Here is a 57671-nt window from a genome sequence, read left to right on the forward strand (position 1 = left end):
CAGCGACATTTGGGACAACAGACCGGACGACAAGATCCGGGGCGACCGTTTTTGGATGCCGTTAGGGATGAGGCAAACACGATGCGCGGCGGTCCGAGTTCCACACAATCGCGTCCACCGCGGCACGCCGAACGCAAAGAGGTATTCCAGGTCTATGAATGTCACTATCAAGATGACGCTTTAGTGAAATCGACAGGTGTCGATGAGACGCAACCGGCGATGTTGCGGTATCCGTCCGGACGCATCTTGATTGAGTGTAACGGACACCTCCTACACGACGGACCGAACCCGGCAGGCTTCTGCATGTTCGTGCCGTTTACCGTCGATCCGTCCGTTGATTCTGTCTACGGTCCCTCGATTATTAACCAACTCGCGGGTATGCAGATGGCACTGAATAAATGTATCTCGCAGGCGATAGAACACACGGAACGTTGCTCGAACCCAGTCTTAAAAATCTCGTCGCTCTCAAAGAGTCTTAATCAGGATTCCGATATAGGCGCGCCTGGAAGCCGTATCGTGACGATGGAGAACGAAGGTGGTGCGGGCTGGATGGAACCCCCGGCGTTAGGCATAGAAGTCAAAGAGATTATGATGCTGATGATCGAGTTAATGGAAAATGTTTCGGGTGTGCATGAAGTCTCGCAGGGTGAAACGACACCGGCGCGCTCCGGGATCGCGATTGAAAGACTACAGGCAGCGGCGGCGACGCGTTCCAATCTGCGGTCAATCAACTTCGATCAGGGGCTGAAAACCTATGCGCGGAATGTCTGTTCGTTGTTCTTGGATTTCGTCAACGAGGATCGGCAGTACCGCTTCCTCGATGAAGATTCGATGATGGAACAGCACGGCACTTTCAATGCCAAAGCGTTAGTCAACCCGACGCGCCGCGGTAAGATCGAAATGCTCCAGCAGGAGATGATGCAGGTCAGAGAAGATTATAGGAACATCGCCTTGTATCGGTCGCCAGAAGAAGCCGAGATGCTACAGGAACACTATATCTATCAGCTCGAAGAACTTCAACGTGAGATCCATATCACACGGGCGTTACCTGCCCATGACTTAGTGAGCTTCGATGTACGTATCCAGACTGGGACGCGATCTATGACGCAAGCGGCGCGTGAGTCGCGTGCATTCATGTTATTTGAACTCGATATTATCACCGAAGCCTCGTTATTGAAGATGTTGCGCGTGCCGAATGCACATAAGATGCTACAGCTGAAGGCAGAAGAACGGAAAGCGATGGCACAGGCACAGCAGCAAGGGGCGCAACAACAACTCGCACTTGAAATCCAAAAGGATGAATCCGAACACGATAACGACCTTGAGCTCCAGGAGCTGAAGGGTCAATTCGAGATAATTGTCGCAAAAATCCAAGCAAAAGCTGCGGAAGTGCGTGCAAGCAAAAGTGATGCTAAGCGCAAGAAGGCGGCTTAACTTAAAGGAGATACTCTCATGGCAGGACCCAATGGCGGTGTTTGGGGCAATGAAGTGACGGTCCCAGAAGGCCAAAAACTGACAGAAAATACAGCGTCTTACGTGAAACCGGCTGGCGAAGCTGAGAACGCTAAAGGTGCTGAGAACACCGGTGGCGATGACACGAAAGAAACACCGTCAACCGAACCGGTTGTCAAAATGCCCGACGGCACAGAAGTCCCTATTGCCGATTACGATCCGTACGTCCAGCAGCGTCAGGAACTTCAGCAGCGCGAATCGCGCGTCGATGGGATGATGTCGGTTATGAATGGTAACAACGGTGAAGGAACAGGTGAATCCACGAATACTGAACAACAGTCGGAGGACGTACACCCGCTCCTTGCGGATAACCCGTTGCTTGAGAAGATTGAGATCAATGACGAATTCATGAGCGACGAAGATAAAGCGAACATTGAACGGCATAACAAGCTCGTCGATTACGCGAAAAGTCAGAACCAAACCATCGTCGATATGGAGAGCAACTTCAATAAACAGCTCGGGGTCTTACGCGACGAAGTGGGCGGTCGCTTTGTGCGTGAAGATATCGCGCAAGCGACGGCGTTGACAGGCGTAACAGAGCAAGAACTCGTCGCGGCGGGTCGCGCAACAGGTGTCACCGATATTAAAACACTCGCGACAATCGTTGTTGGTGAAAAAGCGATACAGGCACAAAGCGAAGAAGCTGCCGCTGCTGCGGAAGCACAGCGTGAACAAGAGGCAGCGAATATCACTTCCACCTCTCAAGGAAACGGTAGCGGGAATAATGGCACCCAACAAAAAGAAGGGCGCGGTGTAGAGAACTGGCGCGACAAGGAATCTGTAGGGGCTGCCTATAAATTTGGAGCTGTTTAAACAAAATAGAAAACAGGCGGAAAACAGGCGGAAAAGGTATGATAAAGAATGTCTTTGAATCTTGGAGAACTGCGTGGGTTCACAAAGGACTGGGGCCCGAAAATGGTCTCGGATACCTTTTTCAACCAGCACGTTCTACTAAAATCGATGGAATCTGTCCGTCAGACGTATCCTGGCGGTGATTTTATACGCCTCCCCTTAAACGTCAGAGGCGATAGAAACGATCAGACCGGGCGCGCACTCGGCTATACAGAATCTTTTGACTTCCCGAAGCTCGAAGTCGGTGATGTTGCGAGATTTGAGCCGAAGATGGAGGTCCAAGTCGTCGTCATTTGGGACTACGAGGTTGCGAAGAACGGTGCCTCGGATGTCCAGTATGCAGATCTCGTGCAAAACCGTATCTCCTGGTACATGAAACTCATGGCGGATCGGAAAAGCCGGTATCTCTACGGTCGCGGTGGCAACACCACACGTCCTAACGGTTTGATTGATGTGTTCGATAACACAGCGAAATTCGGTCAGATTGACCGCACCAAAGCACCGACCTACCGTTCGTTCCATAAGACCGCATCTTCTCCGCGTGGCATAAGCCGTGCGTTGCTTACTGAGTCGCTGATCGATGTCTGGGATGGCGCGAAGAAACCGGACATCGGGATCACGACACCAGGCATCTGGGCGAAGATTCATTCGATCCTGATGCGCGATGAGCGGTATCCGAACACCGCGCTGGCGGCTGCCGGGTTCACGAACATCACATTCATGGGCGTACCCATTGTCTTTGATAAAGAGCGTCCTGTGAAATCCGCCACTCAGCATTCGTTGGATTGGTTGAACTTCGACCATCTCAGGGATTATGCGTGTGAAGGCTTCAATATGCGTAGACACCCCTGGGCGCGGATGCCTCAAAACACTGGACAATATGAAGTGATTGTCAACTTCGGCAACTTCTGCAGCGATAACTTGCGCTACGAGTGCCGACTCGACGATCTCGATCCAAGTGTACTCACTGCGGCTGCGTAATAGTTTTCGGTTGTCAGTACGCTACGCTTTCGGTTGTCAGTTAAAGAGGTTCCTCTTTTAACTGACAACTGATAACTGATAACTGACAACTACTAAAAAAGGAGAAAGAAATGCCAGTTTTTGGTGTACCAACGATATTTGAGGGTCCCTATAAGGACGTACACGATGATCCGATCGTCGCACTCGGCGGCTGTTTTATGAGCAACGTTGATGATGTTTTGATGACCTTCGTCCGGTTTTCAGAAGATGTTGAAGAAGGTGATGCGATTCGCACGAAATATGACCACCTTGCACCAGCGGATAATGCTGCCAATTCCTTTCGCGATGCCAACGACGAAATTGTGCCTGCGGGTTCAACGTACGTCGATGTAATGGACGCGAATTTTCTTACAGCACTTGCGGGTATCCCGGACGAACCGACGCTACGGGATTACGCAAAGATCGCTATCAGAAGTGGTGATGGTGCGGGTCAACGCGGTTATATTACACACTATACCAATACGCGTCTGAATGTTCGGTGGTATGATACCGATGATGGGACATTAAAAACGGCTATTGGTAATGATGGCAACAGTGGTATCACTTCAACCAGTCTATTTTCGATCTATGCGCCCTGGTACGTTGAGCGCGCGTTCTCGGATGCTGCGAATGCTACTGAAGGGACGGTCAACGGGATTGTGCTGGCACGCTCAGCGAAGGCAAATCAGTACGGTTTCGTGGGTGTTGAAGGCGATTTTCCTGTAAAGGTAAACGTTGCAGTAGATGCAGGTGACATCTTGATCCCTGCGTTGACAGCGAGCCAGGGCGAAGGTGAAACGCCAGCTGCTGCGGATGTGATAGACGCATATGCCACCGTGCAGCATGCAGGTGTCGCAAATACGCTTGTTGAGGCGACGGTTTACTGTCGGAAAATCTCGATTGTTCGGGAAATTGCGGAGAGTTTGGTCCGCGGCTTCGATCGGCCTGAGGCTGTCTAATGGCGACACGTGGTGAAATTCGGCAGGGTGTGCGTTATCACTTGGGCGAACGTACACCGGGCACTTGGCAAGATGATGAGATCAACTACTTCATCCAAGAGTCCGGCAACGAACACGCCAAACGCGCGTATTCTGTGAAAACGATTATCTATACATCGACTTTACAGAACGTGCGGGATTACGCCTTCCCACCGAATTTCGGCGACCTGTTGTCTGTTCGGTATCGCGATGAGACTATCTCCGATGAATGGGGTCTCATCTATGTGGATAAAGATGTGCTTCGGGACTGGTCGTATACTGGCACCGAGAACGGTGATCCGTACTACTACTATCGCGAACAAGATTCTTTTGGGTTGTTCCCCGTCCCAAATAAGCTCTTGGTGGTTGAATATAAGTTTGAAAACGATTGCCCAGGGTTTACAGAGATTTTCGATCGTGAATCTATGACAGGTTTTTCTCAGGATTTAACGCTTGAAGTTGTCGCGGATACGACAGAACCGACAGAAATGGAAGTCCGGGACACAGACTTAGACCCACGCTGTGTCTGGGGTGGGGTCGTCTCTTTATACCTTCGGCGGAGCGGTACGTATTTTCCCGGTAAGCTGTGGCTCTCGTTTACGAATTTGACGGGTGAACATCAGTTTGTGCATACAAGTGGCGAGTTATCTGCAGATTCAATCAACTCTCGACCGGAATGGGTGCATTTTGACTTCACACAGAACCCGATCGAAATCAACTCCACAGAGCAGACCTATCGGATGCGACTGCATGTCGATAACGATTACCAAGCCGCCGAGCCGCGCAGTTATGGTGGGAGCGGTATCTTGGTCGGGACACAAGTCGTTGAAGGGACACCGCAAGCCTTTTTTCAGATCCACCGACTCCGTCACGATCTCGAAGTCGAGTATTATCGCAACACCTGTGATGTTATGACGGATGATGAAGATGTCATAAACATCCCGGATCGCTACACAGAAACGATTGTGCACATGACGCTCGAAAAGTGTTACCTCAAAGACGGCTATGACCCACGGCTTGCGGCGTATTGGCAAGCGAAAGCGGAGATGGAGATCAAAGAGGCGAAAGCACAAGCAGTGATTCCGACACTTGGCAAACGACGTGAGCTCCGACGGTCTGCACCGCGACTCACGAACCTGACATACAATAACAGAACGGGCTTGTTCAGACTCAGACTTGGAAGACCGTAAGATGAATATCAATTTTGCCGGTGGCTTAGTTACAAACGAAGTCTATAATCCTCGGAGCCGTGGCGTATCAGGTCAGTATGTCCGCAACTGTCGCGTCAACGGCAACGGCTGGCTCATCCCGCGTAAGGGACGCGTCCGCGCCGAGGCACCGGATGTTTTCTCTTATGAAAACGAATACGGTGGCAGCCCACTCGCGAAGATAGCACCTGGGAGTGTTCGATATTCTGAATCGGGTGCTGCGGACGTGCCTGCTTTTTCGCCGGTCAATATGGTCTTCCAGGCAGTGAAAGTAGACACCTCGCAAATAGAACAGGCGTTCCCGACACAACAGGGTGATACCGGTGAACCGCCACCGCAGTTATCGCCGAAAACAGTCATTGGTGAGAAAAGCGATCCTATTACAGTTGAACCGATACGCGTCGTGCGTGCCGAAGACCAGTTTGGTGAGTATGAAGTCGATCCAGCGAATCGTGAAAACACCTATCGTGCGCGTGTTCATGACCTGAAAATTATCCATATCAATGACGAGCAGATAGCGATCCGATTTCGGATTATCGGTGATATTAACCTGAAGGTTGGGATCGTCGATTACGGTTCTAAACAGGTTGTCCGGCATGTCCGGGACACGACTTACCTCGACGGCGGTTCACAAGACGAGGAACCCGACCAGACAGGGGATAATACGGGACCGCGGCGGAAACAGGTGATTTGGGACGGCAAAAACGATTTTGGTGAATTCGTCGCACCGGGTGCCTATTCTGTTGCGTTTGAGGAAGCCGTGCCGCAGAGACGACTTGATGCCGATGGCGACTATTTACCTGTAGAATCCTACGAGTATCGACGGAGTTTTCTGCCCTTCGATATTACGTGGGAAGTGCTTGAAATCGCAGTCGGGAATGTGCCGGACGCAACACATGTCGATATTTTTCTCACCGAGGATACGGTGTCGGAACGGTATTTCTGGGTTGCGCGGTTGCCTGTAGACAGCACGGTTCATTATCATTTCCCTGTCTTGGACGTGAACACGGAGGGACCGCTGACCTTTGAGACACCTGATTGGGAATATATCGCTGCGAACGAGTACCGGGCATACGTCGCTGAACTTGAATCGAATCGGGTCTATCTATCACATTTCAATCCTGGTACAGGGGAACGGCTCTATCAGAATTTCACAAATTTTATTGATCTTGATCTTCAGGACGGACACATCACGGGGCTTCATTTTCTCAGAGATACGCATCTGATTGTCTATGCGTCGAACCAGATACAGATTTTGGCGACCGATCCGATCGCGGAACTGCATTCTGTCATTGATTTCATTACACCGCGGGACGATAAAGGACAGTATATCGGCTGTATTTCGCCTGAATCTATTGTCGATATGGGCGGCGTGCATTACTTTCTGGCAACCGATAAGCGGATCTATCGCTATGATGGCTCGAATCTGCGGGAGATGTCGGATAAGGTTCACGGGGTGCTCAGTAGACTTCTCCACCTCGAAAACGCTGTTGGGTTCTCACACGACCAACACTATTTGCTTTCGGTCCAATTGGATTCTGACAACGACCCGGACACGACGCTCGTCTATGATCTGATTCACGGTGTCTGGTGGCAAGACGATTTTGGGGTCTCTGACGCAATGAAAGACCGTCAGGGTAACGCCTATGGTGTTATCGACGGGCAGACGTTTCAACTGTATACCGGCGACACCGATGACGGTGAACCGATCCGTCGGGTGTGGCGCAGTCATCCGTATTATGGGCGCATCCAACAGAAGTGGGAATCTGTACATGTTTCTCCGCAAGCACCGGCTGTAATTGACGTGGAAGTGTTTACAGAGTTCAATCGTGCCGAAGGGAGTCTTGATATTGAGAGTCTTGCGAACCCTTGGACGCATCGCATGGGCTGCAACCTTCGCGGACGGACCCTCACGATCGAAATTCAAACCGAATCGACCGCGGCGATTGATCGAATTGCCGTCAATGAACGGGTGAGGAACGCAAGATGAAACAGAGACGTGTTCAAGAGTTTGTTGTGCCGCGGGAACGCGTTACACCTGAAGTTGCCCGTGCTTTTCAGTCTATTTTGCTTTCGCTGCGGGGCTTGGATGCTGCTATTGATGATGCCAAGGATACTGACGAGGTGAGCGCAATTCAAAGGGATGTTCGGAATTTAGAGCAAAAAATTCGACGTGTAGAATCGACTCCCGGTAGGCAGGAAGTGGTTGTGCGTAGATCGACGGAGATTACGTATTCCACGACGTATTGAGAGAGAAGGAGTAGACGATGACATTGGCAATTGATCAGAATTTCAATCAACTCATGACACGCGAGGGGTTGCCTGTTGGTGAGTTTCGGACATTGGCAAATGGTGCGACAGAAAAACCTGTCAGCGCGTGGCGACGGTTGATGCCGCATGGCAACGCGGGTGAAACGTACACGGATAGCAAATACCGTTTCAAGACGGGTGCCTTACGGAATACCATTATAGATGCAACAGGTTGGATACTGGAGATACTCAACCCTGGCTATCATCAGAAAGGTCGGATCGCAGAAGTCGGTACCGATAATGTGACGTTAGAGGAAAAACTGCAATTTTATGAAGGGTTGAAGGGGGTGACGACCTCTCTGGAATGGGTAATTTATCCGGTATTGGATTTCCCGATCTCTATTCATTACCAACGTGGTACCGGTGCTATCAACGTGGATATTGGTGTCGCTACTGAACGTCTATACACACCTTCGGACACTGTGAAAATCGCGTCAATTGAGGATGAAACATCTGTCATTATCCCGACGCAACAGGTGGGTCAGATTTTCTATAGAATCGGGGATGGTTCAACATCACGAACCAATGCGGATAACGCCGATATAGATCTAACGTGGGGTGAGCATTACGTCAGAAGGTCATAGCATGCACAAACGGCTTATATCCCAACTTAAGGATACCCCAAACCGGCTGAAGATTACGCCGCCGAGCAAGCTTGCAATCATTTATCTCGATGCTGCGTTTGTTGAACAGGGTGCTTATTTTCAGTTGATCCCTATCGGTGAGTGGAACCAATGGCAACATTTTTGGGATATATGGGATCTACACAAGACAGATCTGACGGTTGAAGGCTTATATGTCAGGAAAAAGCAAGGGGTCTGGACGATCCGCTATAAACCGCTGAGAGGCATTGAGCTCGATGAATCGATTACACGTTTCCAAGGGATATAAATGGCGACTTTTCGGTTGGTTGCTATAGGTGATTTGGACACCACACAGGCACAATTCGCTTTTCAGGTCTCTGGTGAGAACACGTATCTCCAGTTCGGTCTGTTAGACGTGGATAACAGACGGCATTTTGAATCGGTTATTTCTGGGGGTCGTGTTGGATTCTTCGAGGCTGGTAGTGATCTGTCTGATAGCGAGGCTCCGAATGCTCGGATTGTTGCGGATTATGACGTCACCAATGGCGTGGAAATTGACGAGATACCGCCTACGTTGTCAGTGGGTTCAGATTATCAGATTAAATGGTCACAGGCGCGACCGGGGGCACCGGCTGATGGTGACGGTGAAACGCTATTAGACGTGACACTGATCCGCAAGGTCGAGATACAAGGACTTGAGGAGCATACGCTCAGTTTTGAGTATAACATCGGACCCAACGGACGACCAGGTAGGTATTGGGGTGCGAAGTGGTTCGGTTCTATCGCCGACCTCGAATCCGGGACACCGGAGTTAGAAGAAGCACAGACCCCAGAGAACGTCTCTATCACGCCACCGGAGTTAGCGGAAACTGAAGGCTTACATTTTTTTCATTTGGCGTTTACACCGCAGTTTGAAGGCGATCATTATGTCGCATTTGTGTTAGACCCGCAGGACGAAACGGAACCCGAGGCACCTGTTCGCCCGACGGACGGCTTAATTATTGAAGATGTTGATGGCTATGCGGTGAGAGACGTGGACGGATTTTATCTTGTCCAGGTGATAGAGGAATCGTGGGCATTTCTTCAAGACGTAGATGGTTACGAGTTGGTAGATGTAGATGGTAATAGACTTGTGGAAGTTACGGAATTGACATAAATGGCAGAACGTCAGTTGTCGAATGTTCCAGATATAACCGAAGATACGATCTTTGATGAAGACATTGCTGCGCTATTGAATGCCAATGGTCGTTTCCGTGATATTGCGACGATATTGCTCCGCAATGCGCTCTCGAAAGCGATGCTGCACGCCCAAGCGCGGGATCCGGCAGACAGTGAACTGGTTACGGGGCTGACGCAATATTGGGTCAATACCGAAAGCAAAGCCCGTTTTATCTCTGTAGCAGGTGCGGACTGGGTAGATGTCACACCGACAGCTACGAACACGCGACTCACAGACGAAGAGCTTCAAGACAAAATAGCAGCGTTTCTCGCCGAAGGTAGTAATGTCACGTTGACCTATGATGATGAAGCTGGCACATTGACGATCTCCGCGACAGGAACAGACAGTGGCAGTGGCTTAACAGCAGAACAAGTGCGAGATATAGTTGCGGCATTTATCCAGGGTGGAACAAATGTAACAGTTAACCATGATGATGACAACGATACCTTTACGATCGAGGCAACGGATACGAACACGCAACTCACGGACGAAGAATTTCAGGACAAGCTCAATTCGCTGATCACGGCTGGCAGCAATATCACTATTGATTATGATGACGACGCGAATACCTTTACGATCTCTGCAACAGATGGTGGCTTAGCAGCGGTTGCGACCGATGAGACACTTCAAGGCGACGGGACTGCGGAAAGTCCGCTCGGTGTTGTCTCAAGTTCAAGTGAAGCATCAGGCGAAGTGGGTCGAATCCTGTCAATCGGCAGCTACACACTCGGCATAAGCACAACGCCTGCTGCAGAGCATGCGGGTTACACCGGTGGGAATCTCTATATCCATACGACGGCTTCTGACGGTGATAAGTCAACGATTCTTGCGAGTCTATCACAAGGCGATTACATCCATATCGGCACGGAAGCGATAGTGGAGATTGTATCAGCACCGTCATCCGCATCGAGTATCTATACGCTCACTGTGGCGGTCTTAGACGGCGAAGTGCCAACGTCTGAGAGTCATACACTCTACTATATCAAAGAGAACCGGGCCTTAATCGCGGGTGCGGTACACGGCTTCAATATCGCCAATGGTGCGGTGTTGCTTGCGCACTTGGCATCAGAAGTGCTAACGAACTGGCTCTCGGCAGTCGCGACGGATAGCAGTCTTGACGGTGATGGCACATCCGGGAGTGCGTTAGGGATTGCCGATGGGGGTGTTCTTGCCGCACACCTCGATGCCCAAGCGATTAAAGCAAATGGTCCAACAGTGCTTGGCAGTTGGAGGCGTGATGGATCAAACGGTGGCAATTCAGGCAGTTTTCAAGTGTTTAGGTCGTTGGGTGCAGCTCAGTTATACATCAACGCAACCGATGCTGACGGCACAAACAGACAAACAGAATTACTGGCACTGCGAAGCGGTGATAAACTTTCAGTTGCCGGAACGCTTTTGACGCTCACAGCCACACCTACAGGCAGCAACGCAATAGCGATTTTGGGTACATGGCCCGGTGATACGATTCCGCCTACGACGACGGGTGAAACCTACACGATCATCAACATCAGCCGTGACATCCTCGCAATAAACGAAAGAAGAACTGGGACATTCCTTGGGGTCGATGAAAACTTAAATCTGATATGGGGGACACCTCAGGCGGGGCAACAAGACGACTCGGGTGACGCAGCAGCAGACATCAACAGTGGCACTTACACGGTTTTAGGGGATTGGGAACGCGGTTCTGCGAGCCTCCCCGATACGGGGAAGTATTACACGGAAGCATCGAGCGTGGTGTTGAATCCGACCGATGCCAATGGTATGGCGCGCGGAGATGTGATTCAGACCCTCGGCGTTGGCGATCGTATCCAGTTCGACAGAATAAACGCCTTTGTACTGAGTGCGGTGCCGACGAATGTCAATGGCTGGTCGATGTCGGGGTCATGGGTAAAGACGTGGAGTGCCGGAGACTTTGATGGCGAACATCCGCTGTATCTGATCAAGAAGAACAACGTCGTGGTTCGCAATAATGTTGTGCCGGGTCGTTTTTTGAAGTTGAATGATGATTTGGAGATAGAGGCAAACGATCCTGCAGACAGTCTCGAAACGATTTGGGAAGGTGAGTTCACATCTGCCACAACTGGCAGGCAATCCTTGAACGCAGGCAAAAAGTTTTCCGGTTATACGCACGTTATCTTTAATTATTCGGGTATCAATCGCCGTAATCTCTGGACGGTTCCTGTTGCGTTATGGGATGCGCTCAACGCGACAGAGTTCGGTAATCGCGATGCGCGTCTCGCACTTACGCATCGAAGTGACACAGAATTTGAGTTGGCTGCAGGCGATAGTGGTATCACACTCTATAAAATTTACGGCTATAAAGGTGTATAGATGGCAGCGAAAATCCATCTCAATTTTGTCAGGAAAGCGGATATTTCAGGTGAAATTGATGAAATCAGACGTATCCATTTAGATACAAACTGTAAGCGCGTACATATCCGCGAAGACGACTCATTTCACGATGAGGTCATCACGCGGCAGTATGATTTTCAGAATGCAGCACAGACAGAGGGCAGTGTTCAAGTGCCGCGTCCTGGTTATTCTGACAATATCTATCGGTATATGATAGACGCGGATGACGTACTACATCTGTGGATATGTTGTGCGGTTCCGTTAAACACACCTTTGCCTGTTCCTGACTATCAGATAAAAGAGTTTTCAGGCTCTGGAACAAAGACAGTCTGGCTTGCCAATGGTGAGCAAGATAGCATAGTTTTGGGTGGCTCTGCGCCCGGATGGGTACCCGGAGCATTGACAGAACAGGAAAAAAAGGATCGTACTATCACGGCGGTCAAGGCATGGCGTGCGAGAAAAAAAGCGTGGCTCTTAGAGTCGCCAGAATATGCGGATCTCATACCCGAAATTACGAAACACTTAGGCTACTGGTTGAGAGCGGCGGACTATGCAATCAAAGTAGAATTCACAAAAAAGGTCGATGGCGATAATGACGCTTATGATTGGCCAATCATTGAAGCGATAGCGAAAGAGATGACGAAAGGCCCGTTATCGTTAGATCCTGATGGTGATGGTGCTTACAATGTGGAATTCTTCCAAGCGTTTCGCGGATTGATTTATGGGTCAACAGTAGTACCAATCGTACCCGCACACCCGAACGGTCCCTCACAAGGCGTTTTATGGCTCAACACAGGAACAACATGGGCATCAGCGGCTGATGTTGAACGTCAAACATTCACTTATAGTCTCATGGAAACGCAAAGCACTCGCTACGCGGGATTAAGTGCAACTTATATTTCGACACACGAATATTGGAGTTCATAATGGTAGAAATAGCAGGGTATCAAGTTATTAAAAAACCTGAATTTACAGGCAAGATATTGAAGGCGGTATTTGTTTCAGTCTCTGAGCTAAGAGTTAAGGCAGATTTCGGTGGAAACGTAGAAGTCTATGGATTTGACTTTTCCAAATATATAAAGCCTATTGACTACAGAACAGATGCCGTCGATGCATTAATCAGTGCAATTCGTCCAGAAGGCACACATACGGTTTGCGAATTCGAGTGGGATGCGTGTGTTATAAGATTAAAGGCACTCCCCGATATTCCAAACTACTTCTGTCTTGCTGATGGTGAAACCGAAACCTTGGATGACATGGGTGTAGATGTAGAATACTTCGCGCCCGGCGCGGAAACCGGTGTTCAGTTCTATGATCGACTGATGCCATCTCTGCATGAAGCCGCGAAGTCATATCTCGATCAGCATATTCCGACCGCGGAGATTGCTGGCAATTCGCGAGGTGTTCACGCAACGACTCGCAGCTCTGCAAGCAAGATCCATGCGGACACGACTGCCAACGCATTCCGTTTGCCGATCGGTTTCGCTGCGAGGCAACTCGACTGCCACCGTCAAGGTAAAGGGCACATCTTATCGCGAACAGACACAGAGAAACTTGTCAAGGACATCCACGAGGTCTTCACAAAAGACGACGCATGGTGGGAGCATCACTACGGGCACGATGTTCGGTATTGGAACAAGTACCATAATGCCCGGCAGGTGCTTTTGACAACGCCTGATGGCACGGTAGAGTCGATCTATGACATCGATGCGAATATCCGTAAGAACCTACCGAAGACGGACCGCGACAATACCGAACTCATTACGCAGCAGGGTGAAGCCGAATTCCATAGTCTCGCAACCGACTATTTCACGAAAGCACTCTATGGACCGCGCGACCCTGTAACAAAACGCACACTGACCTTTAAGGAGAAGACGTAATGCCAGAACAACACACTATTGCTGTCCAATTCGATGTCGTGCAACCCGCTGCGCCAACGATAACGATAGATGGCGATAACATCATCGAAGCGGTGATCGGTCGGAGTCAAGAGTACGATATGACGTTTACACGGGGGCAACCGCCGATTACTGAGGCACAGTTACGGAACATAGAGCTACAGCTCTTTACGGATGCGGAACGTGCAGATCGTCTCGGTGCGGAAGATGAGGATGCCTACACGTATGAGGTTCGCGACATAGATATGGATGCGGGGACGGCGAAACTCAATCTCACAGTCAATACGGGTGTAGCCGCGCGGACGTTATACGCCTCGATCCTCATTGAGCAGGGAACGTAATGTCAAATGTCTATATTCCGCTTCTGCTTCATCTTCTATACCCCGTGCCGTCAGTGGTACTACGTCAAGCACAGAATCATGTCGTTATCGTAACGTTTTCCGAACGTGTGGTGAACTTCACGGAAGTCGGCATCACGACAGACGGAACGATCGCAGACTTCACAGGTAACGGATTTGAGTTTTGCGTGATTTTTGAGAACGCCACTTACGCGCACGTGCGATCGGGCGTAGCTGTGAGCGAAAATAACCAACCGAACACCGAAAGCAATAGGTTGACTTTAAATGCCTGATTATGTAGATGTTGTCCGCTTGGATGTCAGAGCCAATAGAGTGCCGACAGTCAGTGTGCCGTCTCTGGTAACACTTCACGAAGGACAGAACACACTCTTTGATGTTTCTATAAACACAGGGTATCCACGAGCGACCTCGTTGACCTTCTCTCTGAGAAATGCTAACAACAATCCTGTATCGCAGGGCGGAAGTAACCCGACGATTACGGCGATTGACACACTCAGCGAGGTTGATGGAGACAACGTTCAGGCGGGTCTGACGCATCGGGTCAATGCGCCGACACTGCCGGGTGATTCACCTGTCTATGTGGACTGGTTGGTAACTTTCACGATCACATCCTCGGAAGGTTCAGATACAGCGACGACCCGGATTCGGGTGTATCAGTCTGTGGCAGCGACGCTGAGTTTCCCGGAGAATGTCTCAGCGTATGAGCAGACAGATTTTTCGTCATCTGATCTGATGTATAACGCGGGTTCACCGGTCGCGACCGAGATTCGGCATTCGTTTCACAACTCATTGGCAGATGCGCGTTCAGGTGCCAACCCTCGGACAAGCGGCAGACCCTCGGTGAGTATTTCTCCGACCTCGCAAGCGTTAGCGAATTTGGCGGGTCAGAGTATCCGTGTCCGCAATGGGACCCTGAATTACGGGTCAGCGTTGCCTGCGGTTTCAGGAGATACACGGTGGTATGGAAGGCTGGAAATCGTTCAGAACGGTTCGGTTGTTGATTCTACAGCATATACACTCACAATCCTGAATGCCGTTACGCCGTCTCTTGTGATTACCAGCGGTTTTGCTATCGAAGGCACACGTGCGATTACACCGATAACTTATACGGCAGGTGCGCCGTATGCGGATCGGTTCAGTATTGTCGGTTTTTACAACTCTCAGTCTGACGCACAGAACAATCGTAACCGTTTGACGAGTGCGGATGGTATCCCTTCAGCGATCCAGTGGGCTCCGGCGACACCTTCAGAAGCGACAGGCACGCAGCACGGGTTTTTGTATTATACCTTACCGTATGTAAGTGCGGATAAACGTTTATGGGGCTTAGCACGCATTGAGCGTGACAGGGAGGACGGTCAACAAGGCGTAGATTATTGGCAAACGACTTTTTATGTCGATGTCCTCAACCGCGTGCCTGCAGAAATCGACGTTCAGGAAATCATCACAATGGACGAAGAATCGACAATGATGGTGATGTTCACGTACACACGAGGTGTGCCAGCCGCAAGAGGTTTTGGTGTCAGTATCCATGAAAGTCAGTCAGATGCCGATAACAACCGCAATGCTGTCATGGACACCGATGATCCGCGTATAACGCTTTCTGACTACGATAACACAGGTAGCCAAACAGCACAAAAAACAGGAACCGCAACGATTGTAACCCCGGATATAGGTAACAGGGATAGGAGCTGGTATCCTCGATTCTATATGGATGCGGATGTGATACCACCAGATCCAAGCTGATGCCAGATTATTATGATATTTGTGAGCTTCGCGTCCGAGCAACGGATCCCGCAGTGCCGATCGTCTGGTCTGAGCTGCCGGACATCGTTCGTGAGGACGGAAATGAGCGTCAGGTTCGGTCGCGGCAATATGTCAACGAGCCGCGATCGGAGACGCGGTTTCGACTCGCATCAGGGTACACACTGCCAGATGGCTGGTCTTATCGTGGCGGTGGCGTGTTACGCTACCGAGCGATCTTAGGGCAAACTGTCAGTTTACGGTTTACAGCAACACGCGATGACGTGCCGGATGTCGATTCTAACGAGTTCACGATCTCAAGAGAAGTCGCATTTGTGTCTCGGCTGGTGCCGAATCGAGTCAACTTCGCCCTCGCTTTCAACAATGCGACGCAACGCGTGTATGTGTTCAATGCGACAGAACCCGCGATCAACCCTGTCAGGCACTTCATCGCAGTGTTCGACATCAACGGCACTGAACAGTTATCAGAGAGCCTTGAAATCTCGGACATCAATCCGGCTGCAATGAACGGTGGTGCCTGGGACGGCTCGTATTTCTGGGCAGTAGGGCATTTTACCTCTGACGGTGGCGAACTTCGCAAGATAACGACTGCGGGTGTCTTGGAGGCGACGTACACCTACTCAGGTGGGTTCATTGAGTCGATCGCTTATGACGGCTCGCATATCTGGGGACTCGATATTAGAACGCGCAAGTTGCGGAAATTCACAACTGCTGGTGTTGAGCAAACAGCCTCAGCGATCACGTTGCCAGCCGCAGCAACGACAAACGATATGTCGGGCTATTACTTCGGTATAGGACAGTATGGACTGACGTATGCGGATGGACACTGGTGGATACCGCAGAACCATTTCACCGGTGGCAATGAACGGATATTTTGTTGCACGCCTGCGGGTGTGCGAGTTCAGAGCCGGGATGTTGAAGTCGTCAATGGCGTTGCGGGTGTGACTTACAATCCGACGACAGACAATCTCTGGTGGATTTATGACAGAACGGATACAGACGGCAGCCGGTATGGGGTTCTCGAAGCACAGCAGATATAGGAGGAGAGATGTTACATTCTGCGACAGGTAAGTTTTTCGGATGTCTATTTTGGATATTAGTGGTTGGTTGTGTGGTAGTTGGTATCCTCATTGGGTATCTCGTTTTCTAAAAGGAGGTGAAGGGTAGGTCGCCACCTACCCAACGATGAATAAAATGCTTCAATACATAAAACGAATGTTCCGCAAGGAAAGTAACGAAAAACGCTTGAAAAAAGCGATTCTCAATGACAGAAAGGAGGTAAAACGCAAATGAAGTTCAGAACCCTACTGCACGCGCTCTTATTCGGTGTACTTACTGCGATCGTAGGTATTGCGATTATCTATGGTGTTCAGTGTCTTTATGGAGACCCTGAACCGCTATTCATTGATACTTACACCTGCACACTCACCGATGCGAGCGAACAGGTCTACGATGGCGACACGATCAAGGACGTGCGGGTGCTGCTCTTGAAACACCCGTTTGGCAAATGGGAATATGGCGAATACTGGCCGGGTGTGCATATCACCGAGCGCGGTGTCGAGATACAAACAGACATCCGCATCGCCGGGATCGACACGCCAGAGAAACGCGTTTCGACAAAGAATGCTGATGGAAGTAAGCGATCGGAAGCAAGTCGTGCGCGAGAGAAAGCCGCCGCCCTTGCGAGCCGTCAGGCATTGATAGATTTACTGAAAGCCAACGACAACAAGTTCTCTATCTCCGATCCGATGGACGGTAAGTATGCCGGTCGGACGGTGGTAGATGTCGCTGTCAATGAGATGGATGTTGCAACGCTTTTGATTCAGAAAGGGCATGCCAAACCTTATGACGGCGGGACGAAACCCGATTGGGGGTGGGGACAATGAGTGAAGTGATGTGGTTTGTCTTGGTACTCGAAATTTTAGTCGGTGGTGTGCTGATCCCGATCGGCTGGAAAATATCTTCTTCGCTGACAAAGATATTTTCAAATCTGAAAACGTTCACAGGCTCGCTTCAAGAACTCTGTGGGACCATGAAAGAAGTAACCAATGAGCTGACAGATGCTCGGATGCGAGACAAAGATGTAGAAAATAGGCTTAAGAACATCGAGAAGGAACTCGGTAAACACGTAGATAAGGTGGACAAATGAAAAATGTACCCTCACCCCCAACACAATTGTCCTTATACGTCTATGATGCCAAAGTGCATCCGATCGACAAAGAACAGTGGCCCGTCTTGGTTCTTGCGCGTAGTAATGCCTTAGACGATCTTCCGCGTGATGCTAAGCATTGGCCGGCACAATTTGAGTTTAAGTATGAGACCGAGGACGAGATTTATTTCCTCTTGCCGACACGATGGGGATCAGGCACTTGGCAAGGTGCAGACCACAACTTATACAACATTCCGCCGAAAAAAGGCACGTTGTATTGGCGTTACTACGAATTCTGTGTGAATCACGAGACCGATGAGAAACAAGACGGTGAGTGGGTTGGCGGTGTCTATTTCGACAAGGTTTATTCCGCATCTGATGGGCATATACCGAGATTAGTACTTCGGGGCAATGATGCGCCAACACCGTATATCCCTATAGAACAGGCAGGCAACCCTGACTGGCGACCGGCTACGATGTCTGAACGCGCTGCGGCATGGAAAAAAGAGAAAGCGCGCTTTGATAGACTCGGTTCGGAGATTCACCCGCTCCAAGATCGTATCGCGCGCGAAGGCTATGTTGAGGACTTCGGCGACGACTTGTGGGTCGGAGGTGGAGAACCTCACGCGTCCGCACCGCAATGGTTGCATGATGCTTGGAAGACGATCAAGGAATTTCATACCGAACAGGATTTTCTCGTCATCGCCCAGAACATCAGAGACCGATTGGATGGTGTCGCGAATAAGATGGTTGCTTTCAAAGATGTTCCCTACGGCACACAACGTCGTATCTCGCGTGCGCAGGGCGGATATACGCCTATAGGTTCATCGGAAACAATCTACTCTGGAGAGGTGATTGCTGATGAAGATGAAGCGCGGTGGGTAATCGCGTGGCGACGCGCTCAGATACGGGCATTTCGTGCTGGCGAGATTACCGAGATCAACTGGCGTGCGCCGGATCGCAACTCGGTAGAAACACCTGTCGCTGAATCTGATCCTGTTATAGAAGCCGTCAAGCAGATTCAGTCTCAGAACAACCCTGCCGATTTCACAAAGTCCGGGAAACCGAAAGTCCGACCGACGAGTCAAATCGCTGGGCAAAAAGTCTCTGCTAAACAGAGAGACGCAGCATGGAAGCAAGTCAAATGAAGAAAGAAACTTGGGACGAACTCCAGCAGACAATTTTGATGGGGGGGACATTACTCCTCGCGCTCATCTATGTTTTTGCTGTCATCTATATCAAACCTTTTGCAGATTCACAGGTGTCGGGTCAAATTTGGGAGTTTCTCAAATATATTCTGTTGATGGTGTTCACGCACTGCTTCACGAAAAGTGGAATCGGAGGTGGAAAGTCTAATGGACAATAGGAAGGAAGTCCTCTCACTTATCCTCAAATCTGAGGGTGGATTGAACGAAGATGAACCGGCACATGTGGGTGGCATATCCTACGCGGGTATCACACAGACGACATGGGATGCGTATCGTGTTCGGAATTCAGGTTTACCGAAGTCTGTTCGTGATCTCGCAGGTCAACACGATTTGGTAGAAGCGTTTTACGTGGACTATTTTGGGAAATATCACGTATGGGAATTGCCTGAATTCCTACAATACATTTTTGCGGACTTCGTGGTGAACGCCGGTAGTGCAGCCGTGAAAATTATCCAAAACATGGCGGGTGCAGATGTAGACGGTCTCTGGGGTTCTGGCACTTCACGGGCAGTTAAGGCATGGAAGCTGCATGTTGAAACTTCGTTAGCATCTGACCCAAATATCGACAACGAATTAATCACTGAGTTTCACAACTATAAGATCGCACATTATGAGCGATTGGCGCAATTGAACCCTGAGAAATATGCAAGATACCTGCCGGGTTGGAAACGGCGCGCGAACAAAGTGCTTGCGGACTTAGGGAAATACTTTGAAACTGAAGAACCCACGACAAAAGCGATTGATGAGGATGATGTCGTCCTGACAGACACAGGGAATGAACTCGACCTCTCAGCCGCGGCGACAGAGGAACTGTTGGCGGAGTTGCTGCGTCGTGAAGATACTAAAAAAAGTTGAATTATCACCCTACACCTGACAAGGGGTAGGATTACATGGAGGCATTAACAAATGCTTTTTGAAATGTTTAGAGAAGGCGCGTTTAGGAAACACGCATGGTTATGGATGATTGTTTTTGTCGTGATTGCACTGCTTTTCGCGCATAACACCTTCGCACAGTGGGAGGAACTCCCCTCACGAGGAACGACTGTCGATTTCGCGCTCACGGCAAATGAAAAGGCACAGTCGATCTACGGCACAGCCATCCACGCTGGCATAAACTACTGGTTCGGGCTAAACGGCACACAAATCTCGCACGACGGCGAAGTGCTATCACAAGACCTTAACGCACGTCTACAAGGCGGATTTGGTTTCGCTGGTGCCTCGTTACAGGGCTTTGTAGAAGCCAACCGAGATATGGACTCCAAAATCGCCACATCGACGGGTGCCTATCTGCGGAGAGTCATTGAGATGAAGAAACTCGCGATCGTCTTCGGTGGCGGAAGTTTCATTGAACGTGACCAGTTCGCTGAGTTGGATACCTTCGACAAAGAAGGCACAGAAACAGACGCAGGCGGTTCTGAAATACTTCCCTACTATCTGCTCATTCTTGGTGGTGAATACGATTACTCTGAAACGATCGGACTTCACGGTAAAGTGATCGGTAAACCGCAGGCAAATTTTGCGTCCTTCGGGGGTGTCTTTGACATCGGCACGGATATTGTCCTCAATGACCAATGGACTTTGAAGATTCAATCGACAACCGAGTTTGAGGTAACCGACGGTGAAACCGAAACTTCGACTGAGAATTCTGTGATCCTGAGCCTGAACTTCTAACATTGACAAAATCCGTCGATTGTGTTAGTATATTTTCAATCAGATATATATCTAATTGGATATAAATTTAGATTAAGCCCCAACATGTGCAGGTGGGTAGGATGAGGAATTCCGTCGCTACGGAAGTTGCCCGACTAATGGAGTAGGGCTGCCGGGGACGAAAACAGCACTGACTAATTTTGGATATATGATTAATTTTCTTTGTGAGTGCGACCTTTACAATGAATGGTTTGGGGTCGCACTCCCTCCTAACGCAGCAGGGTGCAGTAGTAGTTGCTGGCATGACTCATGATCATGTATACGTGGGTGCAAATCCTACCCCTGCTATCGAGGCTCATTGACTGCTCATTTTCAAAGGCGCAAGGAGTCTCGGCTTGATTTTCAGCAGGTTTATACCAAGTCGTGAGGTATAGTAAATCGCACGTACGAATTCCTGCACCGTTTGCGAGTGTACCGGAAGGCACTCATAAAGTTTCAATAGAGTCAAAGCGCACCTTGAAAACTCGCAACTACCCTTCGCCATTTGGCGAAGCCTATTTGACATCTGATGATCGCTATAGCTCAATGGTAGAGCACGCGGCAGTTATCAGCCGCGGGGTATAGGTTCGATTCCTGTTAGCGATTTCGGTCAAGACAAGAACAATTTCTGAAACACCTGGCTGCTCTATCTTGACCGACCACAGAGATGCGACAAAGTCGCATGGCCGCTTGCGACTATGAGTAAAACCTAAAAGGCGGTTAGAGGTTGGCGGCTCCTCGAACATAAAAAGTCGCACTTACAAAACTATCATTATGGAAACCAAGCGTAGGAAACCCTTCATATTGCTCGATGAAACAGGCAAGCAGATCGGACGCGGTGTCTGTTATGATGAGGGCAATGTCCAGGTCTATATGGAAGTCGCGAAAGGTGCTGCGTGGCAGATGCAACTCGCGGACGTTCTTCAACTGAAAGCGGTTGCGACTTTTAGATGGGCACACTAAAACCAAAGGAGAAAATATGTCAGAAATTATCTATGAAGACGATTATATTCAAGTGATTGTGCTTGACGATAAAGGTGCCGGGGGTGCGCATCACAAATACTCTATTACTTGCAAAGATGTGGACCCTGAAAAAGGCGGATACCTGGAGTTGGGGCATGTCCAATTTCAGAACGGTGCCATCCTTGAGAACGGTGTCAACGGACTCACCAACGAAGTACTGCTTGCCATTGTCGGGCATCGGCTGGAATGTTTCCAAGACGGTCCCTTCCCTTCTGATTTTAACGCAGCAGCCCTACATGGTGTTGACCTTGCGAAGCTTGTCTTGGAGATGCGGACGCAAGACCGGAAAGACCGAGGCGTAGAGGGACAAACGAAAGCATAAAGGTTCTGTGTGCCTTTAAACACAGTGGTTGCAGGGAAAAATATGCGCGTATTGCTGACAGGAAACAAAGGCTTTATCGGTCGGGAGATTAAGGAAGTCCTTACCAAAGAGAACGCACTTGCGGTGCATGGCGAAGATTCTGATAACTATAGAGCGTTTCTGCATTGGTTTGAAGATACAGATTTCAGTTATTATGATCTTGTCATCCATTGTGGTGCGATTTCTGATAGCCGTCAATGCGATAACGAACTCTGGCAGATGAACTACCAAGCGAGTTGCCAAATAGCAAGAGCTTGCGAACAGAGCAACACCAAACTTTTGTTCATCTCCTCTGCGGCTGCGATTGAACCCGATACACCTTACGGCTGGAGTAAGCACTGTGCTGAGTTTTACATGCAGCAGAAAGTTGCTGGTATGAATCTGTGTATCCTTCGACCGTTCAATGTCTGGTCGTTTGACGAGTCAGAGAAAGCGAATCCGTCGATTGTCTATAAGATTATCACTGGGCGATTGCAACAGGTCTACTGGCGATGTCAGCGTGACTTCATTCATATTACAGATGTTGTCTCTGCTGTCCAACAGGTGATTCATAACTGGACACCCGGCACTTTTGAACTCGGCACGGCTCAGCCTACGGATATAGTGACACTTGTAAATCACCTCTATGACGGTGTTGACTGTCTAAAGGCAGGCGTTGGTCCAAAGCCACCCGTTGTTTCTGAATGTCCGATTTCCGAACACCTTGTCGCCAGACATGAACATCTGCTTCCGAATTGGCAAGCAACTCCGATCTCTGAACATCTTGAATACCTCAAAGAACAGATGCGAAAGGAATAATATGAGACGTTTTTTTCTAATTTTGACTTTACAGTTTATTTTACTCGCCGCTGTCGATGCAAATACGTTGCTGGTGAACGAACAAGGTGATGTTTTCGCTGAGAGCGATCGCTACCGGGTTCAATTTGAAAACGGTGTGTTGACGTACTTCCACAACAAACTGACGCAGGAAACTTATACGCAAGGTGAGTTTATTGCGCATACGGGGATAAAAGTCCGAGATGGTGGCTTAGGAACGCACGTACGTCAGAGGGATATAAAAATCCTTTCACCACTATCATGCGAGCTGATCTATCTCGAAAACGATATGGGACTCCACCTGTTTATCAGTATAGATGCAGAAACTGGCGATTTGCTTATACAACAGAAAGCACTCTCGCAAACAGGGGGCATTGAACGTATCGCATGGGGAATTTCACACCTCTCACACACATCCGTAGAATTAATCGCTCCTGTTTGGGGTGGACAAGTTATTACCCAATCTGATAGGTATAACTATCCGGGCAGATGGGAAGCACAACTCGCTATCCTTCAAAGTCAAGACGGTGGTTTTTTCGTCCGCAGCGACGATGCAACATACCGGTTCAAAGTCATGGAATATCGCCCAAAAGGGGATAGTTTTAAGCTTACTTTTTGGGAAACACCACACGCCCCTTTTCAAGAGAAAGAAATCACGACCGCCATTTGGCGATTGAACGCCTATCGAGGCGACTGGCAAGTGCCAGCTCTTGCATATAGACAGTGGATGCATGAGGCACTTGAGCCTGCCGATCGCACCGAGATGCCTGCGTGGGTCAACGATATTCAACTCGTGGTTATCCATGCCGACCCTCTCGAAAAAGTAGGAAACAGCGTTATTGATATTCTCGCTAAACACACAGACCCGAAAAAAACACTCTTATACGTGACGGGCTGGCGAAAAGCAGGATGGCGTTGGAATTATCCTGATTATACACCGACAGATAATTTTGGCGAATTCATGACAGTTGCACACGGCTACGGCTTCAAGGTGATGCCACATGTGAATATGGTAGCAGTCTCACCAGCGCATCCACTTTACACTGAATTTGCGCAATACCAAATGACGGATCCATACAATGGTGAAAAGTTTATAGCACCAGCTAATTCTACAGAACCCCTGTTGCGCCAATATGCTTTGATAAACCCGGCTTCGAGTGCTTTTAGAAAAATGTTGGTTGATCGATTAAAAAATGTATGGGAAACTTACCGTGTTGATGCTTTTCATATTGACGTTAACATGACTGCCGTCAACGATGGCAATGGACTTATAGAAGGTTTGACGGTGGCAGAAGGCAATATTTTGCTACATCAAGAATTCAGAGACGCTATGCCGGGCATTGTTCTTAGTGGGGAAGGTCTTAATGAGGTTAATTTTCTACACACAAGTTTTACACAATACCATTTGATACGTCCAACAGAGCAGCCACATCTTATCAATGCTTTTTTATTTTCGCCGTATGTACGGTTCTACGGACATCTTGGATTCCCGAACCCAGATAGGTATCCAGACCAATACCAAAACTTTTATCCCGCTTATGCGTTTTGGGGCGTACTCCCCACAGTTCGCCTTGATGGTGTCGCGGATTTAGATCCCAACTTCACCGAGACATATAACATATTATCACGCTCAGGAAGAAAACCCGCAGACGTTAACAGCGATGGTATTGTCAACATCCTTGACCTTACACTCGTCGCACAACATCTTGGGACACGCAACCCGGAAGCAGACGTTAACAGCGATGGTATTGTCAACATCCTTGACCTTACACTCGTCGCAGCAGAAATAGGTTAATTGAATGGATCATAGATACAAAATTCAGATACCGAAACTATTGATACTCGCACAGAAGCGATCGGGTTCACACTTTCTCCAGGACAGCATCAAATGTGCGGCACTGACAGGCACGACGTTTCTACATCATCTTCGGGATGGCGGTAAACTCAGGGACGTTTCAAGTCTCTACAGACTGAAAAATACGAAGCGTATGTCTGTTCAAGTCTTACGCTATCATAATTTCAGCACAAGAGAATCAGACCTTATTCAATGGCTAACTTTTTCAGATTATCTTATCTCTCAAACACCAAAGATTGTCATCCTCGGGCGCAAAGACCTTTTCATGCAAGCACTCACAGACTGGTTCAACGACACTGTTTTTGATCGGGAAGTCAAACGGAAAAATCCGCATGAGGAATGGACGGACTACAGAGAAAATCTGATCCGTTTGAACTCGGTAGATGCAAAGACGTATGCTTACTACTACATGAAAATGAGTGTGTTCCGCAGATTGTTCAGATCGCTTTACGTTGGCTATGAAGAAAAGTGTCATCATATTGACTTTGAAGATTTCTCGGATGTTGTATCTGTTGTTAGGGGCATCTCTGATTTTGCGGGGTTCGACGTTGGTATTAACAGCGACTGTCCGGTATGGCAGCCTGCCGACTATAGCCAGATGCCCGGATTCAAAGAACTAAAGGATCAATATGCGAATAGATAAATTCATATCGCTCAACGGCTCAAAAGCCGTTGGTAAATCGACGCTGGCTGCTTCACTATCAGAAGCAGGCTACGGCACTGTAGTGGAATTCTATCGCGAACGCTACAATTTTCAAAAACGCTTTCTCAATGTGTTTGATCCTGATATTGATGTCCAGGCATGGAAACGGCATACGGCATTGTTGTTTTTCGGACTCGCTTGGCATGGGCATGAGAAACATACACACGGCGGTGTGATTTTTGATCACTATTACCCCGACTACCTTGTGCAGCAGTTAGGTTCTGTGAAAGAAATAGGCGCGCTTAACGAATTGATTGCGTGTTATGAACTCCCGCCGCTTAAAGAGGGTTTTCATTTCTTTATAGATGCGGATTACGAAACCTATCTCGCTCGCAGGGAGCAACGGATTGAATCCAACCCACACTACCGACGAGACAAAAGTCGGGTCAAAAAGGAGAGTTTTCAGAAGCGTCAGAGACGCTACATGGAACTCGTTGATATGGGGTATCTCATCCGTATTGATGCTAACGCCGATAAACAAACAGTGTTCAACGCAGTGAGGAAACATATAGATGGATAAAGCGCAGATGATAAAAAAATACAGCAGGCGGATCAAACGACCGTTGCCCGAATACGATCTACCGAAACCGCCGGGACCTTTCAAGCAAAACGGAGCTTGCGTTATTTTCGCATTGTTTGAGGCTTATGAAGGTGTGATCCCGCACTATGTCATAAACTCAGCTTTCTGGGCGGCACATTCATGGCGCGTCAATACCGATCTGATCGCAAAAGAATGGGACATCTATTTTCTTGTTGATAGCAAGTTATGGGCAAAAAAAATCGTCAGAGATCAGTTTGAAAAAGCGAATCTCAGAAATTCCGTGTTGCTGTTCGAGGTGCCAAGGGGATGCGCAATTCGGCATAAGTTAGGTGCGAAACTTTACGCTGCGACAGTGCCCTATTTTCAGGATTATCACCGCTGTTATTTGGTAGACACGGATATGTTTGTCTCTATCCGCGATCAGAACAATATTTTGCCGACGGATCGACTCTTAGACATTGGCAAAGATGAAAGCCTGTTCATGACCTACAGTTATGGCAATCGGCTGACGCGTCGCCGCATCGCACCGCAAAAGTACGAGTTTGAGACAGAGGCAGAAGCACGTCCGATCTATGACAGTTATGTTGAAAAATACTTAGGGCATCCACAAACTGTCTATTGGCAGGTTTCGGGTCAACTCTTTGCTTGGAATCCGCAACAGCTTCGCGAAGACTTTAAAGCGATGATTATGGAACTCACGCCTAACATTTCCGATGACGAAGAACAGTACGGGCTTTATCTTGAAAAAACAGGGGAGCGTCCCGAACAACTCCGAAAGATTTGGCGTATTCCGATCCACTTTGCACGCGAAGACTATTTTTCAGATGAACCTTACTACTTCGATCATATCTGGCTTGACAGTAATGCTGAAGACAGCAAAAACTGGGCGGCCCTAAAAAAAGAGGGTGTACAGACACGCGAAAAAGACCCACTCTTGAGCTACAATGAAACTGACATCAAAGACATTTGGCGAGAAAACATCGGCATCCATAGACGCATCAATGGACAATCAACCTAAAGCAGCACTACAGATTGGACTATATAGGTCTTGCGAGTATATCTATCTGTTGGGCGAAAAATACTGGCACAATTGGCGTATTCCAGTCCGACTTGATGAGTTTGAATCCGAAACAGGTTGGCATTATTATGGGGTGGATATGAATAAGGAGAGCATAGCGCATTGCCAGAAGATGTTTCCTGAATCCGAAGATGATCGCATCCATTTCATTGAGGCATTGATATATAAAACTAAAAACGAGCAACTTCGTCATGACGGTTTTGTTGTACGACCGAGTGGCGAAATAATACAAACGGCTATCACGCTGGATAATTTGTTCGCTAAAATACCAATACCGGTTCGGTTGCTCTGCCTTGATGTTGAGCGTAATGAACTGCCTATCCTTCAAGGATTTCAGTGGACACAACATCCCGCTTACATTATTATCGAAGTCCATCTGATAAACGATCTGTATCCGATTGCGAAGTTATTAAAAGCAGAAAACTATCGGTTTGCGGTTATCAACCAACATCATTTGCACGGTCAAATTCAGTGTGCGTTTATCCATAAAACTGTCCGTACACATCGAAACTACTTAAAAGTAAAATGATTTTCAACGTAGCGATTCTTTCAATAGATAAACACATGCCGAGAGCACATTCAACAGTTGGGCATCTTGAAAGTGTTGGGTTCAAAGTCTGTCGTCTCATCAGAGAAGACAGAATACGCATTTATAAAGGGGCAGATTATCGCGACGACCTACACGCCTATTTCAAAGAAATGAGAAATGAGGGTTTCGGTGATCACTATGAAAACTTTTTGCGTAATGAAAACTTGCTGATAAAGCATATAGCAGCCTTTAATTTCGGGTATGCGAAAATACTCAAGCATGTCTCGGAATCCGAGCATCCAACATTAGTCATCTCCAGTGATGTCTATATCGGTAGAAGTTATCGAACTTTAGCAAAAAGATGGAATATGCTCGTGGATGCTGTGGGGTTGGAAAATATAAATGTAGCCATGCTTTATCATAAAAACAATGGCAATCAGCCCACAGAAGATATAAATGATATATGGGTGCGTGGTTCGTTAGGCAACGGAGATACCGCTAATATATGGACACCGCATGGCGCGAAACATTATCTGAATCTAAAATCCGATAGGCATATAGAAACCTTTTTAGGTAATAACCAGATGGCGGGTATCTACACGCACCGTAAACAGTGTATCTGGTTTTCGTGGGCACGTTGGATAGATAACGGCGATATAAATCATCAAAAAGTAGAATATCAACAAGCAAAAGACTTTGCAGACGGATATAAACTTTAAGGGGGCTTGCATGAAAGTTTGGTATATCAATCTTGATAGACGACCTGATCGAAACGAAGCGATGCTGAAAAACCTTGAGGCATCTGAAGTGCCAGAGGAAAAAGTCAGACGGCTTGAAGCGAAAGACCGAGAGGCGTACAGTTCTTATCGCGCGCTTGCAGATGACGCTGTTCGAGATGGGTTTGAATGTTTTAATTCCGAGAAAGAAAGACATGTTCAAGTGCAAGCACACACATGGTCTTATCTGCGTGCCCTCAAAAAAGTCGCGGCTCAGCAGGAGACAGTCCTTTTGATGGAAGATGACTATTTCCTAAAAATCACGTATTCGCGTCTTGAAGAATTGTTAGCCGAGATTCCTGATTTCAATATAGCGATGCTGTTCAACACGCGCATCAGAAGGGAATGCTCTGATTATTCGCCGAATTGGGTCACAGGGATTCCTGGTAGTGGATCGGGCTGTAATATATTACGCCCTGATGGGGCGAGATGGTATCTTAGTCAGTGTATGCAAGCTTTCCCGAAAACACCAGAAACCGTCCTCCGTGATTTTTACCCGGACTGTCCCGGTGGCGTATATGCACTCAACGAAGTATCGAGAAAAGCATTTATCAAAGATGGGGGTTGGGATTCGGATTTAGACACGCCGACAATGTTCAACGGACTCCCTAATCCGATGCATAATCAGGGTGGATCCGGTTCAAATGAGATGCTTACGGATTTCGGGCGACAAGATAAAGTATAAGGAGTTTTATGAATTATCACAAAGACCGTGATCACTGGAAACGCAACTACTCGCATGGTAACCAGATATTTTCGCTCAACGGCACGGGACGTTCTGGGAAAACAACAATCGCTGAAAAGCTTGAAGCCGACGGTAAAGGTATTCGGGTGCTGCCGTATCTGCTCCGGGATCGGTTTGAGAAAATCGTTTACAGGACATTGGATCGGAAGGATGAAGAACGCAACATAGATGTCTTTGGGGTCGGCGGTCTCGGCTGGATGGTTGCAGAATACCATTGGCGCATCAAACCCTTTTTGAACAAGGGTGAAATCATTATTTTTGATCACTATCTGTTTGACTATCTTGTTGACAATCTGCCCGATTTTGAGGATATGGACATCTTTGCGGAGTTTGTTCAAGAATCTGCGTTGCCGCAGATCAATCGTGGGAATCACTTCTTTCTTGATATAGTGGATTATGCGGTTTATGAGGAACGCGCGAACCGGTTTGAAGATCCAAGTAAAGAGTTGAATGTCACACCGGAGTCAATTTTCTATGAACGCCGAGAACGCTATTTGAAACTTTGTGAACAAAAGTGGCTGATCCGTGTCGATGCGACAACTTCGATTGAAGAAACCTATCAGGAAATTCTTGGCTATTTTCCAAGAGCGAAAAAGGATATAGATTGATGTTAGTGAGTTGTATTACCCGCAAAGCATGGTCAGATTTAAAAACTTTGGAGATCAAGCCAACTGTTAAGCAAGGCGGTGGCGGGGTTGTTACGAAATACTTGAACCTCCGTAAATGCTGTCCGGACATGCATTTTACAAACGACTTCGCGGACCCGGATATGCGGCATGTAATTATCGTTGAGCCGCTCTGTTTTTTCAAAAACGATTTGGAAGTCAAAGAAGATGTGCATTCCAAGATTCAGAAACTCCGTCGTCACGATAAATCTGTAAAACTGCTTTGGTGTGAGGAGCAGGCTGTTTTTCGCTGGAAAGAGAAATATCGTAAAGAAATCTTTTCAGTCTTCGATGGACTCCTTGCTTGCAACGCGTATCAGCATCGACTCCTAAAGGTTATCGCGCCGACGCAGCCGATCTACACACTTTATACACCGATCGACAACGTGCTGTATCAACCCGGAGAGAAGCGGAAGCAGGTTCTCGTCGCTGGCAAGGTCGGACTTCAGAAGAACATTGATGCGATTCTACAACTGTTTACGCAACTTCCCGCAGACGTGCACAAACTTTACATGGGCAACGCTGGCATGTGGGGTCAGTATACTTATGACTATGACAAAACACTCGAAACCGAACTTGAACAGGTCGCTGATGAATACGTACATTCAGCGTCGCCAATAGAGACGGCACGGCGGATCAGGGAATCGCTTGTCGGGATCAATATGTCGATTTATGATGTCGGCTGTCTGTTTTTTTTGGAATGTGGTATGTCTGGGGTTAATTTCTTTGCGTGGCGATACCACCCGCAATTCGATGAGTATCAAAATTTGACAAGATTTGACACAGTAGAGGACGGCGCACTTGAAATCATGGAATGCCTTGAAAATGGTTTGCAACCGAATACCGCGCTCATCAAAGAAATCAATGAAAAGCACTGTTTTGAAGCATTTAGGGAACAACTCGGTCACGTTTTAAAGGAAGTATTGATGAATGACAGAAAATAAAGCATTTTATACGACTGATAGCACACTCATGGTGCTTACGCGCTTCATTGTTGACGACCGCAGAAACACAGATATTTGTGTCATCTCAGAGGGTGAAATGCCTATAGAGCAAGCCAATCCCCTCATAGGCGCGTATATCAATGCTTACGATTATTACGGCAAACGTCCGTTTGTGGTCTTTAGTATCAATAAACCAATGAAAATCGGTAAGGTTTTTCAGGATGTATATCTTTTGAATACCAACCAGATACCCGAACACAATACCTGTTTTCTGGCAAACGGTGAGTTTCTACGAAACTGTTTACCCAAAGAGATCAAAAATCCCGAAACTGGAGAGGCATACCCTATCCATTTACTCGATGGCATCAAGTTGATTTTTGACAGTCCGGACGGACGCGAACGATTGGCGGACATCCAGAAGGATCAGAACTGTTTTTTTATCGGTGTTTATGGGAAAGATCCTATTCACCTGTCACGAGGCATCTAAAATGGTTTTCGGAGACCACCACAGTAGTAAAAAACAACAAATCTCGAAAAAAATCGCACTACTTTATGCTTTGGTGGGCATACAGTTGCAAGATTCTGCGGTTGAGTGGAAGTTCGTTAATCCTTCATCGGATGAGGATGAAGACGATTATATCTATTCTGACCCTAAACAGCAATCTGTTGAACCAACAGAGGTACCGCGCCGTCGGCATAACCCCACATGGGAGACACGATAATCATGGCAGATATAGCAACAATCGCACAGGCAGCCCCCGCAATTTGGGAAATCGGTCAGAACATGGCTGGCAACATAGGAATGAGTGCCTATAATGCGCTCCCCGAGTCGTGGGGAAGATGGCGAGAGTTACCTGGTAGAGCCTTGCAAGGTATTGCCGGTAGCGGTTTTTCAGACGCGCTCAAGACGCAACAGCAGCAGCAAGCCGCCGATCAACTCATCGACAACTTCATGAAGAACCCGGGCGCACAGTTTGTCAACCCCCAACTGCTGGCGCGTGCACAACAGGCAGCGGGTGGCGGACTCGGTCGCGATCAAGTCATAACGCGTGTCGCACGGGATTGGGTCGCCGGTGAAGGCGGACTCCCGTATGACACGAACCTTGCGAACCAACTCTTAAGAGGAGATATTCCGCCGTCGGTTGCTGCGACGATGGATCGGCAGCTCGGGACGCGTTTTGATCGCCTGCGCCGGAATCAGGGCGGTCAACTGGCGCGTTCAGGGGTGCTGAATTCGTCGATCGGCGGACGGCTGATGGCGGATACCTATGACTCCCAACGCAATGCCCTATCGGATGCCTATATGAACACCTTACTTCAGCGTCAGCATCTCGGACTGGGGCTACTGAATTCTGCCGATGCCAGCAGAAGGGCGTATCAGGGAATGGGTGCGAATCAGTTGAACCGGCAAGCAGATAGAGACCTCGCGTACCAACAGATGGGCTTCAATGTGCTATCAGATGCCGATCGTAGAAAGTATGCCAGAGAGACCTTTGGGTTGAACGCACGGCTCGGTCAGCTCGGTCAGCAACAGGCGCGTCGCGACGCAACATTGGAATCTTCCGGGAATATCCTCTCGAACCTTTATACCAACTACAGAGATGAGCAAAGATTTGACAAAAGCCTCGCACAACAGCAGACCCAGTTTGATACATTGATGCAGCTTGCAAACCCGAACTACGGCGGTGGTGGCGGTGGCGGAAACAAAATCTCACCGATCCAAGCGAAAGCAGACTTATCCGCGGTACAACTTGGCGGTGGCAACATCCTGGGGAGTCGTGATCCTTTCAAACTGTTAAGTCAGCAACGCACAGGGGCGGGTGGCTATGGCAGCAGGAACACGCCCTTGACCAGTAGGTATTAGTATGCTGCAAGTAGACAGCAAACCCTTAACGTTATCACGTGTACTGATAGAACTGCCTACATTTCTGTGGCGGTGGCATTCTCTGACGAACTATGATAGACGCAATGACGAAATCCAAACGATGCGTGGCGATAAAAACTTCCGGTATCTCGATGATAATCTACAGGACTGGCGTTTTCGTGTGAAGCCTGTAATGCTGAAAGACCTCAAAATCCTTGAAGCCGTCTTCTATAACCGTGCGGTTGAATATAGCGGGTGGTATTGGATGCCATCATCGAAGATAGGGCTTCCGTTTACAGGGTTTGATGACGAGGATAAGACGATTTTCAATCTGAAAAAAAAATGAAACAAAAAGTGTTTGAGGCTAAAGTCAAGGTCATCTTTCTCTGTATCCGAAATTCCAGATCTCGGACACCGCTCGCTGTCGTACAAGATTATCTCGGCAGCGCAAAAAGGTCCTTGAAACTCGCGAAACGGCTGAAAACCAATAAACGTGCTGTCAAAGATGTCAAAAGGGACATCCAAGTCGCAAAGTTGATTATATCGGAATTAAAGAAATCGGATGATCTTCAGGAGATCGAAAAACGGTTGATACAGCAGAGATTCGAGTGCCATGTCTGCGAAAAGACCTTTACAGAGACAGGCATGAAAGTCAACATTATGCATGTAGGCAAAGCCGATACGGAAAGCCGGTACAATCTCTGTAACGCATGCTATGAGAAGCGTCATGATATAAGTGAGTTAGATACCGTCTATTTTTCGTGTGTGAATTGCGGGAATATACTCCCTCACAATGTTTTGGAAAAAACAGATAACGGATGGCAGTGTCAGGAACCTTATGGCCCCTGCTGGGAAGACTTAAGGAGGTGAACGATGTTAGGATTTCTACGTGGTATCGAACAAGGCGTTGCCCGTGAAGGTGCAGCCCAACGCGACTTTTATGGACAGACACTCCAGAGCAAAGAAAATCATCTCGACCGGCTCTTGCAGCAGATCAAGTATAACCAACAGATGAAATATCGTCAGGACCGTGATGCGCGCCAAGACTTTGTGACCGATCGGGCGTATGACAGAGGCGTGCTGGAATCTGATAGAAGCCATCAGCTCCGCGAACGTGCTGATACGCGTGCCGGTGAGGCACATGAGTTTCTGTATGATCCGAAAACCGGGTTGATGCCGATGCGTCGTCAGGCGTTTCAGAACGAGTTAGACGAGTATGCAGCCAACGAAGATGTGCGAGATTTGGAGCGTCGCTTAAGGGTAAAGCAGGGCGAATACAATCTCGGTCAGGGCTGGCAAGAGTATCTCGAAGATAAAAGTCTATCGCAAGACCTCATCCGCGCACAGATCGGTGCCTATAACCGTCCGCGGTCAACAAGTCGCAGTGGCGGACCGACATGGACACAGACACGCGATATTACCGTTGAAGGACTCGCACCGATGGTCCTAAAACACTTACGCAGTGAGGGTGAATCGGCAGTATGGCCCTGGGATAAACGGGCGCAATTCTGGCCCTTCGGTTTCCAATCAGATCACCCGTTTGTCTCTGAAGACCCGAACGCGGTGAGCCAAACCCAACTACTCCGACAAGCCGGTGGGCATCTCGTTGAGGAGCTCATCAATCGTGGCGTGGATCCGCAAATGGCGTTAACAATGATCCCGGATTACTGGGATCAGATTCTTGATGGCAAAGGCTCGGATGTGCTGAAACGGCTAAAGCGCACATCCAAAGCTGCAGGCTATGACGATCTCGAATTACGAAAAATCCTAAGAGACGAGGTTTATAGCGGCGCGACGAACTTCTTGAGATTTGGGCACTACAATCGCCCTCAAAACGCTGACACATCCGCGGGCGCGGATAAGCTCCTCGATACGCCGATAAGGTAGCCATCATGTCTTGGATCTATTGGCAATGCTTTAAATGTAAACGTGATTATGAAGTTTCAGAGGCACTCGATGCCAAACTTATTCGCAACTACATCCTATACCCGGTGTGCAGGCGATGTCAGGGGAAAAAATACCCGAAACTCACTGAAAACCTGCGGACAGTACTCACCCGAAACCTACGGAGACTCAAGTCATGACTCAGCCACAAATGGGAAAAAACATGAAAAAACTCACGGATATTTACTTTGGTTTTGAAGATATGCTGATAGGATTAGGGTATAGCGGTTCCGAAATCGGATACCTGTGGGCAGAATATGCAGAGAAGTATTTACCAAAATTACTCCAAAAGGCGGGCAATGAATAATGGCAACCCTACGCGAATATCTCACCCCAGCAGAACAGGAACGGTTTAAGAAGCTCTACAACCAGGGCTACTTTAACCAGATCACGTTCAACCAGTTCACACAACGGTTGGGTCAAGAGTTTCAGTATATCGACATGCTCCAAAAGCAGTTAGACCGCACTGTTGGCGAGGTGAAACGGTTTAGCCCGGAGGATGTCAAGCGATGGAACTACGATCAGGTGATTGCGCAGAACAGAGACAGGATCGCCAAGTTACGGGCGGGTGCGTTTGATTCGGCACTCTCTGGCAACCTCGGCGGTCGCACGCGCCGCGCACTGCAAGACCTCGATCGCGCCATGCAGGTCGATGCGGATGGCAACCTCACCGTGCCGAGCATTCCCGGTATCCCGCCGATCTTTAAGCCGGAATCCGAGAAGACGGTCATGGATGTTGCGTGGGACAAGTACTGGGAAGATCAAGGGGTTGTCAGAGGCGCGTTGAATGTCGGTGCAAGCAGTCTAACAGGCCCGATTCGTGGCGGACAACAGCTACTCTCCGGTGAAGGACTCGGCGAGAACCCGCTCGAAGCTGTGGCAGAGATCGGTTCGATTCTCCCGGTCGCACGCGCATTCGGACGCTGGGCACCGCCGGGCAGTCTTGTCTCAAAAGCCGTACGGAGTCCGTTATGGAAAGCACCCTCCTACACGACACAGGCTGCTGATATTCTTGGTGCCGGTGAAGAAGCACACCTTGAAGTCTTGGCGGAGGGCGGCCTGGAAGCGATCGGTGCTGGCGGCGATTTGGTGAGACATTTAAGAAGCCGTAAACTCTTCCAAGGGTTAGATCCGCAAGCTGCTGAAGACGCACAGACGACTGAATCCACCACTGAACACGACGATCTTACCGGCTCACGCACTGCGCCGGGAACACCGGGGCTTTCGCCAGAAGCGGCGCGTGCTGCAGATCGTGCCGCGGCAGACTCCGCGGTGGAATCTGCAGACGCACAGGTGGCGTTAGATACCGCCACACAACAGCGACAGGAATCGTTAGATCAGCAATTACGGCGTGAGGCCTGGGAACGGATGCTCATCGAGGCAGAGGCACGCGAAGCCGCGGAAGCAGAACAGGCTGCGATTGAACAATCCTTTATCGACCAAGACGACGCATACACACAGCAACAAGCCGACGCGGAACAGGCTGCCGCAGAACAACAGGTATCTGAAGCCGAGAAAATCGAATTCACCAAGGCATGGCTCCCGTTCTATGCGGATCTCGCAGGCGGTTCGCAATCTGAAGGGATCCGGTTGCTGAATGCGGAATACGATGCCGGGGTCCGAAACCCTATATCTCACCGCTATGACCAGATCGCCGCCGGGCTACAGGAACAGATGGGGGTTGTGCCGTCCCAACTGCATCAGGAGGCAGATAGACGCTTACGGCAACAGATCGGCGAGAAATGGTATAATATCTATCGTGGGATAGACCAGCGACCGACACCCCAACAACGCGCCCAACGCGCAAATGAAGCTGCAGATAAAATTGTGGAGGGAACAGATGGACAACCGACAGTGGACGGACAAGGAGATACAGACGTTTCTAAAGGAACGGACACAGCAGTTGATGGAGATGTCAATGGAACGGCAGCTACAGCACCTGACACACCAGGAACTACAGAAACGATCCCAGAAGCCCGCATCGGAACAGAGAACACAGGCTACGAATCCGACGGCGTAACCGCACATAATGTGCGTCCTGTGCTGCGTGAGTTAGATGATCTTGTGCCGTCCCACCAGTTGGATGGCGAGAAACGCGAGGATTACCCCGAAGACCTTCAGCCCCGTGAAGGGCGTGGCGGCGCGATCTCGATGTCGCAGGTCCGCAAAACCGCACAGCAGCCGAACTTCGCATTCTTACTGGAGTTTTTCAAACAGTTTCGTGATGGCGCGCCCGTCACCAGTAAGAAACACCCGCGGCGGATACTTTCTGGGAACGGTCGCACCCTCGCTTTACAGCTGATGCGCAATGAATACCCGGAAAACTGGCAAGGTTACCAGGACGCGCTTCGGGCGGAACTCGAAAAGGTCGGGATCGACCCTGCTGAGGCAGACGCGATGGAAGCCCCTGTGTTGACCTATGAAATCCTGGACGACATCGATGAAGTGGCACTCGCCAAAGATGCGAATGTGCAAGCCACGCTGGATCACACCGCTGCGGAGCAAGCCTCGCAAGACACGGAATACTTTGATGACGACTTGATGGCACTCTGGCAACCCGGTGAAGGCAGTTTTGAAGAGGTGTTGACGAGCGAGGAAAACCAGCAGTTTCGGTCTACACTTTTTAGCCGTATCCCAACACACCTCGTTTCAGCGTTTATGACCGCGGATAACAAAAGTTTCTCGAATGACGGGATTCAACGTATCCAGAACGCCATGATCCGGTATGTGTTCGGTGAAAGCATTGGTGACCAGCTCGCAAAGGTTTTGATTGAACAGGGGCTTGAGGATGTCAAAAACATTGAAGCGATGCTCCGCAATGCCATCGCCTCGCTCGCCTATGCGAAAGCAAACGGGCAGGATATTTCCACCCAACTCGCGTCTGCGATCTTTCGGTTCATTGAAATCAATAAAAACGCTGAACGCGACGCACAGCAACGCAAACAGCCCAAAGATGTGATGCTCTATGCCGGTATCGAGGCAGTCTATCAGTCTGGCGCGCTCATCGAGGCACCCACACTCCTTGAAAAACAGCTGCTCTATCTGATATACGCCAAACGCAACGCACCCCGCCAACTCGCAGATGATTTCCAAGCGTGGGCACAAACAGCCGTATCGAGAGGACGGGAAACCGATCAAGGCGGACTGTTCAACGATGCAGCGATTTCAGAAGCCATTTTCGCAGGGATCATACGCGAATACATCCGCGAGACGATCTTTGCGACCCGCACCACACAAGACGGGCAGACGGTGTTAGTGCCACCCGATAGCCTGCCACCGGAGTTAGTGCGTTTGCGCGAAAATATGGACGCAATGTCGGATGCCGCAGATAAAGAACGTCTCGCAAACGACTGGATAGACGCTTTCCTACGCGCCATGAACGAAGGGGAAACACAAAATGAAACAGCCACAGAAGACGCAACAACCGACACAGCAGTGGCACGATCAGGTTCGGGAACACCAGGAAGCACAGAGCCAGATCCATCTCAAGGAACAGCTGATCGAGACGCTACCGGCACTCCAGCAACACCCGAAAGTGGTGGCGGCGGAGTGGCCCCAACACAGCCACAAGGAACTGATAGCGATGAGTCTGGAAGAGCTGATGGAGCTGCGGATGATATACAACCAGACGATCGAGGCTCAGATTTAGGTGTTGAAAACGCACTCGGCATCGTTTTCCCCGGTGAAAACATCACGGCTTCGAGTTGGAACAAAGCCTCAAGAACATCGAAGCGACGGTCGTTGGCGCGCGCGGAACGGGCAGGCAACGACGCTGTCACCGAGGCGATATTCAATGCCGCGGTCCGATACCTGGAGCGAAATATCGACGGAATCACACAGGAGACACCCGATGGATCTACAGAAACGGACACAGCAGATGCTACAGCGTCACGTGATGCACTGGATAGAAACGATGAACCAGAAACGCCGATCGACACCAACCAAGTCGTCGGTGTCAGCCGTCGCACCGAAACCCCCACAGAATCCAGCGTCTCGCCCATCGTGCAGCGCGACTTGGACGCGCTCGGCATCAGCGTCGCGGAATGGGAACGGATGAAAGCCGACGGTGAAGCGATAGACTTCATCAACAATCTCACCCCGGAACAACAGGAACAGGTCGAGTGGGCTGTGAATTTGACAGCAGATGTTGCTGGCGAGATGCCGGACGCTGAGATGGTCGATGAAGACCTCGATATTGACGAAGACGAAGACTTCTTCAACGATGCCGGTATTCTGCGCGATATTACCGATCAGCAACGTTCCGATTTCGATACCGTCCGTCGGAAGCTCTTTTTGGCGAGAACCATCGAACGCCTCGAAGCGAAACAGGATCGGACCCCGATCGAAACGGCACAGTTACGGGCACTCCAGGCACCGCAACGCACCGACGCGCAGCAAGAGATTTATGAACGGCTGCTCAATGCCTTCGTGGATCAGCAGGTAGCACGGCTTCAAGCGAAACAGCAACGCTCGGTAACCGAAAACCGTATCCTCGACGCGTTGACCGCGGTACAGGCGGAAGGACTCCCCGAAGAAGCCTCAGAGTTATCGCTCTACGCTGATCTGGAGACACCCGACCAGGAACACAGCCGTCCGCTCGCCGAGACGCGTACGCTCGCAGGCGTGCAAGCACCTGCGACTGCCGACACAGACCTCGACCTCCCGGAGACTGTCAAGACAGACACAACAAAACTCTCACCGGCACAGCAGTCGAGTGTCAAAGCGATTATCGCAGCGTTTTTGCGTAAAATCCATACGGGCACCGATACGACCGTGCAAGGCGGTTTCCTGCTTGGGGATAAACCCGGTGTCGGTAAAACGCGCCAAGCGTTGGCAACGCTCTGGCACTATATGCGTCAAGGCATCAACAGACACTTTGTCCTCGCCCCGAATGAACAGCTACTCAACAACTACAGCACCGACATGCAGGCAATGGGCGGTCGGGTTGACGACATCTCACGCTACTCTTCCAGCAACCAGCAGTTCGACACACCCATCGGCACGGCGACCTATTCGATGCTTACCCGGAAACCGGACTTGAAAAACTTCACAACGACAGCGGGCAACCAGAACGCCATCGCCGACATCGTTGCGCATCTCACCGGTGCGCGTCCGACACTCCAACAGACGCATCCAGAGACGTATCAGGCATCGCTTGAAGCGTTCTCGCGGCTTGGTATCTCTGACGTGGCAGGCGCAAACGCTGTTGAGGTGTTCAATAACATCGTAGCAGAACTCCGCAGGCAAGCCGGACGTGTTGTTCTCGATAACCCCGCGAACGTCGAACAGTTCCGCCAACGCGTGACACCGCGCCTCGCCGATCTCTTGCTTGCGGAACGCACACAACAGGAAGGGCAACAGGAACTCCTGCCGGGCACAGAACTCCAGGAACGCGTAAAACAGTTGCTAAGGTTTGCACAGACACACATCAACGCAGACCCCGACCCCGACTTCGATGCGAAAGCGGCAGCGTTTCAAGGCGTGATTGTCCTCGATGAGATGCATAAAACGGCAGGCACGAGCTCACAGATCGGGCAGATGATCGCCACACTCCACCAGTTGCTCCCGAACGCGAAATTCTTGTATATGTCCGCAACACCGTTTAAAGAGATCGACAATTTCTGGGTCGCGGAACGGTTGGGCTTGTGGGGTGCGAACCAGCCGTTCTCAAATTTCCGGCAGTTTCGATCCGCTTTCAGACGCGCCGCACGTGCCGTAAAAGAGGTGATCCCGCTCCACCTGAAACAGATCGGACGGTATGTCTCGCGGGCGTTATCGTCGAAAGAGACACGGTATACGCCGGTCGAAATCCCGCTCACCGACACCGAGAAAGCGCAATACGATGCCGCCGTGGCGTTTGTGCAGGGCATCCGTCAGGAGTTTGAAAGCGCGCTCGACGCAGGGCTGCGCACGACGTGGGGCAGCCTATTGGAAGCGGACGGTGAACACGGGAAGTACCGCGGCAAGTATATGCGGATGTTCTACGGCGAGATCCAGAAAGTGTTTCTCGCGGTCCTCGATGCGATGAAAGCACAGGGGCTGGAGACGGATCTCCGGGAAAAACTCCAAAACGGCGATAAGGTGATCGTGCAACTCGAAAACACCTGGGAAGCGACCACCGAACGCGCAGAAGCCCGCGGACAAGACACTGCCGGCCCCTTCGATCTGCTCATCGATTTCGTTGCCAACGAGAACACGTTCCCCGTACATGAACACATCACAGAAGTGCGCACGCGTCGCGACGGCTCCGAATATACGGTTGTTGTGCCACGGATGGAATACGACGCAGACGGGAACACCGTTCGCGTTATCGACCCGACCCTGAAACGTCTCCAGACAGAACTCTTGAGTTTGATTCAAGGTCAGATACAGCAGATAGAGAGCCTCCCTTTCGCCGCAGACATTATCCACCAGATCGCCGCCGATGCCGGTATGGCTTCCGGCGAGATTTCGGGACGCGCCAACACTGACCGCGAGGCACTCGCAACGGCGTTCTCGGAAACCACGGATTTGAACCTCATCGTGCTGGGACCCGCAGGACTCACCGGTATTAATCTCCCCGTGAAGGATGTCATCAAAGATAAAGTCAATAACCTTTTTCATTACCTGGTGCAGTCGTCATGGAATGTGAACACCTTTGAACAGGGTTTGGGCAGAGGCAAACGGTCGAACTCAGCGATCGATCCGCAATACCAGGTCGTCTATCAGGATCTACCCGGTGGGGATCGTGTGTTAGGCGCGACACTCGCGAAATTCGCAGAGATGGGCGCGCTCGCAGGACAGGCAGATAACGCCTTGATGCAGAACATCGACAAAGTGGAGGGACAAACAAGCCTCGACGATGACCCGGAAGCCGATGTGTTTGAGGAGACGCAGGCAGGTGAACGCGGGCATGTCTTCGGCGTACACGGACAAGAGGCACTCGCGCAGCTCTGGAAGGATATGTATGATACGGGTGAATTTGAAATCGCCGATACGCTTGGACTCGACCGCCCCGAAATCGCAGGAGATACAGGGTTTATTGACACGGACACAATTCCGACGGTGCAACAGTTTTTCCAGCGGTTATTGCATCAATCGACGACAGAGCAGCCCCGTCTCTATGAACAGTTTGAATCGCGCCTGAAACGGATTGTCGCCTACAGGCGCGAGTTGGGTGAGTTAGATGTCGGCGCGAATGATCTGAATTCTAAAGATGGGCAGGTAACCGATAGGCTCACGATCTACACCGATCCCGATACCGGTCAAACCGCAGAAGTCGTGCGGTTGGCGGTGAAACGGAAACTCCCGCGCCGGAGTTGGGACTTCGTACAGAAAGTCATCAACGGCGAACAGGGCTACGAACACTACGGTCGCACCTTCGCAGGGATTTATACCGATGCCGATGGTCACGTCTGGGCGGTCTTTGAAGCACCGCTCCGCAAAGGCGCATCGGAAACGGAATATGTCCGTTGGGGCCCCCGCGGTACACCCGTTCAGGGGATCCATACAGGTGAACACCGGTTGACCGAGGGAGAACTTGCATACGACTTTAAGCATATCGCTGATATGCGAGAAGGGCAACAACTCTGGGAAGCAGAAGACACAACGGCGGATGCGTATGTCGATTCTGAGATGTTCATGGCAACCGGGTTGATCCTCCCGAAATGGCAAGACCTTTCGACACAGAACACACGACACGCCGTGATGGGTGTGATCCCGATGCTCGATGGCAGTCAGTTGCACGGTCGGGTGATCCCGTCTGGCGTGTTGCCTGAAGTGCTTGAACAGATCGGCGGTGTCGATCCGAATCATTTTGACGCGACACAAACACCTGATGCAGAGGCTCCGCCAAATGGCGAAGGGTCAGATATAGATATTCCGGCAATCGTTCGCGATATTATCGGACAGCAGACGGACACCAAAATCGCGGCACGGCTGGAACGAATCGCCGAGCACATCCACAAGAAACTACCGCTCCGGTTGCGTGGGCATCTCGTGAAAAGTGCTGCCGAAGCTGCATTGCTTGGGCAACTCATTCGGGATCCACAGGTCGAACATACCTGGATTGTTTACAGGAAAAACGACAGGATTGTGAAGATCGAGCCGATGAGCCTCAACCGCAAAGGTGAGACGAAAGCCGGTGACTTTGCGCATATCAAAAGAATGGCTGCCAAGGAAAAAGCCGATAGCATTCTGCGTATCCATAACCATCCGTCGGGCGTTGCGAAGTGGTCCGACCCAGATAAACGCGCCGCTATGCAATGGCATAAAGAACTCGGCACGCTCATGGCAGAAGATATTATCGTCGATTCCGGCACTTACGCCTACAGAACCTTTGAAAACGGTGAGTATACGTGGCATGAAGATACCGTGTTAGATCCGGGTGCTGTAGAATTTGATACCAGCGCAGCGGCGGTCTCGGACCCTTCGGGTGAAGTCAAGCCGACCGATCCGCTTTACCAGAACCCGCTCATCCGCGGGGCGCGCGAAGCAGCGACCTATATGATGGGCATCAAACGGCGCACATCGGATGTGGCGGAACTGATTTTTGTGGATAAAAAGACCGGGAAAATCGTGGATGCGTGGACAGATACCACACTGCGCGGTGGCGGGACAGACCCCGTACAGTATATCAAAGATGCTTTCGCGGTGCGTCAAGGACAGCAGGTGCATATCGCGATGTGGGGCGATGACGCAGCAGTTTCCCTTGCACGCTCACTACAAGCGATTGATGGCGTGGATTCGGTGTGGGTAAATTCACAGCGTGTGACAGGGATTGACCATATCGGTCAGCAAGGAGACCCAGATACCCGCACACAAGAACAAAAAGAAACGGATGCAATCCTCAACCGCACGCTTGAAAGGCTTTCCGGTAAAGAGCAGCCCGGCACAAAACGCAAAGGTCAAGACACACTCGAATCACCGAGACCCTATAAGACGATCCCGAAAAAAACAGTTGTTGAAGCAAATAAACTCAGTGCTTCACAAGAGAAACAACTACAAGGTGAATTGAAGACTTTTGTAAAACACAGGGTTGCCGAAGTATCAGAGGGATGGGACAACAAACGACTCAGACAGAAAATTCAGAAAATCATAGACAAAATCCATCCATATCGCCTCTACCAAGCGTACACCATATATAGTAACATAAAAGCAATAGAAGAGGTTTATTACGCAGACAGATCCCGCGAGTGGAGAGAAATTCTCCAAAACGCAGTCGAACGCACGAAAATCAAAGACAGGTTCTTTGAGGTAGAAGATATTGCAGTTCGGGAAATAGCAAGTGCGTTTGTTCACGCATCTAATCCGCTTTCAGGTTTCCAAGAAGAAGCTCGGGCAATGAATCGAAATGTTGCAGAAATGTTTGGAGATTTGGAACTGCTCCGAACACCTGAAGGACTACTTGTGACGCGCGTGATTGACGGTCAAAAGTTTTATCTCACGCCCTTAAGCGAAAATGAACTCACAGGGGTCGTCGAGTTTGATGAGATGACACCCGACGAACAAACGGCTGTCAAAGCATGGCTGGATAAGATTAAAAGCGATCCGCGCTCCACCAACGATCAAATGGGGGGCGCAGGCACGCTCAACCCGATTACAGACACGATCTCCGCACGACTGATGCATGTCCCTGGCACCATGAAGATAGAGTATGTCCAATCACCGACATATCCTGCCGAACACAACATAAGACACCGTCGTTCTATGGCAGGGGATGTGAGTGCTGCGATTTACAATTCCAATAAGTTGCTTGCTTCTCGACATGTCGCGACAACCACAAAATCAAACTGGGATGCAGTCACAGACAACGCCGACTTTGTGTTCCTCGCACCTGTAGATCGCCGGTATAGCGGTGATGAAGGGTATGCGTTTGATGCAGAGCACCTTATCCGAAAGAAAGGCGCAGTTGTCGGGACAACAGATTCGATTATGTTCTACGATGCACTCGTTGAAAGGATTGTCTATGAAGAACTCGGACGCAGTAAAACATCTGGCGACATTGACAAACTTGCGGAAGCCGCGAATACCGGTGCAGAGACCTTTGAAGGCGCACAACGCATCCTGCAGCGCATCAAAAACGAAATCGGTGATGTCGCGGAAGGCTACCGTGTCGCTGGTGAAGACGCTATTAAACTGCTCCATGAAGGCAAAGCTGCTGAAATCCTTGTGCCGGGCGAAGTGTCGCTCGACGATCTGCTGTATATCAGAATTAATAACAAACCTTACGGACTCGTCCAAGCGACAGATGCGGAATCGACTGTCGATGAAAGCAATGAACAGCAGCTGCTCTCTGACTACACCGCAGAAGTCCAACGCACCAACCCCGACTCGGTGGTATATCGTGTGCATGCACCCGAAGACCTCGCCATGGAAGGTCGCGGTCGCGCCAAGACCGCAGAGATCGGTGAAAAAGCACTCAACACGTTTGTCGATTCTAACGCCGGTATCATGAAAATCTTGAGAGCCTGGTCCCCAACGGCGCGTCGCTGGGCACGGATGACGAAAAACGAATTCGTCTCCGGGTTCGGAAAACTCACAGAACTCGAAGCCCCCGAAGGTTCGGATACCCCCTCACCCGCCGATGTGCTCAAAGAGATTTTGCGTGAACGGCAGCACATCTCGAAACTCAATGCCGGGCGTGCGTTATCGACACTTGAACCGCATCTGCTCGCGTTCAATAAACTCGCCCGCAAACGTACAAGCCTCCGCACCGAAGTCGTCGCACCGAAAACCCGGACATCGACACGCAAGAAACTCTCAGAAAAGGTCTGGAACTTCATCGAGTATAACACCCCGATCGAGAACGATAAGGAACTGCTTGATCTCGCAGAAGGGTTAAAGGAAGCCTGGCGTGAGATGTTGATCCACGACACGCAGAAGATCGTTGAACTCATGGGCGAACTGGAGAATATTAACGAGAAGCTCTATGTAACCGATGCTGCAGGGAAACAGGTAGAATGGTACGGTGAGTCCTTTGACGGCTTCCAATGGGATGCAGAACGCAGAGGTTACGTCAAAGACGGAAAATTCTACACCATCGAGGAAGCGCACAGGGCAGCGAACAAACTCTATATGCCCCACTATTTTAGAGGCAAATCGCCTTTACAGGAATACTCGGCACTCCAGAAAATGCAGGACGACCTGAATAAACTGCTCGCCTCTGATGACCCCGCTGCAGAAAAAGAGCTCCTGCAACGTTTTGAGATCGAAATCGATCCCGGTGGGTTCTTGTATACACACCTCCCGACGGGCAAAACCGCCACGACCGCTTACGAGATGGTTCGCATCGTCGCAGACCACGTCGCGAACGAGGACGCAGCCTTACAGGGTATTCTGAACTATTATGAGGGCGAAGGGCGCGTCGGCTACTACGGACACCTGGAACGCACCCGTGAGACGGACGATCGGTTCTATGCGCGCGATATTTCACTGATGGCAGAAAACCGGATGCGGTTATGGGATCGTTTGGCGGAAGTCGCAACGATCGGACAGCAGCACCCGCTCATCGGGGACTCGCCGCGGATGAAAACGCTCATCGAACAGGTGATGAACTTCGATAAAACACCCCGTGAAGCCGCGCTTCGGAAAGTCATCGAGGCTCTGAATTCCGGGCAAGAAGGTATGTTTGAACGGATGCCACAGTTTGCCTCCGGTGTCGAGACAGCTTTGGATATTATGCTACACTGGCTCGAACGCGATGCCGACGGCAAGAAAACGGGGCGTTACCAGGAGATAGATATTGCGCGGATGAACCTCGATGATGCAACTTTATCAGAATTGGAACGCATCGGGCTGATTGAACAATCTAACGGGAATTGGAAGGTTGTCGGTGAAAACATCGACCAACGTCACGCAACGATGGCACGGCATATCCATGAGTTTTACAATACGCTCGCACAACGGAAAAACGCGGTGCATTCGGTCGTCTTGGGGCTTGGGAATTGGCATACCCGGGATCCGCTGGAAATGGAATCGTCAGAGTTTTGGAAGAAGATCAACGATACAATCACAGTGCTAACGCTGAACCACGGTGTTGCGATCCAGAACCTTTTAGAGATACCACTGATCTCGATGCTCACCGGTGCCAACCCGCTTTTCAAAGGACTGCGGAACATGTCGAACAAAGAGTATCGAGGACAGATGCAACAGCTCGCACGCGGGTTGAGCCATGCCCGGAAATTTATGGCGGACACAACGCTCGCGGACAAATACCTCGGCTCCCGGTGGACATTTTTCTCGAAATCCGATGAGTTTAGCAGAGCTTCTGGCTTAGGCATCGGCTTAGAGAACGCCAAAGCGAAAATCCAGCGATACGCCGAAGCGGAAGGCAAAAAGCGAGATGCGATCGGCCGCGAGATGGACACAGTGCGGTTAAATCAGGAGGTGATCGCAAATATACCGGCGGGACAGCTCACACAAACGCTCGCAGCCGCAGAGGAGCTGATCTTGAATAACGAGGTGGACACAGTGTTTTCGTCCGAACAGGGCGGTGAACTGACACATGCGGAACGGCTCGCGGGCACGATGCTCCGCTCGATGTTCTATATTTCTGACGAAGCCTTCAAGCAGTATGATGCCACCAGCCTACCGCAGTTTATGTTGTCGAAAAACCCGCTTATCCGGGTGTTCATGAAATATAAGTCTTGGATGCTCCAGCAGAACAGGTTGGTCTACAACCAACTCCGCCGCGCCTATCGGGAAGCGAAGCAAGGCAATCTCGAACCGCTTGGCAACTTCGTTGCCGCGACAGGCATGATGGGACTCGGTACCGGGGGGCTGCTCTGGCTCTATTCTGCCTTACAGGGCGATGACGACGATAAGACGATGCTGGATCGGATGTTCAAAGGGCTTGCCGCGGCACAAAGTCTTGGGATCGCCTCGGTGATGTTCGAGTTGGCGATGTATGCTGAAGGGAACTGGTATCAGATGTCGAACCTCTTGGCGAAACAAGCCGCGGGCCCAACGTTCTCGGTCGCTGCACAGATGATCGGACCGGTGTTGACTGGCGACTTCGAGCGTGCTGGCACGGAAGCACTCCGCAGGCTGCCGATCGTGAGTTTCTCACGGCGTGTTGGGGGCTGGCGATTGCTTGAGGAAGCGACGGGCACCGGAGAGAAGGAATAACCCTATGAATTGGAACAGGTTTTTTCTTAGGTTGACAACCGCAGCTTCAATCATTCTATCTGTTGTTGTTGGTGTGATTAAGTATAGTAATAGTTATAATGGTGCGTCCGCTTGGTCGCTTGGCGTAGTTACATTCATCTGTGTGTGGATACTCTATTTCGTCATCAAATGGGTGATAAAAGGGTTGAAATGAAGAGGAATAACGATTGATGAAGTTAGACAAACTCAAAGCATTTTCACACGGCTTTCAGTCTAAAATGATCGCTGGTTTCCCACAACTGACATGCCCGACCTGTACAGCCAGGATACACAAGATATTTAAAGTTAACGGCAAAAATGTGTATAAATGCGAGGCTTGCGAAAAGATATGGACAGAGAAATAGAGGAAATAACACGTGACTGTCAAGGAATTGAAGGAAATGTTGGAACAATATGATGACGATATGCCGGTTGTTGTCGATCGCGAAGAATACGGCTACCTTGAGGTAGAGAGGGTGGAGCGCGTGACGCAAATAGGGGCATATAAAGGGTTTCTTCAAGGGTTTCTTCAAGGAAACGACAAGGTCCCGGCACTGCGTATCGTCGGAAAACCTTTTTAGGAGGAAAATATTGAAGATCACGATTGAAGTTGAGGACGCGCATATCAAAGACTATTTCAGGAAAGATGGTGCGCTCCGAAAGAAAGCCATAATGCCGATCATAAACGGTATCAATCACTGCACAACAGACCTCATATCCCGTGAGAGCCTGATAGAAGTCGGTGTGAATCACAAAGGGCTTTTAATCTCGGTACGCAGAGAGGATGAAGAAGAAAATGTTTCGTAAAAGGAATTATAGCTTCTATAGATGCTTAGAATTTGTGTTGCATGAGTATTTGGGATATTTATCACTGAATTATCCGAGATTCAAATTCTATGGCGGTCGATGGTTTACCAAACTACAATGGAAGGCAGTGGAAAGACAAATGTTGCGGGGTCAAAAGATTCTGGAAAAACATTTTCCTGAAAGACACCAACAGCAAATAGAAGCAGCGAAGTATCTTATAGAAAACCCACTCCCGATGCCGACAGGGTAAGGAATAACGATGCCACCCAAGAAACGGAAAATCAACAAGAAATCGATCGGCTATAACGTCTATAAGGCACGCAAAGCCGCTAAAATGACTGCCAAAGAATTGGCAGATGAAGCGGGGCTGAAGGTCACGTATATCGTGGATCTCGAACGCGATGTACTCACGGACGTGCCTGCGGATGTGCTCGCTACGATCGCCAGAGCGTTAGACAAAACGATTGCAGATTTGCGGGGCTTACCGAAACGCACCGCGCCACCGGGTACGAAACCCGGCGAAGTGCTGCATTACAGGAGAAGTAAGACATGAAAAAAGGCGATAAGGTCCGGTTCAAAGTTGTTCATTACACACAGAACCGCGCGGCTGGTGTGGAAACAGACGTAGTGAAGGAAGGCAAGTGCATTGGGCATGATGGGGAATACCTTGTCGTGCGCGTTGGCAGTATGAAGTTACCGTATATTGTCCACCCGGATAGCGTTATTTGTGAGGTGTAGTATGTCAGCACCGATCGCACCGGAGTACCAGCAGTTTATAGACGAACGCGCTGCATCCTACAGGCAGATTATGGTTCTGCGCAAACTCAAGGAGGCACCCGCTCTCGAAGCTTTCATCGCAGCAATGAATGAACTCAATGAACAACTCGCATCAGCACTGGTCCTAAGCGTACCTCAGAGCAAGCGAGGGCTACATATAATCAGCCGTTAAGGGAGCACATCATGGAACACACGGGAAATTGGTTTGAATACAAAGACAATATCCTCAACCTCGACAATATAGAGGGGTTTCGGGTGCATAAAGCCCGGAAAGAGGACATCGCCTACTCGGATATATCCACGGCAAAAGGCAAAAAACTGTGGATACTCCATGCAGGGTATACCGCGCTCGACAGTTTCAAGTCCAAAGACGAGGCACTCCAGGTCGCACGCGATATTATTGCCGGGAAACATAAGGTGAAACTCCCGAAGTGAGGAACATGGCGAAGAAACACAGGGCACATCTCGTTTTTCCGATCCTACCGTCGGAACTGCAAACCTTACAGCTCGGGAAACTTCCTGAACATATCGAGGTCGGCGGTCTGATCTTCACACGCTACGAGGTCGAGAAAGCGTTACGCCGGTGGCAGCAGACGAAGATGCCGTCGCCGTTGAAACATCCGTCCCGGTCGGCGTATCTAAAAAAGTGTCAGGACGCGCAGAAAAGCGCGGATATCGCGGTTCGACGGATACGGACGGCTTACGCGAAAGTCCAAGAAGATATTGAGGTCGCGAAAACCGATATTCTCGTCAAGATCACAGACAAACAAGAGCTTGAACGCGAGTTACAACACGAGATCGCACTCCGGCACGCGGCGGATAAAGAAAAGAAATACGCCGAAGACCTTGTTGACGCACAGCAAAACAAACTTACGTCTTCAGAACACCAGAACGTGATTTTACAGAAAACCCTGGAACGTTATGAGATCCGATACCAGACACTCCGCGCCGAATACCCCTTAAACTGGCTCCAACGGTTTATCGGCTGGGTGTTCAGGATATGCTAATGATAGGAGAAAAACCATGTACCTTGTCCTACTCACTGATAACAATACGCATGAACGTGCCTACGCTGTAATTGAGGATTCACACCCACTTCTGCGATCGACGCTGCAGGCACTCGCAAACACACACAGATGTCAAGTCATTGCCCGGCGGCTGCTCGGACCGAAATCGGAGGAGGAATTGCGATTTGAGCCTAACATTCCCGTATAGACCCTATCGGAAACGTATACCGCATCCACCGTTATCTACGACGTGTTTCCCATGCCCGTCTTGTGGTGCTGAGACGAACCTCTGGTGTCGCGACACACACGGACGGGAGGCTGAAGGCATCTGTGAGGCACGCAAAGCGATATACACAACGGTACACAACCAGTATGTGCAAAAAGTTAAGAACGGCAGATTACAACTCCATGTCATGACAAACCCTGAAATCAAACAGGAAATACAAACCCTTATACAGGAGGCAATCACTGATTATGCAAAATGAAAGTTTAACACCTGAAACTGAGGAACTCACAAAGCAGATGCCTTATGAAGATTTGAAGTATCCGCTGCTGCAGCGCGGGATCATTATCCCCCTGGCAATGACGGATTATATTGAGGGCTTGATCGCTCGCGATACACTCAGCGACGCGGAAGTGAATGCGATCCGTCAAGAGATGCTGCAGATTTTTCAAGACAACGGAACGGAAGTACCATCTGATTTTCATGCGAACTTTGATACATGGTTTCCGCGGAATAAACCTAACAATACAATCGTGGAACAATAAAATCGTGGAGAGCGGGGTGGACGCAGTACACTCGCCTGGCTGCTGATACCTTTGCTGCTTGCGCTACTGGAACCGGCTCTCCGGTAGGCGTGGTGCGCACCACGCACCTTTTAAACACAGAAAACCCTCTACCTGTAATGGGATAGAGGGTTCTGTGTTTGTAGATCAGACTTATATCATTCCTCCGTAAAGGGAAAGTAGAAGTCTGGCAAATCTTGCCAAGCATTCTCAAGTATTTCCGTTTGGCAGGAACGGCATACATCTGAAACCCAGCCGTCATCGGTTTCTATTGCCATTTCATCGTCATCGATGCGGTAGAAGTCGCCGCAGTATCGACAGTGTTGTACATCCATGCGTCAGTTTAGTCCTCCACTTCAGCGTCGGGGTTGATCGGTTCAGCATCCGCCCAGACGCGTTTCCTGTAAGCGATGAGTTCTTCAATCACGAAGCCTAACGCCTCTGGCGACTGGAAGCGTAAGAGCAAATCTAACTTATCGGCTTCCGATTCACCGCCTAACTTAATCACCAAATGCACCTGTTCGGGCGGTAATTCCGCGTTCAGATCGGGATGCCATTCCACGATAGAGAGCATCTCCAGCGGAAGATCATAAGCATTCGGGCGTTCAACCGACTTTCGCCGTGTGACTTCAAAACTCTGGGGTGGTTTAATTCTTTTCTTTCTCATCGAGATCTCCTTTATCACGGTTTTTCTCTATCTAATACTTTTACACACCACTATCCTTTACATAACCGCAAAGTTTACACTTATATTGCGCGCCATAAGACGGATACGGTTCATAATCGTGTCCGCATTTGAAGAAGCATCGCCATTGGCGACAGAACGTCTGCCACCACTTTCTTCGCTGTTGACGTTTTCGCTGTCGGACTCCCTCATATTTATCCATTGAATATCAGGGACGCGTCGCCGCGCCCCTGCCTCTTTAAAGACCCTTCGCCATTTGGCGGAGCCTACTTATTTTTATAACACCACATAAAGCAGATAGCCCCTGCCTCGTCTTTCTCATAGCCAACTGCTACCAGCATGGCAACGAAGGCACTACGGAAGCCACGCGTATCTTTCCATTTTTCCCATGTATCATAGCTTGGCCATTCCGCAGTATCCGTTTCCACGTCCGGAGACACTCAGGTTATCTCAGTCACCCAGTTCTCGCGCGTTTCAACATCGCGCTTCATAGATTCCAAAATATTGATCCACGCATTGAGCTGTGGCACAGGCATACTCTTACGGAAGGCTTCTGCTTCCGCTTCATCAAACTGATCCGGGAAAAGTCCTGTAATCTGACATAGATTTTCCACAGAGCAATCATAATGTATACATGCTCTTTCCAGACCGTACTTCATCCGAAAATCGTTGAGATTTAATTTCAAAAGTGCACACACAAGCTCGCCAGCAACAGTATTCAAGCGGTTCGTATCACGGATAAGCATAACGAGGTTTGCGAGGATCTCCTCGGGGACAACCGAAAGCGGAACCGCACCCGGAGACCGGCTGTTATCTTCAAACCAGACACTATCACGATTCCCTGAGAAACACACTTTTATACTGATAACCTCGGCATCCGGCAGAATATCAGAAACGCGAAGCTCTTTTTGTATAGCGGTCTCCGTTGTTTCCTCCGGGACAGGTGCCTCAATCAACGGCTTCGGTACCGGGATTTTCTGAACCCAAGATGCGTCCGTTTTTATCGCGGTTGCGACCTCCCGCATCTGATACGCCTCACTCTCGATTGTCGCTGTGAACTTCCTTGCGGACGGCTCCTCGCTGTCGATAAGCTTCTGAAAGGTGCCAGCATCTTGTCGGCGGAACGCATCCGCATTGAATAGGAGTGTCGTTTCACCGACGGGACGCGGGTATGCCTGTACGGCTTCAATGAGCGATTTGCGGTGCTTACGCCAATCTGCCTCTGCCTTCTTTCGCTCTTTTTTCAGCGACTGTTCCTCGGCATCCATGAAGCCGGTAAGCCAATCTGCTTCGTCCTCTATTGCTGCGGTGACAGCATTGTGCGAATTGATAATCGCTTGAATCTGCTCCGCATCGCCAGACTTCCGCAGATCGGTATCGTAGTCGTACATCTCCATTTGGAAGTCCGTATACGGCTCACCTTGCGATCGGACGAACTCAGCGAACCTTTTGCGCATCGCTCTGAAAGGGGACGACCACTTATCTTCTTGCGGCGCATACGCCTTTTTGAAAACCTTGTTAGTGGTTTCAACGGCTTTCTCAAAATTCTCGCTAAGCGACTTGGCTACCCGATCCGCCTGCGTGGCATCCAGACACGCCTGAAGGAACGCGGCATCTTTGGAAAGGACAAGGTTGTGGAGTTCTCGGAGCTGATTCATGGTGACATCTTCGTACGGATGCCAATAAGAATCTACTTTCCATTCCTGCTTCATCCATGCCCGAACCTCATCCATACCGACATCGTGCGTCTCGCCTAACTCGGCGATGTCTATCTCTATGTCATCCCAAAAATCGGATTTCTCGTCATCCGAGGCATCAACGAAAGGCTTACGGATTTTGACGATCTTGCCTGCTGCGTCCTTACGCTCCGGCGAGGCAGCCAATTCCCGAAGCCGTGCGAGCCGACCGTCGGACACCGCCCAGATCCTTAACTTCGGGGAATTGGTCTCCAGGAGTTCGACGACTTCAGCCCGCCACCGCCGGATGTTGGTATCCGGGATATTCCAGAGTTCATGTAAGGCAGAATTCGTCTGCTCAAAGAATTTCGGGAGCAGTAAGAGCTGCGTAACAGCGGCGCGCTTCTCTTTGTTCGTGAAGGGTTGACCGATACCCGTATTCAGCGCAGGATCGAATTTGAAGTTATCGAGGTGCATCATCTCGATAAACGCTTCTTCCTTGCCGTCGTGAATGTGTGCCAACACCTTTTCGAGTTTCGCATTCGTGGCGGCGAGGGTGCGGTGCGCGCCACACGCACACACGTACGGTAACTCGGTTTCAATGTTGGCAAGGTTTTCAGATCGAAAAACATCTATCGGGAATTCAGGCAGGAACCCCTTATTCGTCATGGATTCCGTTATATCCAAGATGTAGTTCTGGTTGAGATCACGGTTATTCAAAACTTCATAGACGTAAATCTCAGTAGGATCTATCCATTTCTTTTCCACGTGTAAATCTCCTTGACTTCGGTTTCACGGCGTGATAGAATACACACCGCAAAACCGTTATAGGAACTACGCTTTTTGCGTAGGGGTTTTGTAGGGGTGCTTATGCGCCCCTTATACTTTATCTGAACACGAAAACAAATTGAGTTGCCGCGGACGGGCGGGTGAGTCAAACAGCGCGGGCTGGATACCCGTACCGCCAGACGCAGCAAGCATCGTTTCGAGACTCTCAAATTCTTTGTATGCGTTAGGAACAGCGTCTTGGGAAAACAGGCGATACACATCGCCGTCAATCTCACCGTGTCCGATGACCTTCCCAACGCTGTCCATGAGTTGAAATTCTTTGACCATCGTTATAGCCCTTCCTTCTCGCAGTGGTATTTCACTGACCACAGCGATTGATCTAACCGCACAGCGCATTCCTCGTAACTCAGCGGCGGATCCTGCGCGCGGTATGCCTTCAACCGATCTAACTTGTCGGGTGTCATCCGATTGACGCGTTCGGTCCAGGCGGTTTGTCTGCGGCGTTTGACTTCCGCAACCTCGTAGCCCCGTGTGCGTGCCACAAGGATAACAAGGTGTCGATCGACACTTGATCGCCCGACACCCGTTTTTTCGGCGATCTCGTCATACGTCAGCCGCTCCCAAGCATCGTAAGGCGTGGTTGGATCCTCAAGCCACGCTTGGATCTTTTCTTTCGCGCTAACTTTCGCCACCGTTCTGACCTCCTTCATCCGTATTCTCTTTCACGAAATCAGCAACGACATCCCCAACAGCGTGCCACATCTCCTGTATAGTCGTTTCCTGCATCGCGACTTCGTGGATGAAATGTAACGCAACAGCTTCTTTGCCACCACCATAGAGAAAAAACTCCAAGCAGATGACTTTATCAATATGGGTGCTGCTATTGCCGTTTGTGTTTTCTGTCTCCGAAACACGAGCAACATGGATCAAGATCACCGAGTCGCCCGGATGCATCGCAATCTTGAACTCGCCCAACCGCTCCTGCGCAAAACGCGGCGTGTCGGGCATCTCGAATCCAAGTTGTTCAGAGAGCAGCGCAGCGATCTCCGCGCTGCGCAGATACGCTTTGAGGTTGCCATTGGCATGTGCATGGCTGACTTTGCCTTGAAACCTTTCAAAGGTCAGTACCTGTATCTGGTAGCAACCTTCGGTAGGGTGAATATACTCGTCTGTAATGTGAATCATGAAACTCCTTTCTTTGTGACATACACAATCCCATCCTCTTCCCGCTGGTGGATCTCCCCTTGTTTCTCAAGGGCAGCCAGCGCGGAGACGAAGTTGTAGGGCGATATATCGGTATCCATGTGAAACTGAATCTGGTTCAACAGTTGCGTTTTGGTGCATTCTCCGCCCCTATCCGTAAGGGCTTTCAGGATACACTTTTGATCCGCTTGATCGGTCGCATCCGCAAAGCCTTCAAAGTATAAATGGATATTCTGATTTATAAGCAGTATTTTAACTTCTTCTTTGGGTTGTCCTGAAATAATAACCTTGCTGATGAGGTTACAATATTCATCAAACGATAATCCGTTTTGACAGGCTTGTTTCGCGCCATCAATCAACCCTTCTTTATTCAAACTTGCCATTTCGTATGAGGGACGGTTGCCCGCCCCTATCTCCTTACTTCGCCACACCCGTGACGTTATACCCGCGCTTGGCGAGTTCCGCAATCAGCGAATCATCGCTGGCACGGTGTACCGGTGTGGCTTGTTTCTTCTCTGTGCCTGCGACAAGCACAGACATCAGTTCGAGAGCTTCGCGTACTTCGGCATAATTGACACCGAGATACTTCTGTGTTGTGGCAACATTCTTGTGTCCGAGCATCTCTTGGACAACAAAAATATCGTTGGTTTGTGAATACAAGCGTTGCGCGAACGATTTACGCATCGAGTGCGTGCCGAGCTTACCGTTGAGTCCTGCCTTGTCAAACGCTGCCATGAGCGCGTCGCTGCCTGCCTGCGTGGTCATCCGCTTGGGTGTCCCATTTTTGTTCTTGACGCGTGAGACGAACAGCGGTGTGTCCTTATCGACTGCGCCGAACAGCCCTGCCCTTTCCGTGTGCCATGCCATGATGTCTAACACCGCAGCCCGACCGTCCGCATTTAGCGGTACCGCGCGAGCCACCTCGCCACCTTTGACGATCTCCTTGTTGTAAAGCACATCTTTAACAGGCTTGTCGTTCTGCCACACATCGCCGATGGTGAGCGATAAGAGCTCATCAATGCGTCCACCGATGGAAACACCTAACAGAAACAGCGATCGGTTACGGATAGCGAACTGTCCCTCAAAAGATTCTGAAACCGCTTTGATTTCTGCGTTGTCAAGGGGTCGTGTGCCTTTCATGGTGTGTCCTCCAGTTGTTTATCAATGCGTCCTAACAACAGGGTTCGGATCGCTTCTTGTCGTTCCGTATCCGCGATCCCTTGCTTTAGGGCAGCATCAATGTCATCAGCGGTGACCAAATCCCAGTGTCCTTTCTCGTCGAGTAAGTGTTTCACTACGTCTGCGCCTTGAAATGCAAGTTCGCAGAGCCATGACTCGTCAGAGTGAGGCAGTTCCCAACCCTGTGCCAGCAAATGATCCAACAACGAGGCGGGGCCCGACGTAGCGTGCCGATGCGCACCGCGCGAGAATATCAACAGACCGCTTTCAATGATAATCGTGTAAGGCGTACCGTCCAGCACACCCTCTAAAAGTTTCAATGTGTGTGTCCTCCTGTGTCCTTATTATAGCATATCCCAATAGCAGTGTCAATAATAATGTCAATTATTTTTACAGGGGCAGTCACCTGCCCCTGTTTCCGTTTATCGGTGTTAGAGTTTTGCTAACTCGGCTTTGGCGAATTCCACGTCCATCTTGTCGATTTGCGATAACATGTCCTCGATCTCAGCGACTGGCATTTCCACTTCGTCAGCGTTCAGCGCAGCAGACAGCACAGTGGAAAGCGCGCGCAGCGATTCCCGGTCAAGATAGACCAGTTCGTCACCGCGGCTCCAGCAGATATGGAATTTGTCTCTCTGAAAATCATAATTTGGCATCGTTTGCCCCTTCTGTTAGTTGTGGACGCGACCGAAGCCGCGCCCTGTTTGTTATTCTTT

At 49.8% G+C, this 57671-nt stretch carries 68 protein-coding genes and 2 tRNA genes (1 of these 70 running past the window's edge); 57 read left to right on the forward strand and 13 right to left on the reverse strand.

The genetic code is table 11. The features are described 5' to 3' along the window. The 57 genes from OXH00_02625 to OXH00_02905 form a co-directional block, all read left to right on the forward strand. Positions 1 to 1434: hypothetical protein (locus OXH00_02625; protein MCY3739895.1), on the forward strand; the 1434-nt coding region annotated here is incomplete at its 5' end. An 18-nt stretch (positions 1435 to 1452) separates the two neighbouring features. Continuing rightward, complete coding sequence (locus tag OXH00_02630; GenBank protein ID MCY3739896.1) at positions 1453 to 2325, forward strand: hypothetical protein; 873 nt, start codon at positions 1453 to 1455, stop codon at positions 2323 to 2325. Between the two features lie 48 nt (positions 2326 to 2373). Next, a complete protein-coding gene (locus OXH00_02635; protein MCY3739897.1) occupies positions 2374 to 3345 on the forward strand; it encodes a phage major capsid protein in 972 nt (323 codons plus the stop codon). 110 nt (positions 3346 to 3455) lie between these two features. Then, positions 3456 to 4322, forward strand: coding sequence for a hypothetical protein (locus tag OXH00_02640; GenBank protein ID MCY3739898.1), 867 nt, complete (start codon positions 3456 to 3458; stop codon positions 4320 to 4322). Beyond that, complete coding sequence (locus OXH00_02645; protein ID MCY3739899.1) at positions 4322 to 5530, forward strand: hypothetical protein; 1209 nt, start codon at positions 4322 to 4324, stop codon at positions 5528 to 5530. The genes OXH00_02640 and OXH00_02645 overlap by 1 nt, the downstream gene beginning before the upstream one ends. Before the next feature lies 1 nt (position 5531). Beyond that, a complete protein-coding gene (locus OXH00_02650) occupies positions 5532 to 7538 on the forward strand; it encodes a hypothetical protein (GenBank protein MCY3739900.1) in 2007 nt (668 codons plus the stop codon). Then, positions 7535 to 7798, forward strand: coding sequence for a hypothetical protein (locus OXH00_02655; GenBank protein MCY3739901.1), 264 nt, complete (start codon positions 7535 to 7537; stop codon positions 7796 to 7798). The genes OXH00_02650 and OXH00_02655 overlap by 4 nt, the downstream gene beginning before the upstream one ends. 17 nt (positions 7799 to 7815) lie before the next feature. Beyond that, the gene (locus tag OXH00_02660) at positions 7816 to 8442 is read left to right on the forward strand and encodes a hypothetical protein (protein ID MCY3739902.1); all 627 of its coding nucleotides are present in this window, start codon (positions 7816 to 7818) and stop codon (positions 8440 to 8442) included. A gap of 1 nt (position 8443) precedes the next feature. Beyond that, positions 8444 to 8749 carry a hypothetical protein gene (locus OXH00_02665; protein ID MCY3739903.1) on the forward strand — a complete coding sequence of 102 codons (306 nt, stop codon included), beginning with the start codon at positions 8444 to 8446 and terminating at the stop codon, positions 8747 to 8749. Further along, complete coding sequence (locus OXH00_02670) at positions 8750 to 9598, forward strand: hypothetical protein (GenBank protein MCY3739904.1); 849 nt, start codon at positions 8750 to 8752, stop codon at positions 9596 to 9598. Further along, a complete protein-coding gene (locus OXH00_02675; protein MCY3739905.1) occupies positions 9599 to 11992 on the forward strand; it encodes a hypothetical protein in 2394 nt (797 codons plus the stop codon). Then, entirely contained in the window at positions 11993 to 12940 is a 948-nt protein-coding gene (locus OXH00_02680; GenBank protein ID MCY3739906.1) for a hypothetical protein, read from the forward strand. Further along, positions 12940 to 13893 carry a hypothetical protein gene (locus tag OXH00_02685; GenBank protein ID MCY3739907.1) on the forward strand — a complete coding sequence of 318 codons (954 nt, stop codon included), beginning with the start codon at positions 12940 to 12942 and terminating at the stop codon, positions 13891 to 13893. The genes OXH00_02680 and OXH00_02685 overlap by 1 nt, the downstream gene beginning before the upstream one ends. Then, complete coding sequence (locus OXH00_02690; GenBank protein MCY3739908.1) at positions 13893 to 14252, forward strand: hypothetical protein; 360 nt, start codon at positions 13893 to 13895, stop codon at positions 14250 to 14252. The genes OXH00_02685 and OXH00_02690 overlap by 1 nt, the downstream gene beginning before the upstream one ends. Beyond that, on the forward strand, positions 14252 to 14542 hold the full coding sequence (locus tag OXH00_02695; protein MCY3739909.1) for a hypothetical protein: 291 nt from the start codon (positions 14252 to 14254) through the stop codon (positions 14540 to 14542). Before OXH00_02690 ends, OXH00_02695 begins: the two co-directional genes overlap by 1 nt. Continuing rightward, a complete protein-coding gene (locus OXH00_02700) occupies positions 14535 to 16013 on the forward strand; it encodes a hypothetical protein (GenBank protein MCY3739910.1) in 1479 nt (492 codons plus the stop codon). The genes OXH00_02695 and OXH00_02700 overlap by 8 nt, the downstream gene beginning before the upstream one ends. Continuing rightward, positions 16013 to 17071: a hypothetical protein gene (locus OXH00_02705; GenBank protein MCY3739911.1), complete on the forward strand. Its 1059-nt coding sequence runs from the start codon at positions 16013 to 16015 to the stop codon at positions 17069 to 17071. Before OXH00_02700 ends, OXH00_02705 begins: the two co-directional genes overlap by 1 nt. A gap of 249 nt (positions 17072 to 17320) precedes the next feature. After that, complete coding sequence (locus tag OXH00_02710) at positions 17321 to 17917, forward strand: thermonuclease family protein (protein ID MCY3739912.1); 597 nt, start codon at positions 17321 to 17323, stop codon at positions 17915 to 17917. Beyond that, positions 17914 to 18180 carry a hypothetical protein gene (locus OXH00_02715; protein ID MCY3739913.1) on the forward strand — a complete coding sequence of 89 codons (267 nt, stop codon included), beginning with the start codon at positions 17914 to 17916 and terminating at the stop codon, positions 18178 to 18180. Before OXH00_02710 ends, OXH00_02715 begins: the two co-directional genes overlap by 4 nt. Next, the gene (locus tag OXH00_02720) at positions 18177 to 19328 is read left to right on the forward strand and encodes a hypothetical protein (protein ID MCY3739914.1); all 1152 of its coding nucleotides are present in this window, start codon (positions 18177 to 18179) and stop codon (positions 19326 to 19328) included. The genes OXH00_02715 and OXH00_02720 overlap by 4 nt, the downstream gene beginning before the upstream one ends. After that, positions 19325 to 19546, forward strand: coding sequence for a hypothetical protein (locus tag OXH00_02725; GenBank protein ID MCY3739915.1), 222 nt, complete (start codon positions 19325 to 19327; stop codon positions 19544 to 19546). Before OXH00_02720 ends, OXH00_02725 begins: the two co-directional genes overlap by 4 nt. Beyond that, on the forward strand, positions 19536 to 20243 hold the full coding sequence (locus tag OXH00_02730) for a hypothetical protein (protein MCY3739916.1): 708 nt from the start codon (positions 19536 to 19538) through the stop codon (positions 20241 to 20243). Before OXH00_02725 ends, OXH00_02730 begins: the two co-directional genes overlap by 11 nt. 51 nt (positions 20244 to 20294) lie before the next feature. Beyond that, positions 20295 to 21059, forward strand: a complete 765-nt coding sequence (locus tag OXH00_02735; GenBank protein MCY3739917.1) for a hypothetical protein — start codon at positions 20295 to 20297, stop codon at positions 21057 to 21059. Positions 21060 to 21314: 255 nt separating this feature from the next. Next, positions 21315 to 21386, forward strand: a tRNA-Met gene (locus OXH00_02740). Between the two features lie 223 nt (positions 21387 to 21609). Further along, positions 21610 to 21683 (forward strand) — tRNA-Asn (locus tag OXH00_02745). A gap of 198 nt (positions 21684 to 21881) precedes the next feature. Beyond that, positions 21882 to 22040 carry a hypothetical protein gene (locus OXH00_02750; protein MCY3739918.1) on the forward strand — a complete coding sequence of 53 codons (159 nt, stop codon included), beginning with the start codon at positions 21882 to 21884 and terminating at the stop codon, positions 22038 to 22040. A gap of 16 nt (positions 22041 to 22056) precedes the next feature. After that, positions 22057 to 22422, forward strand: coding sequence for an ABC transporter ATPase (locus OXH00_02755; GenBank protein MCY3739919.1), 366 nt, complete (start codon positions 22057 to 22059; stop codon positions 22420 to 22422). Between the two features lie 42 nt (positions 22423 to 22464). Beyond that, the gene (locus OXH00_02760; protein ID MCY3739920.1) at positions 22465 to 23259 is read left to right on the forward strand and encodes an NAD(P)-dependent oxidoreductase; all 795 of its coding nucleotides are present in this window, start codon (positions 22465 to 22467) and stop codon (positions 23257 to 23259) included. 1 nt (position 23260) lies between these two features. Beyond that, positions 23261 to 25072, forward strand: coding sequence for a DUF6259 domain-containing protein (locus OXH00_02765; protein ID MCY3739921.1), 1812 nt, complete (start codon positions 23261 to 23263; stop codon positions 25070 to 25072). A gap of 4 nt (positions 25073 to 25076) precedes the next feature. Further along, positions 25077 to 25775: a hypothetical protein gene (locus OXH00_02770; GenBank protein ID MCY3739922.1), complete on the forward strand. Its 699-nt coding sequence runs from the start codon at positions 25077 to 25079 to the stop codon at positions 25773 to 25775. Next, complete coding sequence (locus OXH00_02775; protein MCY3739923.1) at positions 25762 to 26355, forward strand: hypothetical protein; 594 nt, start codon at positions 25762 to 25764, stop codon at positions 26353 to 26355. Before OXH00_02770 ends, OXH00_02775 begins: the two co-directional genes overlap by 14 nt. Continuing rightward, complete coding sequence (locus tag OXH00_02780) at positions 26348 to 27394, forward strand: hypothetical protein (GenBank protein MCY3739924.1); 1047 nt, start codon at positions 26348 to 26350, stop codon at positions 27392 to 27394. The genes OXH00_02775 and OXH00_02780 overlap by 8 nt, the downstream gene beginning before the upstream one ends. Then, complete coding sequence (locus tag OXH00_02785) at positions 27321 to 27983, forward strand: FkbM family methyltransferase (protein ID MCY3739925.1); 663 nt, start codon at positions 27321 to 27323, stop codon at positions 27981 to 27983. Before OXH00_02780 ends, OXH00_02785 begins: the two co-directional genes overlap by 74 nt. A gap of 35 nt (positions 27984 to 28018) precedes the next feature. Next, entirely contained in the window at positions 28019 to 28702 is a 684-nt protein-coding gene (locus OXH00_02790) for a hypothetical protein (GenBank protein MCY3739926.1), read from the forward strand. A 10-nt stretch (positions 28703 to 28712) separates the two neighbouring features. Further along, on the forward strand, positions 28713 to 29444 hold the full coding sequence (locus OXH00_02795; protein MCY3739927.1) for a hypothetical protein: 732 nt from the start codon (positions 28713 to 28715) through the stop codon (positions 29442 to 29444). Between the two features lie 8 nt (positions 29445 to 29452). Then, a complete protein-coding gene (locus tag OXH00_02800; GenBank protein MCY3739928.1) occupies positions 29453 to 30112 on the forward strand; it encodes a hypothetical protein in 660 nt (219 codons plus the stop codon). After that, positions 30112 to 31113 (forward strand): hypothetical protein, encoded by a 1002-nt coding sequence (locus OXH00_02805; GenBank protein ID MCY3739929.1) that lies wholly within the window; start codon positions 30112 to 30114, stop codon positions 31111 to 31113. Before OXH00_02800 ends, OXH00_02805 begins: the two co-directional genes overlap by 1 nt. Then, positions 31100 to 31600, forward strand: a complete 501-nt coding sequence (locus tag OXH00_02810; protein MCY3739930.1) for a hypothetical protein — start codon at positions 31100 to 31102, stop codon at positions 31598 to 31600. The genes OXH00_02805 and OXH00_02810 overlap by 14 nt, the downstream gene beginning before the upstream one ends. An 85-nt stretch (positions 31601 to 31685) precedes the next feature. After that, on the forward strand, positions 31686 to 31835 hold the full coding sequence (locus OXH00_02815; protein ID MCY3739931.1) for a hypothetical protein: 150 nt from the start codon (positions 31686 to 31688) through the stop codon (positions 31833 to 31835). Between the two features lie 2 nt (positions 31836 to 31837). Beyond that, on the forward strand, positions 31838 to 32977 hold the full coding sequence (locus OXH00_02820; GenBank protein MCY3739932.1) for a hypothetical protein: 1140 nt from the start codon (positions 31838 to 31840) through the stop codon (positions 32975 to 32977). A gap of 1 nt (position 32978) precedes the next feature. After that, positions 32979 to 33323 carry a hypothetical protein gene (locus OXH00_02825; protein MCY3739933.1) on the forward strand — a complete coding sequence of 115 codons (345 nt, stop codon included), beginning with the start codon at positions 32979 to 32981 and terminating at the stop codon, positions 33321 to 33323. After that, positions 33320 to 33847 carry a hypothetical protein gene (locus OXH00_02830; GenBank protein MCY3739934.1) on the forward strand — a complete coding sequence of 176 codons (528 nt, stop codon included), beginning with the start codon at positions 33320 to 33322 and terminating at the stop codon, positions 33845 to 33847. Before OXH00_02825 ends, OXH00_02830 begins: the two co-directional genes overlap by 4 nt. 3 nt (positions 33848 to 33850) lie before the next feature. Then, complete coding sequence (locus tag OXH00_02835; protein MCY3739935.1) at positions 33851 to 34864, forward strand: hypothetical protein; 1014 nt, start codon at positions 33851 to 33853, stop codon at positions 34862 to 34864. A gap of 193 nt (positions 34865 to 35057) precedes the next feature. Further along, entirely contained in the window at positions 35058 to 35228 is a 171-nt protein-coding gene (locus tag OXH00_02840; GenBank protein MCY3739936.1) for a hypothetical protein, read from the forward strand. Continuing rightward, complete coding sequence (locus OXH00_02845) at positions 35228 to 48028, forward strand: strawberry notch family protein (GenBank protein ID MCY3739937.1); 12801 nt, start codon at positions 35228 to 35230, stop codon at positions 48026 to 48028. Before OXH00_02840 ends, OXH00_02845 begins: the two co-directional genes overlap by 1 nt. A gap of 4 nt (positions 48029 to 48032) precedes the next feature. Then, positions 48033 to 48221, forward strand: a complete 189-nt coding sequence (locus OXH00_02850) for a hypothetical protein (GenBank protein ID MCY3739938.1) — start codon at positions 48033 to 48035, stop codon at positions 48219 to 48221. Positions 48222 to 48423: 202 nt separating this feature from the next. Continuing rightward, positions 48424 to 48627, forward strand: coding sequence for a hypothetical protein (locus tag OXH00_02855; protein ID MCY3739939.1), 204 nt, complete (start codon positions 48424 to 48426; stop codon positions 48625 to 48627). Positions 48628 to 48637: 10 nt separating this feature from the next. Next, positions 48638 to 48853, forward strand: a complete 216-nt coding sequence (locus OXH00_02860) for a hypothetical protein (GenBank protein MCY3739940.1) — start codon at positions 48638 to 48640, stop codon at positions 48851 to 48853. A gap of 127 nt (positions 48854 to 48980) precedes the next feature. Beyond that, complete coding sequence (locus OXH00_02865; protein MCY3739941.1) at positions 48981 to 49103, forward strand: hypothetical protein; 123 nt, start codon at positions 48981 to 48983, stop codon at positions 49101 to 49103. A gap of 9 nt (positions 49104 to 49112) precedes the next feature. Beyond that, positions 49113 to 49406, forward strand: a complete 294-nt coding sequence (locus tag OXH00_02870; GenBank protein ID MCY3739942.1) for a helix-turn-helix transcriptional regulator — start codon at positions 49113 to 49115, stop codon at positions 49404 to 49406. Further along, a complete protein-coding gene (locus OXH00_02875; protein ID MCY3739943.1) occupies positions 49403 to 49591 on the forward strand; it encodes a hypothetical protein in 189 nt (62 codons plus the stop codon). Before OXH00_02870 ends, OXH00_02875 begins: the two co-directional genes overlap by 4 nt. A 1-nt stretch (position 49592) precedes the next feature. Next, positions 49593 to 49802 (forward strand): hypothetical protein, encoded by a 210-nt coding sequence (locus OXH00_02880; protein ID MCY3739944.1) that lies wholly within the window; start codon positions 49593 to 49595, stop codon positions 49800 to 49802. 11 nt (positions 49803 to 49813) lie between these two features. Continuing rightward, on the forward strand, positions 49814 to 50065 hold the full coding sequence (locus OXH00_02885) for a hypothetical protein (protein ID MCY3739945.1): 252 nt from the start codon (positions 49814 to 49816) through the stop codon (positions 50063 to 50065). Positions 50066 to 50070: 5 nt separating this feature from the next. Further along, a complete protein-coding gene (locus tag OXH00_02890) occupies positions 50071 to 50637 on the forward strand; it encodes a hypothetical protein (GenBank protein ID MCY3739946.1) in 567 nt (188 codons plus the stop codon). Positions 50638 to 50653: 16 nt separating this feature from the next. After that, positions 50654 to 50845: a hypothetical protein gene (locus tag OXH00_02895; GenBank protein MCY3739947.1), complete on the forward strand. Its 192-nt coding sequence runs from the start codon at positions 50654 to 50656 to the stop codon at positions 50843 to 50845. Beyond that, positions 50823 to 51122, forward strand: a complete 300-nt coding sequence (locus OXH00_02900; GenBank protein MCY3739948.1) for a hypothetical protein — start codon at positions 50823 to 50825, stop codon at positions 51120 to 51122. The genes OXH00_02895 and OXH00_02900 overlap by 23 nt, the downstream gene beginning before the upstream one ends. Then, positions 51112 to 51405 (forward strand): hypothetical protein, encoded by a 294-nt coding sequence (locus OXH00_02905; GenBank protein ID MCY3739949.1) that lies wholly within the window; start codon positions 51112 to 51114, stop codon positions 51403 to 51405. The genes OXH00_02900 and OXH00_02905 overlap by 11 nt, the downstream gene beginning before the upstream one ends. A gap of 176 nt (positions 51406 to 51581) precedes the next feature. Here OXH00_02905 and OXH00_02910 read toward each other — a convergent pair whose 3' ends face one another. The 13 genes from OXH00_02910 to OXH00_02970 all read right to left on the reverse strand — a co-directional run. Next, entirely contained in the window at positions 51582 to 51758 is a 177-nt protein-coding gene (locus tag OXH00_02910) for a hypothetical protein (protein ID MCY3739950.1), read from the reverse strand. An 8-nt stretch (positions 51759 to 51766) separates the two neighbouring features. Next, entirely contained in the window at positions 51767 to 52090 is a 324-nt protein-coding gene (locus OXH00_02915; protein ID MCY3739951.1) for a hypothetical protein, read from the reverse strand. A gap of 57 nt (positions 52091 to 52147) precedes the next feature. After that, the gene (locus OXH00_02920; GenBank protein MCY3739952.1) at positions 52148 to 52300 is read right to left on the reverse strand and encodes a hypothetical protein; all 153 of its coding nucleotides are present in this window, start codon (positions 52298 to 52300) and stop codon (positions 52148 to 52150) included. A 74-nt stretch (positions 52301 to 52374) separates the two neighbouring features. Further along, positions 52375 to 52548: a hypothetical protein gene (locus OXH00_02925; GenBank protein MCY3739953.1), complete on the reverse strand. Its 174-nt coding sequence runs from the start codon at positions 52546 to 52548 to the stop codon at positions 52375 to 52377. Continuing rightward, positions 52549 to 54552, reverse strand: a complete 2004-nt coding sequence (locus tag OXH00_02930) for a hypothetical protein (protein MCY3739954.1) — start codon at positions 54550 to 54552, stop codon at positions 52549 to 52551. It lies immediately after the preceding gene. A 111-nt stretch (positions 54553 to 54663) separates the two neighbouring features. Continuing rightward, entirely contained in the window at positions 54664 to 54900 is a 237-nt protein-coding gene (locus tag OXH00_02935) for a hypothetical protein (protein ID MCY3739955.1), read from the reverse strand. A gap of 2 nt (positions 54901 to 54902) precedes the next feature. Further along, positions 54903 to 55265, reverse strand: a complete 363-nt coding sequence (locus OXH00_02940; GenBank protein MCY3739956.1) for a hypothetical protein — start codon at positions 55263 to 55265, stop codon at positions 54903 to 54905. Continuing rightward, a complete protein-coding gene (locus OXH00_02945; protein ID MCY3739957.1) occupies positions 55252 to 55758 on the reverse strand; it encodes a hypothetical protein in 507 nt (168 codons plus the stop codon). Before OXH00_02945 ends, OXH00_02940 begins: the two co-directional genes overlap by 14 nt. Beyond that, entirely contained in the window at positions 55755 to 56150 is a 396-nt protein-coding gene (locus OXH00_02950) for a hypothetical protein (protein MCY3739958.1), read from the reverse strand. Before OXH00_02950 ends, OXH00_02945 begins: the two co-directional genes overlap by 4 nt. Positions 56151 to 56193: 43 nt before the next feature. Continuing rightward, on the reverse strand, positions 56194 to 56916 hold the full coding sequence (locus OXH00_02955) for a tyrosine-type recombinase/integrase (protein MCY3739959.1): 723 nt from the start codon (positions 56914 to 56916) through the stop codon (positions 56194 to 56196). Then, entirely contained in the window at positions 56913 to 57275 is a 363-nt protein-coding gene (locus OXH00_02960) for a hypothetical protein (GenBank protein MCY3739960.1), read from the reverse strand. The genes OXH00_02955 and OXH00_02960 overlap by 4 nt, the downstream gene beginning before the upstream one ends. Before the next feature lie 111 nt (positions 57276 to 57386). Beyond that, positions 57387 to 57611, reverse strand: a complete 225-nt coding sequence (locus OXH00_02965; GenBank protein ID MCY3739961.1) for a hypothetical protein — start codon at positions 57609 to 57611, stop codon at positions 57387 to 57389. A gap of 51 nt (positions 57612 to 57662) precedes the next feature. After that, positions 57663 to 57671: the 3' portion of a hypothetical protein gene (locus OXH00_02970; protein ID MCY3739962.1), read on the reverse strand. Its footprint extends 297 nt past the window's final position; only the last 9 of its 306 coding nucleotides appear in the window; the start codon falls outside the window, past its right edge — the gene reads right to left on this strand; it ends in the stop codon at positions 57663 to 57665.

This window comes from Candidatus Poribacteria bacterium, from assembly GCA_026706025.1.
Taxonomy (GTDB): domain Bacteria; phylum Poribacteria; class WGA-4E; order WGA-4E; family WGA-3G; genus WGA-3G.

Coding starts and splice junctions, on each gene's coding strand:
- OXH00_02630 (MCY3739896.1), top strand. CDS start 1,453: ATGGCAGGACCCAATGGCGGTGTTTGGGGCAATGAAGTGACGGTCCCA.
- OXH00_02635 (MCY3739897.1), top strand. CDS start 2,374: ATGTCTTTGAATCTTGGAGAACTGCGTGGGTTCACAAAGGACTGGGGC.
- OXH00_02640 (MCY3739898.1), top strand. CDS start 3,456: ATGCCAGTTTTTGGTGTACCAACGATATTTGAGGGTCCCTATAAGGAC.
- OXH00_02645 (MCY3739899.1), top strand. CDS start 4,322: ATGGCGACACGTGGTGAAATTCGGCAGGGTGTGCGTTATCACTTGGGC.
- OXH00_02650 (MCY3739900.1), top strand. CDS start 5,532: ATGAATATCAATTTTGCCGGTGGCTTAGTTACAAACGAAGTCTATAAT.
- OXH00_02655 (MCY3739901.1), top strand. CDS start 7,535: ATGAAACAGAGACGTGTTCAAGAGTTTGTTGTGCCGCGGGAACGCGTT.
- OXH00_02660 (MCY3739902.1), top strand. CDS start 7,816: ATGACATTGGCAATTGATCAGAATTTCAATCAACTCATGACACGCGAG.
- OXH00_02665 (MCY3739903.1), top strand. CDS start 8,444: ATGCACAAACGGCTTATATCCCAACTTAAGGATACCCCAAACCGGCTG.
- OXH00_02670 (MCY3739904.1), top strand. CDS start 8,750: ATGGCGACTTTTCGGTTGGTTGCTATAGGTGATTTGGACACCACACAG.
- OXH00_02675 (MCY3739905.1), top strand. CDS start 9,599: ATGGCAGAACGTCAGTTGTCGAATGTTCCAGATATAACCGAAGATACG.
- OXH00_02680 (MCY3739906.1), top strand. CDS start 11,993: ATGGCAGCGAAAATCCATCTCAATTTTGTCAGGAAAGCGGATATTTCA.
- OXH00_02685 (MCY3739907.1), top strand. CDS start 12,940: ATGGTAGAAATAGCAGGGTATCAAGTTATTAAAAAACCTGAATTTACA.
- OXH00_02690 (MCY3739908.1), top strand. CDS start 13,893: ATGCCAGAACAACACACTATTGCTGTCCAATTCGATGTCGTGCAACCC.
- OXH00_02695 (MCY3739909.1), top strand. CDS start 14,252: ATGTCAAATGTCTATATTCCGCTTCTGCTTCATCTTCTATACCCCGTG.
- OXH00_02700 (MCY3739910.1), top strand. CDS start 14,535: ATGCCTGATTATGTAGATGTTGTCCGCTTGGATGTCAGAGCCAATAGA.
- OXH00_02705 (MCY3739911.1), top strand. CDS start 16,013: ATGCCAGATTATTATGATATTTGTGAGCTTCGCGTCCGAGCAACGGAT.
- OXH00_02710 (MCY3739912.1), top strand. CDS start 17,321: ATGAAGTTCAGAACCCTACTGCACGCGCTCTTATTCGGTGTACTTACT.
- OXH00_02715 (MCY3739913.1), top strand. CDS start 17,914: ATGAGTGAAGTGATGTGGTTTGTCTTGGTACTCGAAATTTTAGTCGGT.
- OXH00_02720 (MCY3739914.1), top strand. CDS start 18,177: ATGAAAAATGTACCCTCACCCCCAACACAATTGTCCTTATACGTCTAT.
- OXH00_02725 (MCY3739915.1), top strand. CDS start 19,325: ATGAAGAAAGAAACTTGGGACGAACTCCAGCAGACAATTTTGATGGGG.
- OXH00_02730 (MCY3739916.1), top strand. CDS start 19,536: ATGGACAATAGGAAGGAAGTCCTCTCACTTATCCTCAAATCTGAGGGT.
- OXH00_02735 (MCY3739917.1), top strand. CDS start 20,295: ATGCTTTTTGAAATGTTTAGAGAAGGCGCGTTTAGGAAACACGCATGG.
- OXH00_02755 (MCY3739919.1), top strand. CDS start 22,057: ATGTCAGAAATTATCTATGAAGACGATTATATTCAAGTGATTGTGCTT.
- OXH00_02760 (MCY3739920.1), top strand. CDS start 22,465: ATGCGCGTATTGCTGACAGGAAACAAAGGCTTTATCGGTCGGGAGATT.
- OXH00_02765 (MCY3739921.1), top strand. CDS start 23,261: ATGAGACGTTTTTTTCTAATTTTGACTTTACAGTTTATTTTACTCGCC.
- OXH00_02770 (MCY3739922.1), top strand. CDS start 25,077: ATGGATCATAGATACAAAATTCAGATACCGAAACTATTGATACTCGCA.
- OXH00_02775 (MCY3739923.1), top strand. CDS start 25,762: ATGCGAATAGATAAATTCATATCGCTCAACGGCTCAAAAGCCGTTGGT.
- OXH00_02780 (MCY3739924.1), top strand. CDS start 26,348: ATGGATAAAGCGCAGATGATAAAAAAATACAGCAGGCGGATCAAACGA.
- OXH00_02785 (MCY3739925.1), top strand. CDS start 27,321: ATGAAACTGACATCAAAGACATTTGGCGAGAAAACATCGGCATCCATA.
- OXH00_02790 (MCY3739926.1), top strand. CDS start 28,019: ATGCCGAGAGCACATTCAACAGTTGGGCATCTTGAAAGTGTTGGGTTC.
- OXH00_02795 (MCY3739927.1), top strand. CDS start 28,713: ATGAAAGTTTGGTATATCAATCTTGATAGACGACCTGATCGAAACGAA.
- OXH00_02800 (MCY3739928.1), top strand. CDS start 29,453: ATGAATTATCACAAAGACCGTGATCACTGGAAACGCAACTACTCGCAT.
- OXH00_02805 (MCY3739929.1), top strand. CDS start 30,112: ATGTTAGTGAGTTGTATTACCCGCAAAGCATGGTCAGATTTAAAAACT.
- OXH00_02810 (MCY3739930.1), top strand. CDS start 31,100: ATGACAGAAAATAAAGCATTTTATACGACTGATAGCACACTCATGGTG.
- OXH00_02820 (MCY3739932.1), top strand. CDS start 31,838: ATGGCAGATATAGCAACAATCGCACAGGCAGCCCCCGCAATTTGGGAA.
- OXH00_02825 (MCY3739933.1), top strand. CDS start 32,979: ATGCTGCAAGTAGACAGCAAACCCTTAACGTTATCACGTGTACTGATA.
- OXH00_02830 (MCY3739934.1), top strand. CDS start 33,320: ATGAAACAAAAAGTGTTTGAGGCTAAAGTCAAGGTCATCTTTCTCTGT.
- OXH00_02835 (MCY3739935.1), top strand. CDS start 33,851: ATGTTAGGATTTCTACGTGGTATCGAACAAGGCGTTGCCCGTGAAGGT.
- OXH00_02840 (MCY3739936.1), top strand. CDS start 35,058: ATGACTCAGCCACAAATGGGAAAAAACATGAAAAAACTCACGGATATT.
- OXH00_02845 (MCY3739937.1), top strand. CDS start 35,228: ATGGCAACCCTACGCGAATATCTCACCCCAGCAGAACAGGAACGGTTT.
- OXH00_02850 (MCY3739938.1), top strand. CDS start 48,033: ATGAATTGGAACAGGTTTTTTCTTAGGTTGACAACCGCAGCTTCAATC.
- OXH00_02870 (MCY3739942.1), top strand. CDS start 49,113: ATGCCACCCAAGAAACGGAAAATCAACAAGAAATCGATCGGCTATAAC.
- OXH00_02875 (MCY3739943.1), top strand. CDS start 49,403: ATGAAAAAAGGCGATAAGGTCCGGTTCAAAGTTGTTCATTACACACAG.
- OXH00_02880 (MCY3739944.1), top strand. CDS start 49,593: ATGTCAGCACCGATCGCACCGGAGTACCAGCAGTTTATAGACGAACGC.
- OXH00_02885 (MCY3739945.1), top strand. CDS start 49,814: ATGGAACACACGGGAAATTGGTTTGAATACAAAGACAATATCCTCAAC.
- OXH00_02890 (MCY3739946.1), top strand. CDS start 50,071: ATGGCGAAGAAACACAGGGCACATCTCGTTTTTCCGATCCTACCGTCG.
- OXH00_02895 (MCY3739947.1), top strand. CDS start 50,654: ATGTACCTTGTCCTACTCACTGATAACAATACGCATGAACGTGCCTAC.
- OXH00_02905 (MCY3739949.1), top strand. CDS start 51,112: ATGCAAAATGAAAGTTTAACACCTGAAACTGAGGAACTCACAAAGCAG.
- OXH00_02910 (MCY3739950.1), bottom strand. CDS start 51,758: ATGGATGTACAACACTGTCGATACTGCGGCGACTTCTACCGCATCGAT.
- OXH00_02915 (MCY3739951.1), bottom strand. CDS start 52,090: ATGAGAAAGAAAAGAATTAAACCACCCCAGAGTTTTGAAGTCACACGG.
- OXH00_02920 (MCY3739952.1), bottom strand. CDS start 52,300: ATGAGGGAGTCCGACAGCGAAAACGTCAACAGCGAAGAAAGTGGTGGC.
- OXH00_02935 (MCY3739955.1), bottom strand. CDS start 54,900: ATGGTCAAAGAATTTCAACTCATGGACAGCGTTGGGAAGGTCATCGGA.
- OXH00_02945 (MCY3739957.1), bottom strand. CDS start 55,758: ATGATTCACATTACAGACGAGTATATTCACCCTACCGAAGGTTGCTAC.
- OXH00_02955 (MCY3739959.1), bottom strand. CDS start 56,916: ATGAAAGGCACACGACCCCTTGACAACGCAGAAATCAAAGCGGTTTCA.
- OXH00_02965 (MCY3739961.1), bottom strand. CDS start 57,611: ATGCCAAATTATGATTTTCAGAGAGACAAATTCCATATCTGCTGGAGC.